Genomic DNA, 41,126 nt, shown 5'->3' with positions numbered 1-41,126 from the left:
AGGGGCGATTAAGGAACAGTATGTGTGTGAACGTCTATGAGAATCCCCATGCGGAGCGGATCAATGGCACTATAAAGAACAACTATCTGAAAGGATATAACCCCATAGGTTTTGAAGGATTAGTAAGAAGTTTAAATAAAGCAGTATATATGTACAACCATGAAAAACCCCATAGTTCAATCAACCATAAAACTCCCGTACAATTTGAAAAGGAAATAAAAATGAAAAAAGAATTAGTAACTTTAAATTAAATAACCAACTTCAAAAAAGGTCAACCTTATTTAGTACTCTACAAACCAGAAACAAGAAACCAGAAACCAGAAACCAGAAACAAGAAACAAGAAACAAGAAAAAAGAAACAGCAAACCCCAAACCCCAAACAACAAACAAAAAACCCCCAACCCCAATGCCCAAAACCAGCATCCACTTTGATATCTCAGAAAGAAAGATACTGCTTCGTATCCTGGATATAGTATGTGTGCTGTTATTGCTTTACTTGGTGGGGATAGTTTTTAATTTTGATTATTTCAAGATCAATTCGCAGCACTGGGTCTGGTCTATAGTTCTGGCCGCCTATCTTACTGTGTTTGCCACAATTTTTGAGCTTTATAATCTTCAAAAGGCCAGTAAGTTTGACGTGGTGGTGAAGAATGTTATTATTACTTCTTCGGTTACGGTGCTTTTTTACCTGCTCACGCCTTTTTATACGCCTATGCTGCCCTCCAACCGATTGCAGATAGTGTATTTCTTTTTGGCTATAAACGTGGCCATGTTGGCTTGGCGGTATGCCTATATCATTCTTATATCGGCACCCCGCTTTTACAAAAGGGTGCTCTTGATTGCCCATGCACAGGATGTGGATGCTATCGTAATGTCGCTACAGCGCTCCGATCCCAACTATCGGGTAATAGGATATTTCAATACTGGTCCCACCGATGCTTCCGTAGCTAACAATCTTGAGATTGACTCCATAACTATTGCGGATATTGGTATGTTGACCGAGGAAATGACAATTTCCGAGATTGTAGTAGGTACTCCTCTTTCTGAGGGGATGACAGTGGAATTGAACAACCAATTGATAAAACTGCTCGAAAATGGCATCCCCATTCGCGAATATACGCAGGTTTACGAGGAACTTACCCACCGCATTCCGGTGCAACATGTGGAAAAGGATTTTTACCGTTATTTTCCTTTTAGCCGAAGTAATCAAAACAAACTTTATCTTTTCTTCAATAGAATTTTGGATCTCGTGATCTCGGTTATCGGGCTGACGTTTGGAATATTATTGCTTCCCGTTTTGTTGATAGGAAATATATTTGCAAATCGCGGCCCCTTTTTTTACAGCCAAACAAGGGTAGGCAAGAATGGAAAACACTTTAAGATTTACAAATTGCGCAGTATGGTAAAGAACGCCGAAAGCAACGGGGCCCAGTTCGCCCAGGCGAAGGATACCCGTGTGACAAAATTCGGTCGCTTCTTGCGGAAATCGCGTTTTGATGAAATCCCCCAGTTTATCAATGTGATCAAAGGCGAAATGAGCGTTATTGGCCCCCGCCCCGAACGTCCGGAATTCGTTAAGGGCCTGATAGAAAAGATACCATTTTACGAAGTAAGACACCTTGTAAAGCCCGGCGTAACGGGTTGGGCACAGGTAAATGCCAAATACGGTTCCACCCAAGAGGATTCCCTTGAAAAACTACAGTACGACCTATACTACATAAAGCACCGCAGTCTTTTTCTGGACGTAACCATCATTATCAAAACCCTGAGCACTATAGTTTTTTTCAGGGGGCAGTGATTCAGGTTTCAAGTTTCAAGTTTCCTTAAATTTTGAACCTTGAATCTTAAATCTATTCCCCCTTTGGGGGGCAGGGGGGACTGTTCAAGTTTCAAGTTTCAGGTTTCAGGTTTTCTTAAATTTTGAACCTTGAATCTTAAATCTATACCCCCTTTGGGGGGCAGGGGGACTGTTCAGGTTTCTGGTTTCAAGTTTCAAGTTACAAGTTTCAGGTTTCCTTAAATTTTGAACCTTGAATCTTAAATCTATTCCCCCTTTGGGGGGCAGGGGGACTGTTCAGGTTTCTGGTTTCAAGTTTCAAGTTTCAAGTTTCAGGTTTTCTTAAATTTTGAATTTTGAACCTTGAATCTTAAATCTATTCCCCCTTTGGGGGTCAGGGGGACTGTTCAGGTTTCAGGTTTCAGGTTTTCTTAAATTTTGAATCTTGAATCTTGAATCTTAAATCCATTCCCCCTTTGGGGGACAGGGGGACCGTTCAGGTTTCAAGTTTCAGGTCTTGTGATTTGGGATTTGGGATTTGGGATTTGGGATTTGGGATTTGGGATTTGGGATTTGGGATTTGGGATTTGTGATTTGGGATTTGGGATTTGGAATTTGTGATTTGGAATTTGGAATTTGGGATTTGGAATTTGTGATTTGGGATTTGGGATTTGGAATTTGGACACATAGAATTCAAGATTCCATTTCACACTTCATTCTTCCCTCTCTCAAGTATAAAGCGTATATATAGCGTATTTATAGTATGTTTATAGTATGTTTATAGCGTGTATAAAGCGTATTTTACATATAATAAACTCATTGCATTCTCAATAAAGAATTAACTGTTACTTGCCAAATCTATTTAATTAAAACCGCCGTGTTGTCTTTTTTTTAAAAGTTTCTAATAAAAACAATCAAACTCCTTCCCATTAATGGCCTTGCCGAACGATTTGAAGAAGAGGCTGGAGAGGAAAGGTTATTCCTTTTTTCCAATAAAAGCCATCAAATAGAGATACCGTACCGCCAATGCCACCAACAGCGGCAACAAGCCAATGGCAAATACCTGTACGCCGGTAATCCAATGGATAACCAACAGCGCAAGGAGCAGGAGTAGCAATAGTACGTATCTTCTCAATTTGGGAGAGACTTGCCTTTTCGAAATTGCAAAAATCACAAAAATGGAAATAGGGAAGGCCCAAAGCAGATTGTAGTTGTTTGCCGTTGCGGTATGATCGGTCGCGAACCATAGCAGTAAAAGAAAGATACCGATAAGTCCTGTAAAAAAGAAAATTGCGGCGTCCAGATACCGGCTACGCGACTTTTTTCTATAATCGCGATAGGTTACAAACACCATCGACAAACCGATTATCCCTAAAACAAACATCGGACTCCAAAAAAAGGTATTGGCCTGGGGTTGGGGGCTGTTTTCAAAAAGGACTTTAGTTGTTTTAACGAGCGGCTCGGTTTCTCCCTCGCGATGGATAACCGCATTCGCCGCGCCCTTAAATACGTAGTCCGGCAAAAATTGATACTCGATGGGCTTTGCCTTTCTATCGATAACTGCGCCCAGGGCTATGTCTATTCCCAGACTGCCCCAGGTATTGGCATCAAGATTTTGCTGGATGAGTTCCCGGAAGGTATATTCCTCCGTAATATGGTCCTCCTTAAACTCCAGTTTATTGCCCAATATCTCCTGCACCACGTCCCGAATCTTGGTGGCGCAATTGTCATAAAAGAAATCGTATTTATATTTTTTGTTCTCGGGCAAGGCATTGGTCCAAAGAAAATCTGAAACGGCCTGCTTTTCGGTCTGGTGCAGATTTAATACCTGTTCCTTCACCCAGCGGTTCTGGACCACATAACTTTCAAAAAAGGGTTGGTAGTAGGTTAAGCCTAACTGATAGAGCAGTTTTCCCCGCGCGAACTTGGTATAGAAATTTGGTGTGTTGAAGTCGTAAACCCCGTAATTAAAAACCACATCCACTCCGCTAAGGCTATCCTTGATCCTAAAGGCACTGTGCCCAAACTTGTCGTATAGTTCTGCCCCAGGGCCAATGGTCAATATGCTTATTTCTGCTGCCGGGGATAAGGAACCAAACTGCGCCTTTACCGAAACAGTCGCTAATAGAAAAAGGAAGAGGAAGTATTTTTTTGTCACGATTTTTTTGGTTTCTGATTTCTGGTTTCTTGTTTCTTGTTTCTTGTTTCTGGTTTCTGGTTTCAGGTTCAAATTTAAAATTCAAGATTCAAGGTTTTTGGTTTGGGGGTATGAGTTTTTGTATTTTGATTCTTTGATTCGTTGATTGGGGATGTAATTTCGTATTTCCACTTTCATCTTTCCACTTTCTTATATCAACTTTCATATTTGGAATTTGGAACCCGCCTACCAGAGGCCCGACAGGCAGATTTGGAATTTGGAATTTGTGATTTGGAATTTACCATTCTCACCCCGCACCCAGCACCCAGCACCCAGCACCCTCATCACCTAAATATCTCCCAATCCAATTTCAACGAAAACACATTGGAATACAGCGCTGCGCTTTGGTCGCCAATATCGGTCAGGGCGTAATCCACTTGTATGCCTTTATATCGAAAACCTACGCCAATGTTGGGTTGGAAACCTACCGAGTCGCTTCCGTCCAATTGTTTTATATTCTGGAAATTGCCCACGCCGCCACGCACGAAAACCATATCGATATAGGCAAATTCAAGCCCTAGGGATGGGGTAATGCTCGCAAAGGACGTGGAGATAACGTCATTGGTCTCAGCAAAACGGAAGTTCAGGTCCACTTCGGCCAAGAGTGAAAAATCATAGCGGTACACAAATTTTCTGGCAACGCCCAATTGCAGTTTCGGAATGGTAATCTCTGTAGTCTCGGGCAGTTCCTGGTTTTGGCCTTCTACTGCGCCTTGTATTTCAGCAAATTTTTCCTCGTCTATACTCCAGGCATTGAAAGTGGTGGTAATGTCGCGCGCCATAATTCCAAACATCCACTTATCGGTTCTAAATTGAACGGCGGCATCCAGCCCAAAGCCCCAAGAAGAGGCGAAATCGCCAATAATGCGACGGATAACCTTTGCGTTTACGCCATAATTCAGGCCGTCCAGCGGAAGCCTGCGCGCATAGGAAAAGGTAACCCCATAATCTGCGGTGGAAAAAAGGCTGATGCGGTTGTAGTCAATATTCCCTTGGTCGTCTATCAACTGTGTGGTATTCAGAATATCATCCACACCAAACCGGATCACGGATAGCCCTACGGCACTCTTGTCGTCCAGAGGCATCGCAAAAGCGGCATAGTCGTAATTGGCAATATTGGCAAAATAGGAGGCATGCATCAATGAAATCTGCTTGTCTTCAAGATTCACCAAGCCCGCCGGATTCCAATAGCCGGAATTTACATCGCCCGATGACGCCACCACGGCATTCGCCATTCCGAAGGCGGCGGCATCCACCCCTATATTCATAAACTCGTTGGAATATTTTCGTACGGTCTGCGCGCCCAGCGTAGCCGAAACAAGGAATAAAAGGAGCAGTAATTTCTCTTTCAAGTTTTAAAAAATTTTGGACAAATATGGCACTATTTTACAGAATACTAAACTTTAAATTTATGTACATATTGTGTTTGGATGCCCTTGGACGAAAATACTTTGTTATTTTTACACATAATCTTAATAGATATTATAAAATCCACTCCTATTAGGCTCCTCCCCTTTGAAGGGAGGCTGGAAGGGGACGTTTAGTCTAAATCATAAAAACCAAATTGCTCAATAAAGAATATGAATATATCAAAACAAATTCCAAACATCATTACCTCCCTAAACATCCTTTGTGGATGTGTAGCCATTCTCTTCGCCATTTCGGGCGATCTTATAACGGCTTCCTTTTTTGTTTTCCTCGGAATTTTCTTCGACTTCTTTGACGGGCTGGCCGCGCGCTTGCTGAAAGCCCAAAGCGAAGTGGGACTCCAACTTGATTCCCTGGCAGATGTTATCACAAGTGGCGTAGCACCGGGAGTAGTCATGTACCAACTGTTGAATTTATCCTATTTCGGGCATTTACAGACTGTTACCGAAACCTTTTCGATGGATGGGTGGAATGTGGGTTTTAAAAATTATCTGCCCCTTATTGGCCTGTTGATCGTGGTGGCCTCGGCTTACAGATTGGCAAAATTCAACGTAGATACCCGGCAAACCACTGGTTTTATTGGTCTGCCAACCCCCGCCAATGCCCTTCTGATTTTAAGCCTGCCATTGATCTTGCAATTTCAATATTCCGAATTGGCCGAAACCATCATCCTAAACCCGTGGTTTTTGATAGGCATGACCTTGCTGAGCTGCATTCTTCTAAATGCCGAAATCCCCCTTTTCGCCTTAAAATTCAAAACTTGGGATTTTAAGACCAATGCCATCCGCTATATATTTTTAATCCTTTGTATGGTGCTTTTGGTACTGCTGAAGTTCTTGGCGATACCATTTATAATTCTACTTTATATATTGCTTTCGTTTTTTTGGAAAAACACTGCGTTATAAAGTCTTCAGTAATGTACAAATGTTTTTCTAATTAAAGGGATAAAAGCATTTCTCAGAATTACTACAATCCAAAACAAAATTATTCGTGAATTCGTGGTAAAAAATTAAAACTCCAATTTCTTCTTCCGAAGCTCAAAATTCTGCCCAAGATATACTTTCCGCACCATTTCGTCTGCGGCAAGTTCTTCCGGTACTCCGTGTTTTAGGATGCTTCCCTCAAACATCAAGTAGGTTCTGTCGGTAATGGCCAGCGTTTCCTGTACGTTGTGGTCTGTTATAAGAATCCCGATATTTTTGTTTTTTAGCTGGGCTACGATACGCTGGATGTCCTCCACCGCAACGGGGTCAACTCCCGCGAAGGGTTCATCGAGAAGAATAAAATGCGGGTCGGTGGCAAGGGCACGTGCAATTTCGGTTCTACGTCTTTCCCCACCGCTCAAAAGATCGCCACGGTTTTTGCGGATTTGGCCCAAACCAAATTCCTCAATAAGCGATTCCATTTTGGCCCGCTGCTCCTTTTTGGAAAGTTTCGTAAGCTGCAGCACACTCAGAATATTGTCCTCAACGCTAAGTTTCCTAAAAACCGAAGCCTCCTGTGCCAAATAACCAATACCGTTCTGTGCACGTTTGTACATAGGATACTTGGTTATTTCGGTGCCTTCCAAATAAATATTCCCGCCATTGGGTTTTATCAAGCCTACAATCATATAAAAGGAAGTGGTTTTGCCCGCCCCATTGGGACCGAGCAGTCCGACGATTTCCCCCTGGTTTACTTCCACGGTAATTCCCTTTACGACCTTACGGCCTTTATAGGATTTCATTAAATTTTCAGCTTTTAGCTTCATTCTAATATTTCTTTTAAACTTGGCATATTATATAATTTTACCACAGAGGCACAAAGGCCAAAGAGCTTAAAGTACGCCATTTATAATTCTTTTTAGACCGTCAATAACCTTTATTTCGTTAAAGTTGATCAAGAGTCCGAGTTTTAAATCTTTCAATTTTAAATAGGTCAATATTTGGGCAGTATGTATTGGAGCCAATGCATCAACTGATTTTATTTCAATAATAACCTTGATTCTCCACAATCATATCAATACGATAGCCGGCATTAATTTTAACGTCTTTATAGATTACGGGCAGTGGAACTTGTTGCTTTACTTCCAAACCCATTAATTTTAATTCGTGACCTAAGCAAATTTCGTAAGTGCTTTCTAACAAACCAGGCCCTAATTGTTTATGAACCTCAATACTCGCACCTATTATTTTTGAAGAAATTTCGTTTTCGGTCATTATTTAATTTCTTTCTTTGTGCCCTCTGTGCCTTTGTGGTTAAAATATTTTGAGCTTATAAGGTAAAGCTAGCAATTATTATTTTGCTTCCAAAGCTTCCCAATATTCAAAAGCTCTGCGCAGATGGGGAATTACAATTGTTCCCCCAATTAAAAGTGAAATGCTCATTCCTTCCACCACTTCTTCCTTGGTAAGACCCAGTTTGTGGCATTCCTCCAAATGATAGCGCACGCAATCATCGCAACGAAGCACCAACGAATTTCCCAAGCCCAGCAATTCCTTTGTTTTCTTCGGAAGCACTCCTTCCATATAGGCGTTGGTATCCAGATTAAAGATGCGCTTGATAATCTTGTTGTTATCCTCCAGCATCTTCTCGTTCATCTTTGCGCGATAGGCATTGAATTCTTCTACAATATTTTCTTTCATAATTTTTATTTTTTCAAAAGCCAAAAGCCTAAATATTACCCTCTTTTTTCCTTCTTCTTTCCTCTCTTTTCTGATTCCTTATCACAATCCTCGAAATATAAATACTCACCTCATAAAGAATAAGTATCGGGATGGCAACGATAATCTGGCTCACGATGTCGGGCGGCGTAATTACTGCCGAAAGTATCAAAACGATAATCAAGGCAAATTTTCGATATTTCCGAAGGATTTCAGGGGTTACCAAACCAATTTTTGTAAGGATATACATAATAATCGGCAATTCAAAAACAATACCGCAGGCCAATACAGAGGTGCGTACCAGGGAAATGTAACTGTCCAAATCGAAGTCGTTAAATACTTCCTCGCTCACCTGATAGTTCCCCAAAAAGTTGATGGATAGGGGAGTGATAAGGTAGTACCCAAACAATACGCCCAAAAAGAATAGCAGCGAGGCAATGACTATAAAACCACGGCTGCTCTTGCGTTCCTTTTCTTTTAGGCCCGGACTTATAAACCTCCAAAATTCATAAAGTATATAAGGGAAGGCCACGATAATACCCCCATAAATAGAGGTCCACATATGCGCCGAAAACTGTCCCGCCATTGTCCTACTTTGAATACGGAAAGGCATTTCCTGAAAACAGAACGTGTCCATGCCCAATGAGCGCGATATGTTGCAGAACATTCTATAGGTAGGGAAGTCGGGATGTTTGGGTCCGAAAATAAGCGTATTAAAAATAAAATCCTTAAAAACAAAGGCCAAGAGGCCCAGTACGACTACGGCAATGGTAGAGCGGATAAGGTGCCAGCGCAGTTCTTCCAAGTGGTCCAAAAAGGACATTTCTTTTTCTGGGGAACCTATTTTCTTCATTAGATTATTCCCTCTTTTGTCAGGTTATGGATATGCACCACCCCGCTGTATTTCCCTTTCTCCTCGGCAAGAATTTGGGTAATTCCGTATTTGTCCATCATTTCCATGGCCTCTACGGCCATGGCGTTGTTGGCTATTTTCTTCGGGTTGTGCGTCATAATATCCTTTGCGGTGAGTCCGGCAAAGCTATCGGTTTTTGTCAACATACGTCGCAGGTCGCCATCGGTTATTATGCCCACTATTTCATCATTTTCCACTACAGCGGTTACGCCGAGCATTTTTTCGGAAATTTCAACAATCACTTTTTTAACGTCGGTATCAGGGCTTACCTGTGGTTTTTCATTTAGGGATGTAAGATTGCTTACCCGCAAGTACAGTTTTTTCCCCAGGGAGCCCCCGGGATGGAACTTTGCAAAATCCTTGCTCGAAAACCCACGAAGGTCCAAAAGGCACATGGCCAAGGCGTCGCCTATCACTAACTGTGCGGTAGTACTCGTAGTGGGCGCCAGATTATTGGGACAGGCTTCCTTTTCTACATAGGCATTCAGCACATAGTCTGCCTGCTGCGCCAAAAAGGATTCATCGTTACCCGTAATGGCAATAAGTTTATTGTCAATAGCCTTTATCAAAGGCACGAGCACTTTTATCTCAGGGGTATTTCCGCTTTTTGAAATGCAGATTACCGTATCGTTCTGCTGAATGGTCCCAAGATCGCCGTGGATGGCATCGGCGGCGTGCATAAAAATTGCGGGCGTGCCAGTGGAGTTTAAAGTGGCCACAATTTTGGTGGCTATATTGGCGCTTTTGCCTATTCCGGTAACTATTACCCGCCCCTTGGAATGGTATATATAGTCAACTGCGCCGGCAAATTCCTCGTTCACCAAATGCGCCAGATTTGCAATTGCCTTACTCTCAGTTTCTATGGTATTTTTCGCTACGGAAATGATTCTATCTTGCCTGTTCAAAATTTTAATGCTTTTGAATGTTTGTAACTGTTTCAGAAATTAGTATATTTAGAATAGAATTTAACACAATTCAGAAATCTTAATATAGAAACCTTTCTGTTAAGATGCAGTCAACTCAATACGGTTGCAAAATTACAATTGTTAATCTGTAAAACAATGTATTGTTGGCTAAAACTGAAGTATCCCTAAAAACCAAGCAGCGTGGCAGAAATTGATATTTATGCAGCCCTAAAAAAATATTTTGGATTTACCCGCTTTAAAGGCCTACAGGAAGAAGTGGTAAAAAGCATACTCGGCGGCCACAATACCTTTGTGGTTATGCCTACTGGTGGTGGAAAATCGCTCTGTTATCAGCTTCCCGCACTTATGCAGGATGGAACGGCGATAGTAGTCTCGCCCCTGATTGCCCTCATGAAAAACCAGGTAGATGCCCTGCGCTCCCTTTCTTCGGAGGAAGGCATTGCGCATGTGCTCAACTCTTCCCTAAACAAGACCGAAGTTAAAAAAGTAAAGAGCGATATCGCCAGCGGCGTTACAAAACTGCTCTATGTAGCTCCTGAATCCCTCACGAAGGAAGAGTATGTAGATTTTCTGCAAACCCAGAAAATTTCCTTTATGGCTATAGACGAGGCTCACTGTATCAGTGAGTGGGGCCACGACTTTAGGCCGGAATACCGAAATTTAAAAAGCATAATCCAACGCATTGGCAGCGATATTCCCATAATCGGGCTTACTGCTACCGCCACCCCCAAGGTGCAGGAGGATATTCTAAAAAACCTCAATATGCAGGATGCCCATACGTTTAAGGCATCCTTTAACCGTCCCAATCTTTATTATGAAATAAGGCCAAAGACAAAAAATGTGGATTCCGACATCATTCGCTTCGTAAAACAGAACGAGGGCAAAAGCGGTATTATTTACTGCCTAAGCCGAAAAAGGGTAGAGGAATTGGCGCAGGCCCTGCAGGTTAACGGTATAAAGGCCGTGCCCTATCACGCAGGCCTTGATGGCAAGACCCGCGTAAAGCACCAGGATATGTTCCTGATGGAGGACGTAGATGTGGTGGTAGCCACCATCGCGTTTGGGATGGGGATCGATAAGCCCGATGTGCGTTTCGTGATCCACAACGATATGCCGAAGAGTATTGAAAGCTATTACCAGGAAACCGGACGCGCCGGTCGCGATGGGGGGGAAGGCCATTGTCTTGCCTTTTACAGCTATAAGGATATAGAAAAACTTGAAAAGTTTATGAGCGGCAAGCCCGTAGCCGAACAGGAAATTGGCCACGCCCTGCTACAGGAAGTAGTTGCCTTTGCCGAAACTTCCATTTCACGAAGAAAGTTTATCCTCCATTATTTTGGGGAAGAATTTGATAATGAAACAGGTGAGGGCGGCATGATGGACGATAATATGCGCCACCCCAAGAAAAAGCACGAGGCCAAAGATGATGCGAAGCAGCTTTTGGAAGTGGTGAAAAAAACCAATGAGCAATACAAAAGCAAGGAAATTGTAAATGTTCTGATAGGCAAGGTGAATGCCCTTATAAAATCGCATAGAACCGATGCCCAGGAATATTTCGGCTCGGGGGCAAATCGCGATGCGGCCTATTGGATGGCCCTGCTGCGACAGCTTTTGGTGGCTGGCTATTTAAAAAAGGATATAGAGACCTATGGCGTTATCCACTTGACCGAGGAGGGGAAGAAGTTTATTAAATCGCCCACCTCGTTTATGATGACGGAAGACCATTCCTATAAGGACGCAAACGACGATATAATTGTGGGTGCGAAAAAAGGAGGCGACGTGGCCGATGAAAATCTTTTCAAGCTCTTAAAGGCCGAACTCAAAAAGGTAGCCCACGATCTGGACCTGCCGCCCTTCGTAATTTTCCAGGAACCCTCTTTGGAAGATATGGCGCTGAAGTATCCAGTAACCATGGAAGAACTTTCCAATGTTCACGGGGTAGGAGAAGGAAAGGCCAAAAAATACGGCAAACCGTTTTTAAAGCTTATCCAAAATTATGTGGAGGAGCACGATATTATCCGTCCGGAGGATTTTGTGGTGAAATCCACAGGAAGCAACAGCTCCTTAAAATTGTATATCATCCAGAATGTGGACCGAAAGCTTGCCCTACCAGACATTGCGAACGCCAAAGGCCTAGAAATGCCAGAGTTTATTAAGGAAATGGAAGCCATAGTGTACAGCGGCACCAAGTTGAATATTGATTATTGGATCGATGAGGTTCTGGACGAAGACCAACAAGAAGAAATCCACGAATATTTTCTAGAGGCTAAAACGGATAAAATTGAAGAAGCCCTTGAAGAATTTGACGGCGACTATGACGAAGAGGAACTGCGGCTGTACCGTATTAAGTTTATTAGTGAGGTTGGGAATTGACCGCACGTAGAGACGCACGGCCGTGCGTCTCTAAGATTTCTGTTCCTTGTTGAAATAGACCAAATAATAATACATCTGCTTCTCCTCGTCCCATCCTTTTTCCACAAATTTTTCCGCACTCTCAGGGTTGATAAAGTCCAATTTGATCTGAATGTTCGTATCCAGATTTATGACGTTTTTTATTTTTTTGCGGGCAGCGGTAACGGCCGTATTGGCAATAGGGAAGGTTGTTAGATCCTCGATGCTGTACTTGGGGGCCTTTTCGCTTTTGTAATGACGGAATTCCGGCATCAAATCGGGATTGTCTATCACCTCGTTCATAAAGGCCGTTTCCTCAAATTGGTCATTTTTCGCAAAATGGTTCACGGCGCGGTTCATAAACATAACCTCCTGTTTTTTATCTTCGGCAGGAAGGACCACGTCCTTTGCAAAATCCTGACAGAATTTTAAATACTTCTTTGTGTAAAAATTATCATCGGCAAAGGCTTCCACGCCCAAAAAGCTTTCCAGCCAATAACGCGCGTCATAACGGTTGCTATCCACCGAAAGGATTTTGTAGCCCTCCTCTTTTTTTGAATTGAAAATAATGCAGCCCTTGTCCAATTTATTGAGGCTCACCCCATGCTGCAGCATGGCTTCCAATTGATTTCCTTCCTCTGCAAATTGAAGAAAATCCTGTTTCAATTCACTTTTAAATATGCCGATGGCCTCCATCTTTACATTGTCCAATTGCACATTTTCAAGATAGGCCACATACACCTCGCCGCTTTTAATATGCGGATGTTCGGACTGGTTGTATAAATAGGTAGCTATTTTTCGGCTCTCTTCGTGAATGTTATCGGGATTGTCAAAAATCTTGGAGGCACTGTTATAAAGCTCGTGAAATTCCAAATCTGCCTCGTGGGAAAACTTAAAATAGTTTTCCTCCTTCTCACGAAATGGTTTTAGGAAAAATTCTTTCAGCAATGGCGTTATCTCATCGTCCATTTTATACGGACTTTTCGAAAGAAAAATAGCTTCATTCCTACTTTTATTACCCACTCGGTGGATGGAAAGGGAGGCAATGTGGGTATTGAAAAGGTTGATCATTGGGGTTAGGAGTTAAGGGTTAGGCGTTAAGCGTTAAGCGTTGGGTAATTTCCTCTACTTTTTCGAAACTGAAAACTGAGACTGCGACTGATCACTGAACCTAATTCCAGTTTTCGTCAAAATCAAGATTGTCGTAATCTTCCGGATCTAGGTCAAATTCCTCATCGAAATCTTCTTCGCCTTCAATGGGTTCTGAAGTAAATTCCTTTTCGGGTGCTTCTTCGGGGATTTGTCCGTGGGAGTACATCAAGTTCGGGTAAATCTGTCCAGCTTCGGCCTCGGCAATATCGGCAAGTTCCACCATAAATGTCCACATATTCAGAAAGTCGTAAACATATAAAAGCCGCGTGTTTTCCTTATCTACCACGGTCTCTAAACTGGTTTCACCCATAACACGGATGCTTCCGGGTTCGTCGCTCACGTCAAAAAGCGGTATTTCCTCGTCTTCTTCCCAGAATTCATTGGTGGTGTAAAACGAAGCCATTTCCTGCCCATCAAACCCAAAGGCCTGGGTGATGGCGTTGTGAAAATCTTCCAAAGTATTTGAAGCTTCTATTTCGATGTCGCGGAAAACGTCTTCGTGGGTGTCGAGGATAATTCTGAAACGGTAAATCATTTTCTTAATTTCTTAGGGTTGCAAAGGTATAAAAAAAGTGTTCAGTATTCAGTGGCAGTTGGTAGTGATTATTCTGAATTTCTCTTGAAAACCGGCGCAATGTAAGACTGTATTATGAGTCTTTCAAATTTTCAATTATCTCGCTAATTTGTTTTTTATTTTCAGGTAAATAGTTGTAGGCTAAATCCCAAATTATTTCATAGTCAATGCCAAAATATTCGTGGGAGATTTTATTGCGGAGGGAATACATTTCTTGCCAAGGCACGTCAGGATATTTTTCCTTTAGGGAAATCGCAATATTTTTTGAAGCCTCCCCGGTTACTTCGAAGTTCCGTATTACGGCATCCACTGTTTTATAATCTTTTTTAAACCCTTCAAGAGAATGTCCTTCAATATATTCGGCTATTCTGTTCATCGCCAAAAGAATATCTTCAAGATATAAAACGTAATTGCGTCTTTCCTTTTTCAATTTAAATATAGATTACTTGGTTCAGTATTTTCTCCCGCAATTGCAATTTTAATGCGTTTTTGGTAACTATATCAATCTTGCGTTTAAAGATATTTTCAAGGAAGGGTTCTAGGGAAAAATATTTCCAGCCTATGGGTTTTTCAAGTTCCACCAATAAATCTATATCGCTTTGGGTATGGTTTTCATTTCTTGAAAACGACCCAAACAGCCCAATTTCCTTTACTGCAAATTCTTTTTGAAGTGTAGGTTTGAGTTCTTTTAGCCTTGAGATGATTTCTTCCTTTTGCATATTCATATAAATTTTAGCGGCAAAACTTTCCGTCTGTATCAAAGATACTCAAATATTGAGCTTAATCTTAAAAGATTTTATTTCGAAAACCGATGTAGCACAAAGGTCATTCCGGCCAAAAGGAAAAAAGCCGTTACTTGGTGCAAAACGCCCAGAACTACAGGTACTTGGAGGATTAGGGTAAACACGCCCAAAATAAATTGCACCAAAACCAATATCATAAGCAAATTGACTCCGTTTTTTTGCGGGACGGTAAGCTGTAATTTTCGGGCTTTGAACCAAATATAGAAAATAACTGCCACCACCACATAGGCCATATAGCGGTGCACAAACTGAACGCCGCTCTTTCCTTCCACAAAGTTTCGCCATAACGGAACCTGTTCGGTGTAAACGGTTTCGTGGATCAACTTGCCTTCGTTCATCAAAGGCCAATGGTTGTGGATCCAGCCCGCGTCGAGCCCGGCCACAAAGGCGCCCCAGATAATTTGGATCAACAATACCGCCATTCCCACCCGAATGATATTCCGGAAATGTCCGTTGATTTCCTTTTTCACGGGATACCATAGATCCAATGCAACCCATAGGGTGTAAGCAAATGTTATAAACGCGGTAGTGAGGTGCATGGCAAGCCGATAATGGCTCACGCTGGGCCGGTCCACCAGGCCGCTTTTCACCATATACCATCCCAGAAATCCTTGGAATCCACCCAAGAAAAGCAGAATCAAGGCTTTTTTTATTGTAGGCTTGGTAAGCTGTTTTTTAATGAGAAAATAGAGGAAGGGGATGATAAACACAATTCCCAGCAACCTGCCCAAGACCCGGTGGATATATTCCCAGAAATAAATATCCTTAAAATCCTCCAGATCGAAGTGATTGTGCAGCTTCTGATACTCGGGGAATTGCTTATAATGCTCAAACTCGGCTATCCATTCGGCTTCGTTTAATGGCGGAATGGTGCCGGAAATCAACTTATAACTGGAAATTGAAAGGCCCGAATGGGTCAGGCGCGTAATTCCTCCTACTACTACCATTACAAAAATCAGGAAACATCCCGTTAACAGCCAGTAGATTACTTTTTTATTGTCTTTCTTTGCCACTAATTCTCGAATTATTTTTTAATACTGATATTCTTTTTACTACAAAGTTCGTGGTGATTAATTTTGACCACGAATACTCGAATTGTTTTTTATATCAATTTGCACGCGATAAATCGCGAACCTACACCTGAAAACTGCAACTGCGACTGTCTACTAATTAATCGCCTTTAATCCAATTTCAGTTCCTTTTTTCAACATAAATTCCCGTGCCGCTCCGTATTCATTCGGAATTTCCCCTTCAAGAATTGCTTCCTTTATCGCGTCTTTTATGATGCCAATCTCCCGAGAAGGTTTTAGATTAAAAGTCTCCATAATTTCCTCACCGGTAACGGGCGGTTGAAAATTCCTGACGTGGTCACGTTCTTCAACTTCCACGATTTTATCGCGTACCAACTGAAAATTAGCGTGGTATTTTTTAAACTTTTTTGGATTTTTTGTGGTAATATCGGCTTCGCAGAGCGTCATTAAATCCTCCACATGATCGCCAGCGTCAAAAATCAAACGACGCACGGCACTGTCCGTTACTTCTTCGTCGGCAAGCCCGATGGGGCGGGAGCTCATCAAAACCATTTTTTGGACGAACTTCATCTTATCGTTCAAGGGCATTTTCAAGCGTTTGAAAAGCTTATAGACCATCTTTGCACCCACAAATTCGTGCGTATGAAACGTCCACCCCAATTTTTTATCAAAACGTTTCGTTGGCGCCTTGCCAATGTCGTGCAGTAATGCGGCCCAACGCAACCAAAGATCGTCCGTAGCTTTTGAAATATTGTCCACCACCTCCAGCGTATGCCAAAAATTGTCTTTATGCGTCTGTCCTTCCTTTTCGTCTATGCCCTGTAAGGCCACCAATTCCGGCAAAATAAAGGGTAGCAAGCCGGTTTTGTGCAAAAGGGCAAATCCTTTGGAAGGCACATCGGCAAGTAGAATTTTGTGCAGTTCATCCACGATCCTTTCCTTGGAAATTATTTTTATGCGCTCGGCATTTCGGGTAATGGCTTCCAACGAATCCTTTTCAATAATAAAATCCAATTGGGTTGCAAACCGAATGGCGCGGAGCATTCGCAGCGGATCGTCGCTATAGGTAATGTCTGGGTCGAGCGGGGTGCGGATTATTTTATTTTGAAGATCTTCAACACCGTTAAAGGGATCCAGCAGTTCGCCGAAATTATCATCGGAAAGACTGAGAGCGAGTGCATTTATTGTAAAATCCCTTCGGTTTTGGTCGTCTTCCAAAGTACCGTTTTCCACAGCTGGATTTCTGCTTTCTTCGGAATACGATTCCTTACGTGCGCCAACAAATTCTAGTTCAATACCTCCGCTTTTTAGCATTGCCGTGCCATAGGTTTTAAAAACGGAAACTTTCGGTTTTCCGGGAAGCAATTTTGAAACTTCCTGTGCCAATTCAATACCACTTCCTACGGCAACTATGTCAATATCCTTGGCTTCCCCGCGTTTTAAAAGGAAATCGCGTACGAAACCGCCAATAACATAACTTTCCAAGTTTAAGTTTTTGGAAGCTTTTGAAATGGTTCTAAAAATTGGGTTTTTTAAAGCGGATATGTAGGATGGGTTTACCACGGATAAATTTTAAAAATTGATAGAGGAGATTTTTACCACGAATGCACAAATGTTTTTATATGTTTAATGCGGTGAATTTTTACCACGAATAGACAAATTGTTTTTTAGTTCGCACGCGATAAATCGCGCGCCTACGATGGTTTAAAATCATTACTTATACTATATTTTTATTCGTGGATTCGTGGTGGATTTTTTACCACGAATGCACGAATGTTTTTATAGAACTATTCTTTTGTATTCTAAGCCTTCCCCTTTGAAATTAGCTAAAATGGCTAACTTGTTTTTTGAAACTTTCAAATAATTAATACATTGACCAAGATGCATATCTGTAAGTACTTCAACAGTTTTTACCTCTAAAATTATTTTATTAAAAACTACGAAATCAGCATAGAATTTATGTTTAAGTACAATGTCCTTATACGCCACTGAGAATTCTTTTTCTCTCTCGAAAGGGATATTTCGTTGGGTAAATTCATATTCCAAAGCGTCTTTATACACAATTTCCGATAAACCATTTCCCAAGCAATTAAATACCTCATATAAACAACCAACAATGTCGTAACTTTCCTGTCTATAGATGATATTGTCCATGCCTAAGTAAACAAATCAAATACATAATTATTCGTGTATTCGTGGTAACCTTTTTATTGCCGAATTACCTTCACCGAACCATCATTTTTCAACTTAATAATAGCCGAAGGTTTTCCTGATTTTTTTTCGTGCTGCAAATTTACAACATAGTCCACGCCTTCCAAAATTAAAGGGTCTATTTCAGCGTAACTTTGTGGGGTTTTTTCCCCGGAAATATTTGCCGAAGTTGAAACCAAGGGTCTGCGAAAACGCTGTATTAATTTTTTACAGAATTCATCCTTTGCCACGCGAATGGCCAGCGAATTGTCCGCTGCAATAATATTTTCCGCAACACGAATAGGATTATCGTAAATGATAGTGGTCGGCTTTTTGGCGTATTTCAAAATATCGTATGCTACTTCCGGTACGTTTTCCACATACTCATTGAGCATTTTAAAATCGTGCACCAAACAAATCAGCGATTTCTCATCACTTCTTTGCTTCAGCTTAAAAACTTTGTCCACGGCATCGGGGTTGGTGGCATCGCAGCCTATTCCCCAAACGGTATCGGTGGGGTAAAGGATTAAGCCGCCTTTCTTTAAAACGGCGATGCAATTTTCAATTTCAGTCTTCATTTAAAAAAGTGATTTTTTGTTTCTGTTTTAACGATTGGGTTTGGTTGTTGCTTTTCAGAATAATGGGCAGCAGATACCATTTTTTCGGTTTGATTAAAATGGCGATCGTTAAATACATTCTAATGAGTAAATATTTTCCAAAGCCGTAATTTTTCCGAAGTACATATAAATACGAAATATAACTTTCCCTGTTCATCGCTTTTGAAGTACCCGTGCTCACGCCCTGATGGTGAAGGATTTTCGCTTCGGGCACCAACCAACTTTCGTACCCCTGTTTTTTCAGGCGGTGGCAAAGGTCCATTTCTTCCCAATACAGAAAAATATTAGTGTCGAAACCACCAACTTCTGAAAATGCTTTGCTGTCAAAAAACAGAAACGCGCCGTTAACCCAATTAACTTGCAGAGGTTCGTTATATTCTTTTTTACGCTTTGGATATAATTCTGGATTGTTTTTTTCGAGAAAACTTCTTCCGAAAAGCAATCTTCGCAGGCCTTTATTATGGTCAAAGGAAGGGACAAAATTGTTGTTTTCGTCAAAATTCTGCGCAGTTGAAACGCCCACCATTGGATTTGCTTTCATAAATCTGAGCAAAATGCCCAAACAGTCGTTCAGCAACATAGCATCGTTGTTCAGAAAAAGCAGATAATCTGCATTCGCGAATTGCGCCCCGAACATATTCCCGCCGCCAAAGCCTGTATTTATAATGCTCCGGTGCAAGGAAATGTTGTCTTGCTTCGGAAAATTATCTCTTAAAATTTTATATTCCGAAGCCGTTGAATTGTTATCCACCACAATTATTTGATAGCTGATACCTTCCGAAGTCTTTTCAATCACAGTGTTTATGCACTCCAAAGTGTACTTTGAAGAGTTGTAATTGACAATGATAACGGCTACATCCATCAAATAAATTTTAATCGGGGAACTTTTCCGACTGCTTTTGGCAAAGATACAATTACTGTCCGTGGGAGTTTGTCAAAAGTTTTAATAAAGTTGGTTAGAGCAAGCTTTTATAGACTTCAATATACTTTTCGGCCGTGGTTTTCCAATTGAAACTTTGGGCGCGCGCCGTATACCAATTTTCGTAGAATGCCCTGTTGCCGTGAAATTTTTCCATTCCTGCTCTCAGCGTTTGTGCCATATATTGGGGATCGTAATGGTCCCAAAAGAAACTGTGCTCGCCGCCAATTTCAGGGAGCGAAGTGTTGTTTGAAAGAAAAACGGGTTTCCCAAATCGCATGGCTTCAATGGGCGGAATTCCGAAACCTTCCCGTAACGAAGGAAAAACAAAGGCTTCGCAATTTTGAAGGTAGTATTGTTTTTCCAAATCAGCTATTTTCCCAGTTTGAAATACCCTGTTTTCAAAACCGTACTGTTTCACTTTTTCAGTAAGCTTTTCGGCGTAACTCGAACTGTTACTTCCCGACAGGACCAAATTATATTCGGGCAGGAAGCGCAACATTTCCACAAGGCTCATAAAATTTTTGCGATCGCTGAAATCGCCAATCGAGAAGAGATAGGGTTTTGGCGGCAAAAGCGAAGGTTTGTAGTCCGTCGGAATTGAAATATCTGTAATTGTATTGCCGTTGTAAATTACGTATTCCGGAATGTTGGGGACTTCAAAATGAGCGTGCGTATCCTGTTTCGCAAATTCAGAAATATAGGCAATGGCACTGCTGCGCTTCAGTTTTTCGGCGAATTGCTTTTTCAACTTTTCTTGCAATTCCGCGCAGCCTTCTGTTACAAAATGCACGTCGTGAACAGTCAATAAATACGGAATGTTGAAGAAGGGTTCAATCTTTATATTTTGATTTAAACAATGCCAAAGATTGTATTTTTTCTTTATTCGGAAAGGCTTGTGGCGCGTTAACGAATTGTACTTTCGATATTTAAACGTATCGCCAAATTCCTCTTTGAGTTCTGAAATATTTTTCGCATTCAGAACTATTTCAAAATCGTCTTGCGGCAAGGCTGCCAACGCTTTTATGAAATGGTAGTTAAACTGCCCAAAGCCCGAATAACGGTTTTTTAAATTATGCGATTCTAAAAAAACTTGTTTCAACGTAGCGATTTAAGATTAGTCAATTTTTCGGTATAAAAGCCAAAGGTTCACGTACCGTTTAAACACTGAAAAGGCGCTTACGTAGGCGAGAATGAAACCTTCTTTTCCGTCTAAAATACCCAATCTAAAAATAAACTGGTTCCAAAATCGATAAAAAGGGCGAAACAGAAAATGGTAATTATTTGGTTTCTTCCCTTTTTTATAGAGCATTTGGGCCTGCAGCGCACTGTATTGGTGCATTTTTGCGGTGTAATCGTCAAAAGATTTATAGGTGTGGTGCGGCAGGCTGTTCTTTAAATTTTCGGTTCTGCCGTCGGCTTCCAATGTTTCGTGGACCAGGTTTGCGTTGTATTGGCAATGGTTTTTATTGAAAAATCGGATGATGTAATCATTCTGCAAACCACTGTATTTGATGCGTTTCCCCATAAAATAGAAATCGCGTTTTACAAAATAGGCAATGGCTTTTGGATTTTTGAACTTTTCAACGATTTCATTTGCAAGCTCGGGCGTTACTTCTTCATCTAAATCGAAAAAGGTTACCCAATCGTTCGTTGCTTTTGAAATAGCGAAATTTTTCTGTGCCGAAAAGTTGTCGAAGGTTCGTTGGTAAACCGTCACTTTTTCGTGTTTGGAAGCCAAAGCCGCCGTATCATCGCTGCTAAAGGAATCCACAATCACAATTTCATCCGCAAACCAAAGGCTCTTTAAATAGCCTTCAATATTGTGGGCCTCGTTGAGCGTGATGGCAAGGGCGGTGATTTTTACAGGGTTTTCCAAAAACGGCTTGTAGTTTGCGTAAAAGTAATAATTTTACAGGTATAAAATTGAAAACCGTTATGGCGAAACTACCTATTTTAATGTACCACCACGTTACTGCTGAAAAGGGTGAAGGTTTGACCATTTCCGTAGAAAAACTTGAAAAGCAGTTTAAACATTTGGCTGAAAACGGCTATAAAACCTACCATTTTCGGGAGTTAGACAAGTTGAAGACGCTGCCAAAAGGCAAAAACATCGTCATTACTTTTGACGATGGCTATGTGAGCCAAATGGAACTGGCGCTTCCGTTGCTGAAGAAATACAAACTGAAAGCCACCTTTTTCGTGCCTTTAGATTTTTTGGGAAGAACCGACACTTGGAATACTTCTTCCCTAAAAATAATGACGGCGGAACAATTGAAAAAGCTCGACCCAAAAATTGTGGAGCTCGGTTTCCATTCCTTTTACCATAAAAAATACACCGAGCTTTCCAATGCCGAAATTGAAGCCGATACCCGCCGTTGCCTGGAATTCGTCTCAGAAAATGAATTGAATTTTTCGCCTGTTTTGGCCTATCCGTACGGCAAATTTCCAAAGGAAAAAAAGCGGAATGAAATCTTTAAGAAAATACTTTCACAAAACGGCATTGAATACGGGCTGCGCATCGGCAATAGAATAAATACGTTTCCCTTTAAAAACCCCTATGAAATCCAACGCATTGATGTAAAGGGGGAATTCTCCATGTTGAAGTTTCGACAGAAAATTCGGTTTGGGAAGTTTTTTTAAGCCTCTAATCCCTAGCCCCCTAACCCGCCGCGGCGGGCTAGGAAGCCTTTCTCTGCAACAGCATCAACTTCACATACCGTTCAAAAACACCATACGCATTTACGGCGGCTACGGTCATTCCCGGAACGCCGTCGCGGAAACCGCCTTTTAAAATGAAGGAACGGAAAAACCGATAACTGGGCTTGAAAAAGAGGTGGAACCAAGTGACTTTTTTGCCTTTATCAAACAGTTGCTGCGCTTGAAACCAAGCATACGATTCTTTTTTCGAAATATAATTGTCGAGGCCTTTATAGGTAAAATGCAACATTTTATTTTTCAGTTTCCCAATGCTGCCCTGGCAAGTAAGTTTTTCATGAACCGCTCCGGAATATTCCGCCCCATTGCGCTTTACGAGCCGAAGCACGTCATCGCTGTGATGATAGAGAAAACGGTTCATATAAAAATGCGGGAAATTTATCTTGTACCCGCCGTGTTTGGGGTTTTGGAGGGTTGCTTTTATTTCGGCTTCCAAAGAATGGGTAACGCGTTCATCGGCGTCCAAAAATAGCACCCAATCGCCAGTGGCTTCTTTTAAAGCGAAATTTTTCTGGTTTGAAAAATTATCGAATTTTCGTTGCAGGAATTTGGTGGCGTATTTCTTTGCTATTTCAGGGGTTTTGTCTGTACTGAAGGAATCGATTACAATAATTTCATCGGCGAAAGCTACTGAAAATAAGGCATCTTCAATGTATGCTTCTTCGTTGAAAGTGGGGATGATAACTGAAAGGGTTGGCATAGCTAGCTTTTTATTCTCCTGAAAAGGTCTCTGGCTCCATGATGGACCATTAAAATATGAACTTTTTTTGAACTGACTGTCCTGTAAATAATTCTGTAATTTCCTTCTACTAATTCCCTGATATTTGGATCCTTCATTTCTTCCACAAGCTTACCAATATTTGGATGCGTTTTAATAATTTCTGTAGCTCGTTTTATTTTCTCTACCTGCTGCCGTGCGTATAACCTTGAATCAGTCGAAATATATTCATAAATTTCCTTTAAATCAATGCTAGCATCACGAAGCCATTTTATTTGAACCATTGCTGCATTTCGTTTTCTAATTCTTCTTCACTAATTGTGTCGTTTCGATTAGATTTTTCAATTCGTTTTTCAAGCTTGTCTATAAATATGAAGCGTTCAATCAACTCCTCAATAGTAAATTCATCGGGAAAATTATCGATATGTTTTTGCAGAAAACTTTTAGTAATCATCATTCTGTATTTTTATCTAAATTACAACTTTTCAATTTCTGAGGCAACTTAGTAAATAACTTTATCTTTGGAGCTTAAAGCAATTTTCAATTTATGGGAAACACTTGCAGAATTTGTGGCAATTCCGAAGAAAACGAAACTTTTACAGCCAAAGAAATGATGTACGGCTTGCGCGAAACTTTTGAATATTTTCAATGTTCCAGTTGTGGTTGCTTGCAGATTGCGGAATTTCCAGCGGATATGGGCAAGTATTATCCCGGCGATTATTACAGTTTTGACACTTATGACGGCAAGAAATTTACTGGAACAAAAGGCGCGATTAAAAAGAAACAATACGAAGCTGCGGTTCTTGGCGGACCTGTTTACCAAAATACCTTGGGGAAAATTTTAGGGAAAAAGGAATACGCCATCTTTATAGGATTAAACGTAAATAAGGAAACCCGCATTCTTGATGTTGGTTGTGGCAATGGTAGAAATTTCCTGTACCCCTTGGCCGAAGTGGGTTTTAAGAATGTAATGGGCTGCGACCCCTATTTAAAGGAAACAATTAAATATGAAAACGGGCTCACCATAAAGAAAAGCAGTGTTTACGACATGGATGGTAGTTACGATATTATCACCTATCACCACGCCTTTGAACATTTGCCCGACCCTTTGGAAAACCTTCAGAAAGTGCACGAACTTCTTGCCGTGGATGGGGTTTGCATCATTCGTATCCCGACGGTTTCTTCGTATGCCTGGGAGCATTACGGAGTTAACTGGGTACAATTGGACGCGCCACGGCACTTTTTTCTGCATTCAAAAAAAAGTATGCAACTGCTGGCCGACAAGACCAATTTTGAATTGTATAAAATTGAATACGATTCCACGCACTTCCAGTTTACCGGCAGTGAAAAATATATAAAGGATATTCCGCTTTCCGCACCAAAAGATAAAGGCTTATCAAAATCATTGCAAAGAAAAGTTGAAAATTTTAAATACGATGAAAAGGCCAAACAACTCAATAAAGAGGGGAGAGGCGACCAAGCTGCTTTTTATTTACGCAGGAAATAGCTTTATCTTTGCCAGACTATGACTGCAATTGATACTTCCGTAATTATCAGTACCTACAATTCCCGCGAATGGCTGGAAAAGGTACTCTATGGTTATAACAATCAGACGTACAGACAGTTCGAGGTTGTAATTGCGGATGATGGCTCTAATGACGAAACACGGCAGCTGCTAAAAAGAATGGAGGCCGAAGTCTTTTATCCCATCATCCACGTGTGGCACGAAGATAAAGGTTTTCAGAAATCGCAGATTCTCAATAAGGCAATTTTGCAGTGCAGCACAGAATACATTATCATGAGCGATGGCGACTGCATTCCGAGAAAGGATTTTGTGGAGCAGCACGTTAAATTTCGGGAAGAGGGTTATTTCCTCTCTGGCGGCTATTTTATGTTGCCCTTGGATATTTCAAAAAGCATAACGAAGGAGGATATTTATTCTGAAAAATGCTTTGATGTTTCTTGGTTGAAAAAGCACGGACTGCAATCTTCCTTTAAGAACAACAAGCTGTATTCTGGGCCCTTCAAGGCGTACCTCCTCAATAGGTTTACACCCACCAATGCCAGTTGGAACGGCCATAACGCTTCGGGGTGGAAAAAGGATATCATTGCAGTAAACGGGTTTGACGAACGCATGCAGTACGGCGGGCAGGACCGCGAACTGGGCGAACGGTTGATTAATTACGGCCTGAAAAGTAAACAGATTCGGTACAATGCGGTAGTGCTCCATTTGGACCATCCACGTGGCTACAAGAACCAGGATTCCATCAATAAAAATCTTGCCATCCGCAAGCAAACGCGCGATAAAAGGAAGAAATGGACGCCTTTTGGAATTGTAAAGGATGACAATATTGGTCCCTTTGTTTCGGTAATCGTCAGCACCTACAACCAGCCGGAATGGCTTAAAAAAGCGTTGTGGGGCTTTGAACAACAGCTGGAAAAGAATTTTGAAATTATAATCGCCGATGATGGTTCTACTGAAGAAACAAAAAAATTAATCGATTCCTTTATAGTAAACTCTTCTCTGAAAATCACCCACGTTTGGCAGGAAGACCACGGTTTTCAAAAGACTAAAATCTTGAACAAAGCCATAAAAGTTGCTAAAGGTGATTATTTAATTTTTACCGATGGCGACTGTATTCCGAGGAACGATTTGGTCTCAACCCATTTGGGCCTGAGCCGTCCGGGCTGTTTTCTGTCGGCTGGATATTTCAAGCTTTCGATGAAAATTTCGAAGCAGATTACCAAGGACGATATTGTAACACAGCGCTGTTTTAACGCGAAATGGCTTTTAAAGCACGGCCTAAAAAAGACTTTTAAACTGAACAAACTAACATCCTATGGTCTAAAGGAAGATATTTTAAACACCTTTACGCCCACCAGTGCTACCTGGGACGGCAACAACGCCTCTGGCTGGAAAAAGGATATTTTGGCGGTAAACGGATTTGATGAGCGCATGCAGTACGGCGGCGAGGACCGTGAAATGGGGGAGCGGCTTATGAATTACGGCATCAAGCCCTTACAGATTCGCTATAGCACGGTTACATTGCATTTGGACCACGAGCGCGGGTATGTGCGAAAGGAAATGTTTATAAAAAATAAGGCCATCCGAAGGGTGACGAAAAAGGAAAAGCGGGTTTGGACGGATTACGGCATCGTTTCAAAGGAAACGACGGTTGAAAATTAAAACTGTTTAATTCTTTTTGTAAACTCCAATTTTCCAATAACGAAGTTCTTCATCGGTTTTAACCGTTGTAAAATCAAGTTCCTTTAGCCTTTTATCTTCTTTAAAATATTCCCAGCAACCGTGGCCTTCGCGATAAATGGAGGTTATAATAATTCCCCCGTCAGTTAGTTTTGACAACATCCGGTCAAGTACATTTTGCTTTTCGGTTTCGTGAATGTAGTAAAATGCTTCATTGAAAACGATTACATCAAAATCCTGTTGCGGTTGAAATTTTACGGCATCGGCAGCGAGAAATTCGGCTTTAGGCAAATTCTTTTCACTTGCAATTTTTATGGATTCCTTTGAAAAATCCAATCCTAAAAAATAGGAGTAATCTTCGGGACTCATTCGTTCCGTAAGCAAACCATCGCCACAACCAATATCTAAAATACTCGGGCTTTTAGGTGAAAAACGGTTTATATATTCAATGATTTTTTGGTAGCGCAATGCTTCCTTTTCGCTACGCAGGCTTTGCCACCGTCCTTTTTTATATTGTCGGTTCCATCGTTGCTTTCTTCGCCAGTTATGAAATTTGTCCAGTAAATTCAAGTGCCGTGGTTGTTAAGATGATGCGCCAAAAACGGCTTTAATTTTTCAAAAATCATTTCGGGGGTCAATTGTTTGTAAAGTGAATGTGGGTCTTGCTCAATTCGCCTTCGTTCCTCTAAAGTAAAACTGCTGAAAAGATCGGGCTTTTCTTCCAATAAATGAATTGAATCGTGATGGTCGCCATCCTCAAAACTGCACCAATGCTCTTTGTTTACATAAGGCGAATAGATAGTGAAGGTAGGTTTTTTGAGCGCCTTGGTAATATGAACACTGCCGCCTTCGTTGGAAACCAACAGGTCGCATTGGTTCATCAGTTTGATGAACCCACGGATGGAGTCTTCGTAAATATCGAGGTTTATTTGGTCTTTATTTTGGCACATTTCGTAAACCTTCAGCGCTTCGTCTTTTTGATGGGGAGCATAGTTAAAGAGAATGGTGCCATTGTAATTTGAAGTGATAAAGTCAATTATTTCAACCATATATTCGTAAGGCATCGATTTTTGGGGCGTACTGCCCAAAATGCCCAACATAATAATCGGTTTTTGAAGGGAATCAATCCTGTCGTAATTTTTTTCAGCTTCCGTAAGAAATATTTTTGGAGCGTACTCAGGTTCTTTTAAGTCGAAAACCGAAGCAATCATATTAATTCTATCTTCAATTGCCTTGCCGCAGTTTTTGGAGCGATGTTCCAAAAAACTGATTGGGTGGGTGTAGAATGGAAGTTTCAATTCTTTGTGCGCCCGTTTTAGTCCAATTCTGTATTCCGCGCCAGAAAATAAGCAAATCATTCTACTTTGGAACTTGGAATACGGGTCGAAAATAATATCGTATTTCTCCTTTCTAATCTTCGCAATAGTCTGTAAAAGTTTCGGAAATTTTTTGAGTTCCTTTTCCTTTACTGAAATAATCTTGGCAATATTAGGGTTGTTCTCCAAAACCCCCGTGGTATAATCATAGACAAAATAAGTCACTTCACTTTGCGGGAAGACTTTTTTTATATTGTTGGCAATGACGGAACTAATTAGTACATCGCCAATTCTTTTGTTTTGTATAACGAGAATTTTCTTCATATAGATTACCTTCGCAAAATACCTTTTTTGGTTTTATCTTCTTTCAAAATGCAGGAAAATTTTGTTATTCACCCAGATTATTCCCAAATGGCCGCAAAGCTAAGCGATGTGCTCCATAATTTTTTCAAAACAGGTGAATACGTGACCAAGGGCGAACGCAATATTATTAAAACCGTGCAGCTCGAAGGCCGTTCCCTAAATATAAAAAAGTTTAAAACTCCCAACGCCTTTCAGTCGCTCGTGTATCAATATCTGCGGAAAAGCAAGGCCCGGCGCTCTTTTGAATACGCTACAAAATTAATTGGCTTTGGAATAAAAACGCCCTTTCCCGTGGCGTATTTGGAATTTTTTTCGGGCGGATTAAAGGAGAGTTTCTACGTAAGCGAACAGATTAACTACGATTTTGATTTTCGGGAATTGATACATAATCCCCGATTTAAAAAGCGTAACGAAATTTTAAGGCAGTTTACCCAATTCACTTTTAAGTTGCACGAAAACGACGTAAATTTTTTAGACCATTCCCCGGGAAATACCTTGATAATGGACAACGGCAACGACAATTACGATTTCTATTTAATTGATTTGAACCGAATGCGTTTTGAGGAAATGACTTTTGAAAAGCGCATGCGTAACTTCCGCAGGTTGTGGCTTTCAAAAACAATGGTGAAAATAATGGCGGCCGAATACGCGAAACTTTACGGTAAAAGTTACGAAGAAACGCACGCCCTAATGCTGAAACACAGCAGGGCATTTCAGAAAAAAATAAACAGCAAAAAGCTGCGAAGACGAAAGCGATAACAATTTTTCGCAACTCTGTAAAAACTGGTTTTTTTACATTTTCTACATTTCAATTGTCCGTAAAAGATACTTCCCTCATCCAAAAAGCCAGTTGGCTCATTCCTTATTTTATAGTGCGATTGCGTATGGTAGTTTTACTTCAAGTTTAACACAAAAACCATATTATGAAGACACTTTTCACATTTTTAGCAGTAGCGTTGTTGGGGCTCCAACTGAACGCACAGACCGTTACCATCAGCGGTACGGTAACCGATGACACACAGCTTCCGTTGCCGGGAGCGAACGTAATAATTAAGGGAACAAGCACCGGCACCCAGACGGATTTTGATGGCCGCTATACTATTGAGGCCCAGATTGGGCAGATTCTGACTTATTCGTATGTGGGTTTCGACACCAAGGAAGTAAAGATTAAAAAGGCTGGGGAAATTAACGTATCCCTTAGTGCCGCTGCGGTTTTGGAAGAAGTTGTGGTTACTGGATACGGCGCGACCCGAGAGAAAAAATCCTTGGGGTATTCCGTTACTTCAAAAAATAATAGGTCAGTTGATAAAATGCTTCAAGGCAAAGCCAAGGGTGTTCAGATAAATGGCAATGTTGGGCAGGCTCCATCTGTGGTTATGCGCGGAACTACTTCCAATTCAAACCTTGTTTCCGAAAACGAATCTTACGGCCGAATCGAGGAAAACATCTTTAAGAGCGTTACCACCGCACCGCTTTCCACATTTTCAATAGACGTTGATAAAGCGGGCTACAGCAACATTCGCCGGATGCTCAACAATGGGCAGAAAGTGCCGGAAGACGCTGTAAAGATTGAGGAAATGGTAAACTATTTTGCCTATGACTATCCACAACCCAAAGGCGATGACCCTTTTTCGATTACCGCAGATGTGGTTAATTCCCCTTGGAATGCCGATGCCAAGTTGGTCCGAATCGGTTTAAAAGGAAAAGATATTTCTTGGGAAAAGGTGCCGCCATCAAACTTGGTGTTCCTATTGGATGTTTCCGGCTCGATGGATTCGCCAAACAAATTGACTTTGCTAAAATCGGCACTGAATGTTTTGGTGGACAAATTGCGCGAAAAGGACAAAGTGGCCATCGTGGTCTATGCCGGCGCAGCGGGCTTGGTGCTGCCACCAACTTCGGGAGCGGAGAAGGCTATCATTCGCCAAGCTATTGACAATCTGAGTGCAGGCGGTTCTACGGCTGGCGGGGCTGGCATTGAATTGGCTTATAAAATTGCAACAGAAAATTTCAGCAAAGGAGGTAACAATCGCGTAATTCTTGCAACAGATGGCGATTTTAATGTTGGCAATTCCAGCGACCGTTCCATGGAAAATTTAATTGAAGAAAAGCGCAAAAGCGGCGTATTCCTAACCTGTTTAGGTTTCGGAATGGGGAATTACAAAGACAGCAAACTGGAAACCCTAGCTGACAAAGGCAATGGAAATCACGCTTATATCGATACGATGCAAGAAGCGCAGAAAGTGCTGGGTACAGAGTTTTTCGGCACGCTTTACACAATTGCAAAAGATGTGAAAATTCAGGTGGAATTCAACCCTGCAAAAGTACAGGCTTACCGTTTAATTGGCTACGAAAACCGTTTGCTGAACGATGAGGATTTTAAAGACGATACCAAAGATGCAGGCGAATTGGGAAGCGGCCACACTGTGACAGCTTTATATGAAATAATCCCAGTTGGAATAAAAAGTAAGTATTTGAAAGATATCGATAATTTGAAATACACAAAACAGATTACAGGAAATTATACAGATGAAATGCTAACGGTGAAATTCCGCTACAAAGAACCTGATGGCGATGTAAGCAAGCTGATTGTAAAAACTGTGAAAGATGAAAACAGCGCTATAGAAAGTGCTTCGGAAGATTTAAAATTTTCAGCTGCGGTGGCGCTCTTCGGGATGCAGCTTCGAAATTCGGAGTTTATTAACACCAAAAAGAAGGCAGACGTAATCGCTTTGGCTGAAGCGGGCAAAGGAACTGATAAAGACGGCTACCGTGCCGAGTTTATCCGCTTGGTAAAAAGCAGTAAATAATTCTAAACTACAAATTTGTGAGGTGGTTTGGTTTTTTTGGGGAAAGGGCGCGCGAGCGCTCTTTCTTTTTTAATAATTCACATAAACCCAGCCAATAAAAGCCTCGGGATATTTGGGGTCGTTCAAAACCAAAACGTAATAATACGTACCCACGGGAACGACGCTTCCGGTAAACAGTAATCCTTCCGTGGCCACCCCATCCCAAAAACCATCGGCGTTGTGGGCGGTGTGGATTAAATTGCCTTCGCGGGAGTAAATATTCAACTCAAAGTTTTCGTATATGTTCAATAGATTGCTTATCTCAAAAACATCATTAATGCCATCGCCATTGGGCGAAAAGCCTTGGGGGATAAAAGGCGCGCAATTTTCAGTAGTCAATAAAAAGGCAGCTGTGGCAAAACAGATTTCGTTTTCCAGCCGTACATAAATTGTCTGTGGATCCGAGCCGTTTTGGTATTCCGTTGGGTTACTGATGGGATTGCTGTTTTCCGAAGCATTTTCAAGCGATGTGAAATACTGAACCACATCATCGGGTCCCGTCCTAATCAATTCATCCTGTTGGGTCAAGTCGAAAATCGCCGTGTCAAAACCCGTGTCGCACTCCAATAAATCCGGCAAACTGGGGATTGGCGGGATGCTTTCAAAAGAAATGGTTTGCGTAAAACTGTTATTATCTTCCCTAAGTTCTTCAACTGCACCATTGCCGTTGCCGTCATCGTCCACCACAGCGGTGATTGAAAATGTGTTTGGTAAATTATCGGGAAGCAGCAATTCCACTTCGCCATTTTCACTGCCGTCAATGGGGATTTCCTGCTGTGTTTGGGAAAGTGCGAGCAACACACCTTCCGCATAAAACGCCACCGAAGTATTGGCCGGCAAAGGCCCCGTGGCCTCCAAATTATAAACGGTAAACGGAAGCAATAATGCCCTATCGCGGCAAGCGGACACTTCCGGAATGGCAATAGTAGCGTCGGGCAGCGGGCAGGGGAGTACTTCCACCGTAAAACTATCAATCAAAAAACAGTCTGGATTGGAAACCCGGATGTAAATGGTCTGCGGATTTTCGGTGTTCTGAAAATTTTCTGGGTTGGCGATTGGGTTTACATTATTCTGTGCATCCGCTTCCGAAAGGTGAAAACTCAATTCATAAATAGGGTCTATTTGTGAAGTGGCTTCGGTTAAATCGAAATACTCCTCACCAAAAACATCGCAGGTTTCCAGATTGCGCAGTCCCGTGATTACAGGGTTTAACAATAAATGAATAGGCGCTTCGTCTTCGTTATTGTCTTCGTTGGTTTCATTGACAATTCCAGTGCCGTTGCCGGTATCGTCCACTACCGCTTTCAGAATAAAATCAGCTTCAATACTGTTGGGAACCGTGAACGTAATGCTTCCGTTTTCCTGTCCGTCAATGGGAATTACGGCCACGGTTGCACTTTGGGCCACCAGCGTTTCATCTGCATAAAAAGCGATGGGCGTTCCTGCCGGAAGCACGTCGGTGCTGTTGAGGTTGTAAACCGTGTAATCCAGCGTTAGTTCGCGATTGCCGCATTCGGTACCGCCGATAATATTGTCTATGGAAATGGTGGCATCGGGCAATTCCGTGTTTAAAACGGTAATAATATTGTTAACCATCACAAAATCCTGGCCGCTGGTAAGTTGGATGTTGGCCGAAGTATCGCCCGGGTTTATAAAATTTGAAATAGGATACACGTCAATATCCATATTGTAAAGCACATCGCTACCGGTAAAACTGTTGGTACCGTTAAAGGCGTTGTCGGGAGGATTCAGGGGTAGATTGCTGAGGATATTGCCGTTAAAGCGAAGGGTTTCATTAACCGAAATCCCACTATCGCCTTCCCAAGCCAAAAAACCAACTTTTGCGCCTTGGGTGTCGAGTACCATGAGGTTGTCCAATGTAATATCCAAAGTCTGATTCTGGCTGGAAACACTCTCCAGGCCGTCAAAAACATTTACTTGGTTGTTGGGTAGGGAAGCGTCTTCATAAATCACCGTAACCGCCCAGCCCCCAAAGTTGGTACCAGAACCTGGCGGACTGCAATATGCGGGAATCACTAGGGTAAGGTCCAAATCGGAAAGCGTATAGTTGCCGTTGCCCGTGGTTTGAACCTGCTGGGTAACATCGGCAAAGGCCGCAAAGTAGATATAATCTTGGCCTCCACTGTTAAAAGTTAGGTTAAAGGTACGTTCCGCGGCAATGGGCACTTGGTTAAAAGTAACGTCGAAATGGCCCGGCCCCGAACCGGCCCAATATAGATAGGCTGCCACCACTTCCTGGTTTGGCTGTAGTTGAAAATCGGCGCTGCTGCTTGTGAGGATGAAGCACTGTCCGCCTTGGCCGTTTTCCTCAACGTTTAATGTGTTCCCAAAGGCCGTGTAATCGTAACGCCCATTGAATTGCTGATAAAGCGAAATTTCCTGTGAAAAAACTTCAGTGAAAAAGAATAAGCAGATTATGGTAAAAATATATTTCAAAAAAGAGTTTCTGTGGATTGTCTGCTAAATATAGCAAAAAGGAGGTAATAAACCCCATAAACTTTTACACCACTACACTCACGAACCTATCGGCCCACCAACTTTTTACAAGTCTCTCTTCTTCAAAATAGCATAGGACCAGTAGATAAAAAGGGCTGTCCACACCAATACAATGAGTACATTCAACCAACTTACGCCATAATCTTTGTTGAAATTTTCGCCCAATTGGTTTGCGGCAGATTGAATCGCGCCCAAACGGCTTAGCGGTTCCTTGATGAGGTTTGCCATGGCATTCAGCGGAAAGAATAGCGAAATGTTATCGGCTATTTCGGTGTCTTTAAAAAATTGCCATTTCATCAAGCCATACAGCAGCCATTCAATAACCTGCCATACAATTAAGAACCCGAGCGCAAAGGCAGAACGTTTCACCAAAACACCTAGAAAAAGACAGAAGGAGAAAAAGGCTACTAGCTTTATAAAATAGGCCGCAATGTATTCCATATCGCTAAAAATGATGCCTATTTCATTGTAATCCGAAAAAGCCAGCCCAAGGATAAGGGATACCAAAAAAATAAAAACGGTGGAAATTACGGCGAAAAGCAATACCGTTAAAAACTTTGAAAGCACAAACTCTTTCTTGCTCAACCCATCAATTAAATTCTGTTTTAGGGTACGGTAACTGTACTCGTTGCTCATCATGGACACAATCACGATAGCTAAAAACAATTTGAGAATTGCCGCCACATACGTATTGAAATGCCAGATATACGGAAAATTGAAAATTCCTTGGTCCGCCACCCGAAAGTGGAAGTCACCAAAATTGAATTCGATGGAAGCAATCAAGGCGATGAAAGTGATAAGCACAAAATAAATAATGGAAATAACCTTTGCCGAACGGTTATAGCGCAGTTTTTGGAGTTCTATATTTAATAATCGTAGCATTGGGAGGTTAGTTTTGTTTGGTAAGTTCAAGGAATTGTTCTTCAAGGCTTTCCTTACGTTTCACAAGATGGCTCAGCGTGATGCCTTTTTCAAAAAGCAGTTTGTTCACTTCCGAGGCGTCCATTGGATTGTTGAGGTAAGCGATGATAAAATCGCCCTCGCGTTTTACGGTTCCAAAGGCCGTATTTCCTTCCAAAGCTTTTTGCAGCGCTTCCATATCATTGCTCTGCATGGTTAAAAAACCGTGGCTGGCGTTCATCCCGTCCACACTGCCGGAATAGAGACTTACCCCTTTCCGAAGAATTACCACGTGCGTACAAACTTTTTCAACCTCGTCCAATAAATGTGAAGCCAACAAAATAGTTGTTCCCTGGGAAGCAATTACTTTTATAATTTCCCGAATTTGGTGGATACCCTGTGGGTCCAAGCCGTTTGTGGGTTCGTCGAGAATCAGTATTTCGGGGTCGTTTAGCAGTGCCGAAGCGATTGCCAAACGTTGTTTCATTCCCAGGGAAAAAGTACTGAACTTGCTGTCCATTCTATCCAAAAGTCCTACGAGCTTTAGTTTTTCAGAAATCTTTTCTTCCGAAACTTCCTTTATTTTACACACCAATTGCAGGTTTTGCACGGCGGTCATATACGGGTAAAAGTTGGGGCGCTCAATGATGGCGCCCACTTTTTTTAAGGCATTGTGCGTATCGATGTTGCCATCAAACCATTTAAAGTTGCCACTGGTTTTGTTTACCACATTCAGCACGATGCCTAGGGTAGTGCTTTTGCCGCTACCGTTGGGGCCGAGGATGCCGTACACGTTGCCTTTTTCAATGGAAAAGGAAAGATTATCCACGGCAGTTAGCGCGCCAAATTTTTTGGTGAGGTTGTTTATGGTGAGAATGTTTTCCACGGAATTGTTTTAGGTCCCGATAGCTAACGGGAGGTTGTTTGTATGACGAATGGGTTGGGGAATTGTTACAAATGTGTTGAAATAGGGATGAGGTATGAGGAATTAGGGATGGAATGCCTTCTTTGGGTATTCCTTAAGTTGTTTTTTTGCTCGGTTCTTTGTTGCCAGTAGTTATTCTTTCACGTTTAGGAAATCAATTCCATAAATTAATTCTACTTCGTCTTTGTTTTTTTCTTCGGTAAGCATATGAAAATGATTTAAATATCGGGTTCTGTAAATTGATATTAACTTACCCTTTTTGTATAACTCAAATTCATAGGCTCCTACTGATAAAATATTTTTCTTCCTCTCCGGATAAAATTGTCTGATGTATTTTAAAGTCCCGTTTTCTATTTCTATTCCGCCACGACTTATAACTTTATCATTCAGTTCTCTTTGTTCGAAACCATAATAATAGTTCCCATCAATATCGAAAGTATAAGTTCGATAAATAATTGTGTCAGATTTTTTCTTAATCCACTCAATGTTATAGCCGAATTTAAAATGGTCAATTTCTGCTTTTGTTTCTATTTTGTTCAATTTCCAATTCGAAGAGAAATCGGAGTCAAATTTTCGGATATGTTTTATTATTCGCAACGTGTCTCTTTTCTCAAGCAGCTTTTCAAATTCAATTCCGCTTTTGGTATGAGGAATATCAATTTGAGAGTAAGAACTCAAAAATATTGTTGAAAATATTATTGCGAGGATGTTCTTCATAATTACTGGCAACTTGTTTATATCCCCAACACTATTGGGCTTATACCGCTAATATAGTTGGCTATACCCAAGTTTTAATATTTTTATATGGTGTATTTCCCAAATATACAAATTTACCCTTTCCAAAATCCTTCTATATACTTCTCAAATCCCAAATCCCTCATACCTAATCCCTCTTTCAAAAACTTCCAACTTCCTATTTCCAATTTCATAAATCGTATTTCCGTACCTTTGCATTTCAATTTAAAAAACGAAAAAATGCAAGACGGAATCTACGCAAAAATAACGACGGAAAAAGGAGAAATCCTTATAAAACTTACGCACGACAAAACCCCGGGAACGGTGGGAAACTTTGTGGCTTTGGCTGAAGGAAACTTGGAAAATTCAGCAAAACCACAGGGAACGCCTTATTACGACGGTTTGAAATTTCACCGTGTAATCCCAGATTTTATGATTCAGGGCGGCGATCCAAAGGGTACAGGTTCCGGTGGGCCGGGTTACGCTTTTGAGGATGAGTTCCATCAAGACCTTCGCCACGATACTCCGGGCGTGCTTTCCATGGCAAACGCCGGGCCAGCGAGCAATGGCAGCCAGTTTTTTATAACGCACGTTGCTACGCCGTGGTTGGACAACAAGCACACCGTTTTTGGAAATGTAGTGGAAGGGCAGGATGTTGTGGATAGCATTGCGCAGGGCGATACGATGCAAAAAGTAGAAATCATCCGCGTAGGCGAGGAAGCCAAAAACTGGAACGCCGTGGAAGCTTTCAGAAAATTTACGGGCGAAAGGGAACAGCGAATTGCCGCAAAAAAAGCAAAAGAGGAAGCGGAGCTTAAAAAAGTTTCAGAAGGTTTTGACAGGACTGATAGCGGTCTGCTTTACAAAATAATCCAAAAAGGAAACGGTAAAAAAGCTGAAAAGGGAAAAACAGTTTCCGTGCATTACAAAGGCGCTTTAACTGATGGAACCGAGTTTGATTCATCATACAAAAGAAAACAACCCATCGACTTTCAACTGGGCGTTGGGCAAGTAATAGCTGGGTGGGATGAAGGCATCCAATTATTGCAAGTAGGCGATAAGGCCCGTTTTGTAATTCCTTCGCATCTTGCCTATGGCGAGCGCGGCGCTGGCGGGGTTATTCCTCCAAGTGCTACTCTGATTTTTGATGTGGAATTGATGGACGTGAAGTAGTGATTCGGGATTCGGGATTTGTGAATTCGAACCCCGGATCCCCAATTAACGAATCCCGAATTTATTCCTTCCACTTAATATTGCACCCAATGCTCGGTTTTTGGTCCCTCCGTTGCGGGTTGTTGTTTAGGATATTATCCAGTGCTTCCCGGAGGTCTCTACCGTTTACGGGAATACCATTCCCGGGACGGCTGTTGTCCAATTGGCCTCTGTAAACCAGTTTCAGTTCATCATCAAAAAGATAGAAATCGGGCGTGCAGGCAGCATCGTAAGCCTTTGCTACCTCTTGGGTTTCATCATATAAATACTGAAAGGGATAATTGTGCCTGCGCGCAGTTCGCCACATTTCGGCAGGGGAATCCTCGGGATATTTGATAACATCGTTGCTGTTTATGCCTACAAATCCAAAACCGGTTACCCGGTAATCGTTGCAAATACGCACCAGTTCGTCATTTACATGTTTCACAAACGGGCAGTGGTTGCAGATAAACATCACTACCGTGCCCTTTTCGCCGCGCACGTCCTTTAAGGAAACGGCATTGTTGGTTACTGCGTCAATCAATGTAAAATCGGGGGCTTGGGTTCCCAATGGAAGCATTTTGGATTCTGTTCTGGCCATTTTTTCTTTTCTGTAGTGGTGTGAAAATATTTTTAAAGTTACGATTTTGTGAATTCTCTCGCAAAGGCGCAAAGGCGCAAAGTTTTTTTTATTTTGAATAATAATATGGGCGCGCGATAAATCGCGAGCCTACGGACTTACTGCGTACTGATTTTCCTAAAGAAACTATAAAACTTTGCGGTTGCAAATTATCTCCTTTAACTTTAAAATCTAAACCAACAATTATGAAAAACTCATATTCATCACTATCCGTGGCCATTGAAGATTTGCAAAAGCACGGTTTTACAGAAGATTTTAATCTAGTGGGCGAAGGCATAGAATCCAAAAACCTTAAAAAGCAATGGAAAGCCGGCGAATTGGACGTGGTAAAATTCTATCGTTTTGAAGGAATGACCAATCCCGGCGACAACACCATTCTTTACTTAATAGAAACAAACGATGGCATTAAAGGCTTATTGGTTGATGCCTATGGCGCTGACCAAGGTGAAGTTTCACCAGAAATGATTCAGAAGTTAAAGTTGCATCATGACGAATAATTTGTCTTGGTCTGATTTTGAAAAGGTTGAAATGCGCGTGGGAACCGTGATTGAAGCCCATGATTTTCCCGAGGCCCGAAACCCTTCCTACCAACTTTTAATAGATTTTGGAAGTGAAATAGGCCAGCGGAAAACTTCTGCCCAGCTTACTTCACTTTACAAAAAAGAGGAATTGATTGGAAAGCAGGTGGTTGCAGTTGTAAATTTTCCGAAGAAACAGATAGCCAACTTTATGAGCGAATGCCTCGTTTTGGGCGCTGTGGAGGGTAAAGATGTAACGCTCTTGCAGCCCGGAAAAGAAGTACGGAATGGTCTAAGAATTCTATGATTAATTGTTTTTTGTGATACCTTCGCCAAAACAAAGCTGTCAATTATGAAGAAACTCCTTTTATTTTTAGCCCTTCAATTATTTTTAAATTCCTGTAAAAACAATTCCGAAGAAAAATCCAAAACTGAAATTACTTCCGGTAAGTTTGAGCAAATTGAACAATTGCAGTGGCTTTTGGGAACTTGGGTAAACCAGAACGGGAAGGAATATTCCCAAGAAACCTGGTCGCAGGAAAACGACAGTACCTTTACCGCCTATAGTTTTGTGGAGATGAATAAAAAGGAAATAGTTTTTGCAGAAACCATGGCGCTTGAGAAAAAAGGCGGGGACGTGATATTGACTGTAGCCTCAGCATCGGAAAATGGTGCGAAGCCGGTGAGTTTTAAAATGGTTTCCCAAGAAAACGGACAGGTTATTTTTGAAAATAAGAACCACGATTTCCCAGAAAGAATAGTTTATACAAATCCTGCGAAAGATTCACTACATGCGTGGATTGAAGGCACTGTGAACGGTCAGCCGAAAAAGATGGACTTTCATTTTTCGAGACAGTAAAAATTTCAAAAAGAGGAATTCAATATTTCGTCGGAACTCAGGAATCTTTTTCTGAATAGTCCTTAATTTGCTCCACGGGCATCATGGTTACATCATAAATTTTCCAATGGAACTCATATAGTTTTTCCAACCCTTCCTCAATGGCTTTGGAAACGTTGGTTCCGGGTTTTACAATAAGCTGCACATCGCCAAAATATACTTGCCCTTCCTCGCGGAAACGCACTTTGGCATCTTTAACCCAATCCCACGATTTTATGGAGTTTTCTACCTTATCTACCAATTCATCGGGTTTGTCGTCTTTAATATGCAACGGTTTTCGGTCCATCAAATCTCCTACGGCATCCTTTAAATTGGTATAACCATCCTTTAAAACGGAGAAGGAAATGAACAGGGCTGCGCTGGCATCTGCCCACCACCAACCCATACCAAGGCCAAGAATACCGGCCATTGCCGCAAAGCCGGTCATATAATCGGCTTTCTGTGCATTGGCATCCGTAAATAGAATTTTGTTGTGGAGTTTCTTTGCCAAAGGCAACTTTTTGTATCCCAAATACATTGCGGGAAGGGAGCTATAGACTAGTACTGCTATCATAATCCAACCCATCCAAATCTGCTTGCCGAATAACATCATGCTGCCAATGGTGGGATGTTCAGCTTTAATCAGGGTAATTGTCGAATCTACCAAAAGAAAAAGACCCATTCCAAAAAGGGCGACGCTCCCCGTCAAAAAAGCGATACTAAATACACGATGAAACCCATATTGATATTTTTTTGTGGGTTTTCTATTGTATATGCGGGAAGCAATCAAAAACGAGATAGCCGGAATCATACTCAGTGCATCCTCCAGCCACGCGGTTTTCATGGCTTGCGAAGAGCCCATTACCAAATACATAAGTATAACTACCGTTGCCAAATAAACTAGAGTAATCCACTCCAGTTTTTTGGCTTTATTTAGCTTCTCCTTTAAATTGTCGGGAAGTTCAAAAGATTCTACTCTCATTGCTTTTTATGTTTGTGGATGAAATTTTCAAGATGAAATAACAGCCGATTTTCACCACGGGGAATAAAAAAAACGTGGATGGAATCGTAGGGTTTGGTCATTCCCACCTTGCTTTTCCAATTGGATTTTTTTTTGAAACCGCCCAAAACGACATCCAGTTGATACTTTTCGAGTTTTTTTACGAGTTCCGTTTCATTGTCTGTTATGAATTGGGTCTGCATATTTTCCTGCTCGGCAAAATTCTGTATGAGATTCTTTTCAAAGGAAGTTTGGATGGAATCTGTTTTTGAAACCACGCCAACGCGCAAGAAAGATTTTTTTGCCTTTTCGTATGAATTTTTTGGGTCTTTAGGGAAATTGCAGGCGCTAAAGAAAAAGACACACAGCAGTAAAATCCCGAAACGTAGAAATTTCAGCATCGTATTTTCTTATAAATTTATAAAGAACCTTAAAAAGGCATTTATAAATTTATGCTAAAATGCAGGAACCAACCGCAAATTATACTTCCGCATCCAAAGTATCCGTCACCACATAATACCTTGGATCCTCGATGGAATCTTCAATAATGGTATCAAATTCAGGATTCCACTTTAATAGTAAAGCCTTGCAATCTGGACTGAGATGCGTCAACTTGATTTGCTTTCCGCTATCGAGATATTTATTGGCAATGTTGCGGACAGCTTCCACTCCCGAGTGGTCCGAGATTTTGGATTCTATAAAGTCAACTTCAATGGAATCGGGGTCGCCGGATACATCAAATTTACTATTGAAAGCTGTAGTGGATCCAAAGAATAAAGGACCCCAGATTTCGTACACCTTTGTGCCGTCCTCTTTAATACGCTTTCGGGCGCGAATTCTTGTGGCGCTTTTCCAAGCAAAAACCAGCGCGCTCATAATTACGCCTACAAATACGGCTATTGCCAAATCCTGCCAAACGGTTACTGCAGAAACGGTAATCAAAACGATGGCATCGGAAAGGGGAATTTTATGCAAAATACGAAAACTGCTCCACGCAAAAGTGCCAATTACCACCATAAACATGACGCCCACCAAAGCAGCGATTGGGATTTGCTCAATTAATGGAGCTCCAAAAAGCACGAAACACAACAGTG

General features: G+C 41.5%; 45 protein-coding genes and 1 pseudogene (1 of these 46 only partly in view). 14 read left to right on the top strand and 32 right to left on the bottom strand.

Going from position 1 to position 41,126, the window contains the following annotated elements; all coding sequences use genetic code 11:
- Together MB09_RS13810 and MB09_RS13805 are read left to right on the top strand one after the other, a co-directional pair.
- A partial coding sequence (locus MB09_RS13810; RefSeq protein WP_165586713.1) for an integrase core domain-containing protein occupies nucleotides 1-251 on the top strand: 251 nt, incomplete at its 5' end.
- A gap of 155 nt (nucleotides 252-406) precedes the next feature.
- On the top strand, nucleotides 407-1,798 hold the full coding sequence (locus MB09_RS13805) for a sugar transferase (RefSeq protein WP_045081502.1): 1,392 nt from the start codon (nucleotides 407-409) through the stop codon (nucleotides 1,796-1,798).
- Nucleotides 1,799-2,753: 955 nt separating this feature from the next.
- Here the strand turns inward: MB09_RS13805 and MB09_RS13795 are convergent.
- Both MB09_RS13795 and MB09_RS13790 read right to left on the bottom strand, forming a co-directional pair.
- Nucleotides 2,754-3,935, bottom strand: a complete 1,182-nt coding sequence (locus MB09_RS13795) for a lipoprotein N-acyltransferase Lnb domain-containing protein (protein WP_045081519.1) — start codon at nucleotides 3,933-3,935, stop codon at nucleotides 2,754-2,756.
- 323 nt (nucleotides 3,936-4,258) lie between these two features.
- The gene (locus MB09_RS13790) at nucleotides 4,259-5,326 is read right to left on the bottom strand and encodes a putative type IX sorting system protein PorV2 (protein WP_045081500.1); all 1,068 of its coding nucleotides are present in this window, start codon (nucleotides 5,324-5,326) and stop codon (nucleotides 4,259-4,261) included.
- 228 nt (nucleotides 5,327-5,554) lie between these two features.
- Here MB09_RS13790 and MB09_RS13785 point away from each other — a divergent pair, with 228 nt between their 5' ends.
- Nucleotides 5,555-6,307, top strand: coding sequence for a CDP-alcohol phosphatidyltransferase family protein (locus MB09_RS13785; RefSeq protein WP_045081499.1), 753 nt, complete (start codon nucleotides 5,555-5,557; stop codon nucleotides 6,305-6,307).
- Nucleotides 6,308-6,411: 104 nt separating this feature from the next.
- Here the strand turns inward: MB09_RS13785 and lptB are convergent, their stop codons facing one another.
- The 6 genes from lptB to MB09_RS13760 form a co-directional block, all read right to left on the bottom strand.
- A complete protein-coding gene (gene lptB, locus MB09_RS13780) occupies nucleotides 6,412-7,152 on the bottom strand; it encodes an LPS export ABC transporter ATP-binding protein (RefSeq protein ID WP_045081498.1) in 741 nt (246 codons plus the stop codon).
- 66 nt (nucleotides 7,153-7,218) lie between these two features.
- Nucleotides 7,219-7,323, bottom strand: coding sequence for a GxxExxY protein (locus MB09_RS16605; protein ID WP_317038843.1), 105 nt, complete (start codon nucleotides 7,321-7,323; stop codon nucleotides 7,219-7,221).
- A 46-nt stretch (nucleotides 7,324-7,369) separates the two neighbouring features.
- Nucleotides 7,370-7,600, bottom strand: coding sequence for a GxxExxY protein (locus MB09_RS16600; RefSeq protein WP_317619486.1), 231 nt, complete (start codon nucleotides 7,598-7,600; stop codon nucleotides 7,370-7,372).
- Between the two features lie 78 nt (nucleotides 7,601-7,678).
- Nucleotides 7,679-8,026 (bottom strand): carboxymuconolactone decarboxylase family protein, encoded by a 348-nt coding sequence (locus MB09_RS13770; RefSeq protein WP_045081518.1) that lies wholly within the window; start codon nucleotides 8,024-8,026, stop codon nucleotides 7,679-7,681.
- Nucleotides 8,027-8,054: 28 nt separating this feature from the next.
- Nucleotides 8,055-8,897 carry a twin-arginine translocase subunit TatC gene (gene tatC, locus MB09_RS13765; RefSeq protein WP_045081497.1) on the bottom strand — a complete coding sequence of 281 codons (843 nt, stop codon included), beginning with the start codon at nucleotides 8,895-8,897 and terminating at the stop codon, nucleotides 8,055-8,057.
- On the bottom strand, nucleotides 8,897-9,862 hold the full coding sequence (locus MB09_RS13760; protein ID WP_045081496.1) for a KpsF/GutQ family sugar-phosphate isomerase: 966 nt from the start codon (nucleotides 9,860-9,862) through the stop codon (nucleotides 8,897-8,899). Before MB09_RS13760 ends, tatC begins: the two co-directional genes overlap by 1 nt.
- A gap of 201 nt (nucleotides 9,863-10,063) precedes the next feature.
- Here MB09_RS13760 and recQ point away from each other — a divergent pair, with 201 nt between their 5' ends.
- A complete protein-coding gene (gene recQ, locus MB09_RS13755) occupies nucleotides 10,064-12,256 on the top strand; it encodes a DNA helicase RecQ (RefSeq protein ID WP_045081495.1) in 2,193 nt (730 codons plus the stop codon).
- Between the two features lie 30 nt (nucleotides 12,257-12,286).
- On the opposite strand, the gene MB09_RS13750 is transcribed toward recQ, so the two are convergent.
- From MB09_RS13750 to MB09_RS13700, 11 genes are all read right to left on the bottom strand, one after another.
- Nucleotides 12,287-13,345, bottom strand: a complete 1,059-nt coding sequence (locus MB09_RS13750; RefSeq protein WP_045081494.1) for a nucleoid-associated protein — start codon at nucleotides 13,343-13,345, stop codon at nucleotides 12,287-12,289.
- A 100-nt stretch (nucleotides 13,346-13,445) separates the two neighbouring features.
- Nucleotides 13,446-13,961, bottom strand: a complete 516-nt coding sequence (locus MB09_RS13745; protein ID WP_045081493.1) for an IS1096 element passenger TnpR family protein — start codon at nucleotides 13,959-13,961, stop codon at nucleotides 13,446-13,448.
- 112 nt (nucleotides 13,962-14,073) lie between these two features.
- Nucleotides 14,074-14,430: a HepT-like ribonuclease domain-containing protein gene (locus MB09_RS13740; RefSeq protein WP_165586712.1), complete on the bottom strand. Its 357-nt coding sequence runs from the start codon at nucleotides 14,428-14,430 to the stop codon at nucleotides 14,074-14,076.
- Between the two features lies 1 nt (nucleotide 14,431).
- The gene (locus MB09_RS13735; RefSeq protein WP_045081516.1) at nucleotides 14,432-14,719 is read right to left on the bottom strand and encodes a nucleotidyltransferase family protein; all 288 of its coding nucleotides are present in this window, start codon (nucleotides 14,717-14,719) and stop codon (nucleotides 14,432-14,434) included.
- Nucleotides 14,720-14,796: 77 nt separating this feature from the next.
- Entirely contained in the window at nucleotides 14,797-15,816 is a 1,020-nt protein-coding gene (locus MB09_RS13730) for a COX15/CtaA family protein (protein ID WP_045081492.1), read from the bottom strand.
- A 153-nt stretch (nucleotides 15,817-15,969) separates the two neighbouring features.
- Entirely contained in the window at nucleotides 15,970-17,397 is a 1,428-nt protein-coding gene (locus MB09_RS13725) for a CCA tRNA nucleotidyltransferase (protein WP_045081491.1), read from the bottom strand.
- Nucleotides 17,398-17,613: 216 nt separating this feature from the next.
- Entirely contained in the window at nucleotides 17,614-17,988 is a 375-nt protein-coding gene (locus MB09_RS13720; RefSeq protein ID WP_045081490.1) for a GxxExxY protein, read from the bottom strand.
- A 53-nt stretch (nucleotides 17,989-18,041) separates the two neighbouring features.
- A complete protein-coding gene (locus tag MB09_RS13715; protein ID WP_045081489.1) occupies nucleotides 18,042-18,602 on the bottom strand; it encodes an L-threonylcarbamoyladenylate synthase in 561 nt (186 codons plus the stop codon).
- Nucleotides 18,592-19,503, bottom strand: a complete 912-nt coding sequence (locus MB09_RS13710; RefSeq protein ID WP_045081488.1) for a glycosyltransferase family 2 protein — start codon at nucleotides 19,501-19,503, stop codon at nucleotides 18,592-18,594. Before MB09_RS13710 ends, MB09_RS13715 begins: the two co-directional genes overlap by 11 nt.
- A gap of 94 nt (nucleotides 19,504-19,597) precedes the next feature.
- Nucleotides 19,598-20,662: a glycosyltransferase family 4 protein gene (locus tag MB09_RS13705; RefSeq protein ID WP_045081487.1), complete on the bottom strand. Its 1,065-nt coding sequence runs from the start codon at nucleotides 20,660-20,662 to the stop codon at nucleotides 19,598-19,600.
- A gap of 15 nt (nucleotides 20,663-20,677) precedes the next feature.
- Nucleotides 20,678-21,439, bottom strand: coding sequence for a glycosyltransferase family 2 protein (locus tag MB09_RS13700; protein WP_045081486.1), 762 nt, complete (start codon nucleotides 21,437-21,439; stop codon nucleotides 20,678-20,680).
- A 59-nt stretch (nucleotides 21,440-21,498) separates the two neighbouring features.
- On the opposite strand from MB09_RS13700, the gene MB09_RS13695 reads away from it, so the two are divergent.
- A complete protein-coding gene (locus MB09_RS13695) occupies nucleotides 21,499-22,203 on the top strand; it encodes a polysaccharide deacetylase family protein (RefSeq protein ID WP_045081515.1) in 705 nt (234 codons plus the stop codon).
- A gap of 37 nt (nucleotides 22,204-22,240) precedes the next feature.
- On the opposite strand, the gene MB09_RS13690 is transcribed toward MB09_RS13695, so the two are convergent.
- From MB09_RS13690 to MB09_RS13680, 3 genes are read right to left on the bottom strand one after another with little or no spacing between them, the layout of a single operon-like run.
- A complete protein-coding gene (locus MB09_RS13690) occupies nucleotides 22,241-22,978 on the bottom strand; it encodes a glycosyltransferase family 2 protein (RefSeq protein WP_045081485.1) in 738 nt (245 codons plus the stop codon).
- 2 nt (nucleotides 22,979-22,980) lie between these two features.
- Complete coding sequence (locus MB09_RS13685; protein ID WP_045081484.1) at nucleotides 22,981-23,280, bottom strand: type II toxin-antitoxin system RelE/ParE family toxin; 300 nt, start codon at nucleotides 23,278-23,280, stop codon at nucleotides 22,981-22,983.
- Nucleotides 23,268-23,453: a hypothetical protein gene (locus MB09_RS13680; RefSeq protein ID WP_045081483.1), complete on the bottom strand. Its 186-nt coding sequence runs from the start codon at nucleotides 23,451-23,453 to the stop codon at nucleotides 23,268-23,270. The genes MB09_RS13685 and MB09_RS13680 overlap by 13 nt, the downstream gene beginning before the upstream one ends.
- 90 nt (nucleotides 23,454-23,543) lie before the next feature.
- Between MB09_RS13680 and MB09_RS13675 the strand changes: the two genes are divergently transcribed.
- From MB09_RS13675 to MB09_RS16475, 3 genes and pseudogenes are all read left to right on the top strand, one after another.
- Nucleotides 23,544-24,503 carry a class I SAM-dependent methyltransferase gene (locus MB09_RS13675; protein WP_052671406.1) on the top strand — a complete coding sequence of 320 codons (960 nt, stop codon included), beginning with the start codon at nucleotides 23,544-23,546 and terminating at the stop codon, nucleotides 24,501-24,503.
- An 18-nt stretch (nucleotides 24,504-24,521) separates the two neighbouring features.
- A pseudogene (locus tag MB09_RS16480) lies at nucleotides 24,522-25,337 on the top strand (glycosyltransferase family 2 protein); the annotation flags it as partial.
- Nucleotides 25,329-26,183 (top strand): glycosyltransferase family 2 protein, encoded by an 855-nt coding sequence (locus tag MB09_RS16475; protein ID WP_045081512.1) that lies wholly within the window; start codon nucleotides 25,329-25,331, stop codon nucleotides 26,181-26,183. The pseudogene MB09_RS16480 and the gene MB09_RS16475, both read left to right, overlap by 9 nt.
- Before the next feature lie 6 nt (nucleotides 26,184-26,189).
- Here the strand turns inward: MB09_RS16475 and MB09_RS13660 are convergent, their stop codons facing one another.
- Together MB09_RS13660 and MB09_RS13655 are read right to left on the bottom strand one after the other, a co-directional pair.
- Nucleotides 26,190-26,771, bottom strand: a complete 582-nt coding sequence (locus tag MB09_RS13660; RefSeq protein WP_045081482.1) for a class I SAM-dependent methyltransferase — start codon at nucleotides 26,769-26,771, stop codon at nucleotides 26,190-26,192.
- Nucleotides 26,768-27,841 carry a glycosyltransferase family 9 protein gene (locus MB09_RS13655; RefSeq protein ID WP_045081481.1) on the bottom strand — a complete coding sequence of 358 codons (1,074 nt, stop codon included), beginning with the start codon at nucleotides 27,839-27,841 and terminating at the stop codon, nucleotides 26,768-26,770. The genes MB09_RS13660 and MB09_RS13655 overlap by 4 nt, the downstream gene beginning before the upstream one ends.
- 48 nt (nucleotides 27,842-27,889) lie before the next feature.
- On the opposite strand from MB09_RS13655, the gene MB09_RS13650 reads away from it, so the two are divergent.
- Both MB09_RS13650 and MB09_RS13645 read left to right on the top strand, forming a co-directional pair.
- Entirely contained in the window at nucleotides 27,890-28,639 is a 750-nt protein-coding gene (locus MB09_RS13650; RefSeq protein ID WP_045081511.1) for a lipopolysaccharide kinase InaA family protein, read from the top strand.
- Between the two features lie 164 nt (nucleotides 28,640-28,803).
- Complete coding sequence (locus MB09_RS13645; protein ID WP_045081480.1) at nucleotides 28,804-30,690, top strand: vWA domain-containing protein; 1,887 nt, start codon at nucleotides 28,804-28,806, stop codon at nucleotides 30,688-30,690.
- A gap of 69 nt (nucleotides 30,691-30,759) precedes the next feature.
- Here the strand turns inward: MB09_RS13645 and MB09_RS15635 are convergent, their stop codons facing one another.
- From MB09_RS15635 to MB09_RS13625, 4 genes are all read right to left on the bottom strand, one after another.
- The gene (locus MB09_RS15635; RefSeq protein WP_052671405.1) at nucleotides 30,760-33,186 is read right to left on the bottom strand and encodes a T9SS type B sorting domain-containing protein; all 2,427 of its coding nucleotides are present in this window, start codon (nucleotides 33,184-33,186) and stop codon (nucleotides 30,760-30,762) included.
- A gap of 105 nt (nucleotides 33,187-33,291) precedes the next feature.
- Entirely contained in the window at nucleotides 33,292-34,128 is an 837-nt protein-coding gene (locus MB09_RS13635; protein ID WP_045081479.1) for an ABC transporter permease, read from the bottom strand.
- Nucleotides 34,129-34,135: 7 nt separating this feature from the next.
- The gene (locus tag MB09_RS13630; protein WP_045081478.1) at nucleotides 34,136-35,032 is read right to left on the bottom strand and encodes an ABC transporter ATP-binding protein; all 897 of its coding nucleotides are present in this window, start codon (nucleotides 35,030-35,032) and stop codon (nucleotides 34,136-34,138) included.
- Between the two features lie 171 nt (nucleotides 35,033-35,203).
- The gene (locus MB09_RS13625) at nucleotides 35,204-35,788 is read right to left on the bottom strand and encodes a hypothetical protein (RefSeq protein ID WP_131459927.1); all 585 of its coding nucleotides are present in this window, start codon (nucleotides 35,786-35,788) and stop codon (nucleotides 35,204-35,206) included.
- Between the two features lie 258 nt (nucleotides 35,789-36,046).
- Here MB09_RS13625 and MB09_RS13620 point away from each other — a divergent pair, with 258 nt between their 5' ends.
- Nucleotides 36,047-36,979: a peptidylprolyl isomerase gene (locus tag MB09_RS13620; RefSeq protein WP_045081509.1), complete on the top strand. Its 933-nt coding sequence runs from the start codon at nucleotides 36,047-36,049 to the stop codon at nucleotides 36,977-36,979.
- A 61-nt stretch (nucleotides 36,980-37,040) separates the two neighbouring features.
- On the opposite strand, the gene MB09_RS13615 is transcribed toward MB09_RS13620, so the two are convergent.
- Nucleotides 37,041-37,598, bottom strand: coding sequence for a thioredoxin family protein (locus MB09_RS13615; protein WP_045081508.1), 558 nt, complete (start codon nucleotides 37,596-37,598; stop codon nucleotides 37,041-37,043).
- A gap of 224 nt (nucleotides 37,599-37,822) precedes the next feature.
- Here MB09_RS13615 and MB09_RS13610 point away from each other — a divergent pair, with 224 nt between their 5' ends.
- From MB09_RS13610 to MB09_RS13600, 3 genes are read left to right on the top strand one after another with little or no spacing between them, the layout of a single operon-like run.
- Complete coding sequence (locus tag MB09_RS13610; protein ID WP_045081476.1) at nucleotides 37,823-38,134, top strand: hypothetical protein; 312 nt, start codon at nucleotides 37,823-37,825, stop codon at nucleotides 38,132-38,134.
- On the top strand, nucleotides 38,124-38,462 hold the full coding sequence (locus tag MB09_RS13605) for a tRNA-binding protein (RefSeq protein WP_045081475.1): 339 nt from the start codon (nucleotides 38,124-38,126) through the stop codon (nucleotides 38,460-38,462). The genes MB09_RS13610 and MB09_RS13605 overlap by 11 nt, the downstream gene beginning before the upstream one ends.
- Nucleotides 38,463-38,507: 45 nt before the next feature.
- Nucleotides 38,508-39,014: a DUF6265 family protein gene (locus MB09_RS13600; protein ID WP_045081474.1), complete on the top strand. Its 507-nt coding sequence runs from the start codon at nucleotides 38,508-38,510 to the stop codon at nucleotides 39,012-39,014.
- A gap of 37 nt (nucleotides 39,015-39,051) precedes the next feature.
- Here the strand turns inward: MB09_RS13600 and MB09_RS13595 are convergent, their stop codons facing one another.
- From MB09_RS13595 to MB09_RS13585, 3 genes are all read right to left on the bottom strand, one after another.
- Nucleotides 39,052-40,014, bottom strand: coding sequence for a cation diffusion facilitator family transporter (locus MB09_RS13595; protein ID WP_045081473.1), 963 nt, complete (start codon nucleotides 40,012-40,014; stop codon nucleotides 39,052-39,054).
- Nucleotides 40,011-40,433 carry a hypothetical protein gene (locus MB09_RS13590; protein ID WP_045081472.1) on the bottom strand — a complete coding sequence of 141 codons (423 nt, stop codon included), beginning with the start codon at nucleotides 40,431-40,433 and terminating at the stop codon, nucleotides 40,011-40,013. Before MB09_RS13590 ends, MB09_RS13595 begins: the two co-directional genes overlap by 4 nt.
- Nucleotides 40,434-40,512: 79 nt before the next feature.
- A protein-coding gene (locus MB09_RS13585) for a SulP family inorganic anion transporter (RefSeq protein ID WP_045081471.1) crosses the window boundary here: on the bottom strand, nucleotides 40,513-41,126 show its 3' portion. It continues 1,003 nt past the right edge of the window; only the last 614 of its 1,617 coding nucleotides appear in the window; the start codon falls outside the window, past its right edge; its stop codon occupies nucleotides 40,513-40,515.

Source organism: Aequorivita vladivostokensis, assembly GCF_000952855.1.
GTDB classification, from domain to species: Bacteria; Bacteroidota; Bacteroidia; order Flavobacteriales; family Flavobacteriaceae; genus Aequorivita; species Aequorivita vladivostokensis.
This window is presented reverse-complemented; position numbering and strand designations above follow the sequence as displayed.

Excerpts from the sequence above, each read along its gene's own strand:
- MB09_RS13600 (WP_045081474.1), top strand. The coding sequence starts at position 38,508 with ATGAAGAAACTCCTTTTATTTTTAGCCCTTCAATTATTTTTAAATTCC.
- MB09_RS13625 (WP_131459927.1), bottom strand. The coding sequence starts at position 35,788 with ATGAAGAACATCCTCGCAATAATATTTTCAACAATATTTTTGAGTTCT.
- lptB (WP_045081498.1), bottom strand. The coding sequence starts at position 7,152 with ATGAAGCTAAAAGCTGAAAATTTAATGAAATCCTATAAAGGCCGTAAG.
- MB09_RS13715 (WP_045081489.1), bottom strand. The coding sequence starts at position 18,602 with ATGAAGACTGAAATTGAAAATTGCATCGCCGTTTTAAAGAAAGGCGGC.
- tatC (WP_045081497.1), bottom strand. The coding sequence starts at position 8,897 with ATGAAGAAAATAGGTTCCCCAGAAAAAGAAATGTCCTTTTTGGACCAC.
- MB09_RS13605 (WP_045081475.1), top strand. The coding sequence starts at position 38,124 with ATGACGAATAATTTGTCTTGGTCTGATTTTGAAAAGGTTGAAATGCGC.
- MB09_RS13620 (WP_045081509.1), top strand. The coding sequence starts at position 36,047 with ATGCAAGACGGAATCTACGCAAAAATAACGACGGAAAAAGGAGAAATC.
- MB09_RS13690 (WP_045081485.1), bottom strand. The coding sequence starts at position 22,978 with ATGCCAACCCTTTCAGTTATCATCCCCACTTTCAACGAAGAAGCATAC.
- MB09_RS13720 (WP_045081490.1), bottom strand. The coding sequence starts at position 17,988 with ATGGACAATATCATCTATAGACAGGAAAGTTACGACATTGTTGGTTGT.
- MB09_RS13735 (WP_045081516.1), bottom strand. The coding sequence starts at position 14,719 with ATGCAAAAGGAAGAAATCATCTCAAGGCTAAAAGAACTCAAACCTACA.
- MB09_RS13645 (WP_045081480.1), top strand. The coding sequence starts at position 28,804 with ATGAAGACACTTTTCACATTTTTAGCAGTAGCGTTGTTGGGGCTCCAA.
- MB09_RS13655 (WP_045081481.1), bottom strand. The coding sequence starts at position 27,841 with ATGAAGAAAATTCTCGTTATACAAAACAAAAGAATTGGCGATGTACTA.
- MB09_RS13695 (WP_045081515.1), top strand. The coding sequence starts at position 21,499 with ATGGCGAAACTACCTATTTTAATGTACCACCACGTTACTGCTGAAAAG.
- MB09_RS13785 (WP_045081499.1), top strand. The coding sequence starts at position 5,555 with ATGAATATATCAAAACAAATTCCAAACATCATTACCTCCCTAAACATC.
- MB09_RS13590 (WP_045081472.1), bottom strand. The coding sequence starts at position 40,433 with ATGCTGAAATTTCTACGTTTCGGGATTTTACTGCTGTGTGTCTTTTTC.
- MB09_RS13650 (WP_045081511.1), top strand. The coding sequence starts at position 27,890 with ATGCAGGAAAATTTTGTTATTCACCCAGATTATTCCCAAATGGCCGCA.
- MB09_RS13770 (WP_045081518.1), bottom strand. The coding sequence starts at position 8,026 with ATGAAAGAAAATATTGTAGAAGAATTCAATGCCTATCGCGCAAAGATG.
- MB09_RS13615 (WP_045081508.1), bottom strand. The coding sequence starts at position 37,598 with ATGGCCAGAACAGAATCCAAAATGCTTCCATTGGGAACCCAAGCCCCC.
- MB09_RS13745 (WP_045081493.1), bottom strand. The coding sequence starts at position 13,961 with ATGATTTACCGTTTCAGAATTATCCTCGACACCCACGAAGACGTTTTC.
- MB09_RS13750 (WP_045081494.1), bottom strand. The coding sequence starts at position 13,345 with ATGATCAACCTTTTCAATACCCACATTGCCTCCCTTTCCATCCACCGA.
- MB09_RS13680 (WP_045081483.1), bottom strand. The coding sequence starts at position 23,453 with ATGATGATTACTAAAAGTTTTCTGCAAAAACATATCGATAATTTTCCC.
- MB09_RS16600 (WP_317619486.1), bottom strand. The coding sequence starts at position 7,600 with ATGACCGAAAACGAAATTTCTTCAAAAATAATAGGTGCGAGTATTGAG.
- MB09_RS13675 (WP_052671406.1), top strand. The coding sequence starts at position 23,544 with ATGGGAAACACTTGCAGAATTTGTGGCAATTCCGAAGAAAACGAAACT.
- MB09_RS13610 (WP_045081476.1), top strand. The coding sequence starts at position 37,823 with ATGAAAAACTCATATTCATCACTATCCGTGGCCATTGAAGATTTGCAA.
- MB09_RS13595 (WP_045081473.1), bottom strand. The coding sequence starts at position 40,014 with ATGAGAGTAGAATCTTTTGAACTTCCCGACAATTTAAAGGAGAAGCTA.
- MB09_RS13710 (WP_045081488.1), bottom strand. The coding sequence starts at position 19,503 with ATGGATGTAGCCGTTATCATTGTCAATTACAACTCTTCAAAGTACACT.
- MB09_RS13685 (WP_045081484.1), bottom strand. The coding sequence starts at position 23,280 with ATGGTTCAAATAAAATGGCTTCGTGATGCTAGCATTGATTTAAAGGAA.
- MB09_RS13805 (WP_045081502.1), top strand. The coding sequence starts at position 407 with ATGCCCAAAACCAGCATCCACTTTGATATCTCAGAAAGAAAGATACTG.
- MB09_RS13635 (WP_045081479.1), bottom strand. The coding sequence starts at position 34,128 with ATGCTACGATTATTAAATATAGAACTCCAAAAACTGCGCTATAACCGT.